This window comes from Rodentibacter myodis, assembly GCF_001999305.1.
GTDB lineage: Bacteria > Pseudomonadota > Gammaproteobacteria > Enterobacterales > Pasteurellaceae > Rodentibacter > Rodentibacter myodis.
In genome coordinates this window covers 57,672-115,342 of sequence record NZ_MLHQ01000010.1, presented here as the reverse complement: position 1 = coordinate 115,342, position 57,671 = coordinate 57,672, and the positions used below count along the sequence as shown (strand labels likewise).

Sequence of the window (57,671 nt, the reverse complement as noted above, 5' to 3'; positions counted from 1 at the left end):
TACTTTGAGTGGGGCTGGTTCAAGTGTGTTGGCTAGCGTGGCTAGATTAGCCGGTATATTTGGTTCTGTTTTGACCTTGAGTGGCGATACTCAAAAAGATCCCGAAAAAGAAAAACAAGTGACAGATCGTAATTTACGCACAAAAACATTACTCAATAAAGTTCGTGACGGTTCTGCAAACGAAGCGGAGCAAGCGGAGTTTAAAGGAATGAATAGTGTGCGTTATGTGGATGATGAGCTTAATGCTGCCTTTAATGACTTTAGTCGTTTTTATTCACTTTTTACCTCAAAGCAACAAAAAAATGCCTCCTTGGATTATTTGAAATCACGATTAGAAAAAGGTGATGTGACAGACGCGGATAGTAAAGCTATTCAGGCAATATTAGATGATTATTCGGCTAAATCTGCTGCACAAGCAGAAGAAAATGCTCGTCTTGCAGCTAAATACCCTAAACAGTATCAACAAATTATGGCAGCAAGAACAACAGATTACAGTGGTTTAACCAATAGTGCCAATGATACAAATTCAGCTTTACATCGCACATTGGGTGAACTATCTGTGTTTTCAAACTACCAAGCCGAATTTCAACATTTGGGGCAGACGATTAGCGATGGATTAAGAACAGCGATTGAGAGCCAAAACTTTACCATTCAAAACCAAATTAAAGTGGATTTAGACGGGCGAATTGTGGCGGAGCAAACGTCTGAACATCAATATCAAGAAATGAAACGTTGGGGGTAAAAATGAAAGGTTGGACAATACCTGTTCAGCACGCGAGCTTTCGGGGCGTGCGTTTTGATGTGATCTCGGTTGATGATGATTTTTATCGCTCCACAATCGAACACGCTTACCCCTTTGTCAATGGTGCAGACGTAGAAGATTTGGGGTTAAATCCTCTGAATGTGCGAATGCAAGCCGTGTTTTATGGGGACGGTTATTACACAGACTTTAAACGCTTTTTGAATGTGTTGCAGCAATCAGGCGCAGCAACGTTGGTACATCCTATTCGTGGTCGTTTGCAAAATATGATTTGCACCGGGGCAAATTTTCGCCACAAAGCCGAGATGATTGATTATGTGGCATTGGATTTAACCTTTATTGAGTCCACGCCCGCCAAACCGATTTTTGTGTTTAATCATTCGTTGTTGGCAAAAATTGACGCATTGCTCAATGAACTTGAAAATTTTGTTGATGATGCAATGGCGTTATATGGCGAATTTATGGAAATTGTCGCCTTTGCGGCGAATGCAAAATCGCGTTTGCTTGGCGTGTATGGGGCGTTGTTCGGTTGTTTTGAGCAAATCCGCCATTTATTTGATTTTGATAAAACCCATTATGCTGTCTCACCGATTGTAACCCAAGAGAGTTTTAAAACTAAATCGACCCGTGCGGTGCGTGATTTAATCACAATGATTGATTTGGGCTTACGACAAACTGCTGCCCGTAAAGATTTAACCACGCGCGCAAAATTTGACGAAGTGTTACGCACTATAAGACAAATTAAAGCCATTCCCGGTGATTTGGCAAGCGGGAAAAATATTAAATCGGCAAAAGAACAAGCCGCATTAAAATCGCTTACCGCCTCTTTTAGCAAAGCGGACATCGAATCGGTACATTTGATGATGCAGCTTGCGGTGAGTATGACGTTATTACGCATTGGGACGGAATTAATCGAAGAAGATGATTTATTGCCACAAGATATTGATGACATCACGATGAAAGTGCGGTCGCAAATTGTGGAGAATTTACAGTTATTGCGTGAGCAAATTGATAAAGAACACAGTGGAGCAAATATTACGGTATTAACTACGCCCAACACCGGCTTTTATGCGGCTGCGCATAAGACGGCTGAACAATTACGCAATAAAGCGCATAAATTTACCCAGCTTGCGCTTGCCGCAATTAATCGCAAACCGCCTCTAATGGTACGCGAAGTGCCTTTTGACGGCACAGTACAACAAATTGCACACGCTTTTTACGGCGACTATCAACGTGCAGATGAATTATTACGACTAAATCCGCAAATTCGTTATCCAAATTTAGTTGAACGTGGGGAGTGGTTAAATAGTTATGTCAAATAATTATCCGTATAACAACGACGTGGTCGTTGAAATTGATGGCCGCGTGCATAATCGTTGGAAAAGCTATGACATTGATAGCGATTTTTTAATTCCTGCCGATGCGTTTCGATTTGATTTGGGTGTGCCGTCTGACAGCACTGTCTTGCCTGATTTTTCAGGGGCGGAAGTCAAAGTGCGAATAAATAATGAGTTGGTGATGACGGGCATTGTGGATACGACACAGCATTCAATCGGTAAAATGGGACGTTCTTATAGTTTAAACGGTCGCGACCGTGCGAGCATTTTAGTGGACTGCTCCGCCCCTATTACGAATGTAAAAGGCTTGACGGTGTTAGATGCCATTAAAAAAATTGTTGCGCCGCTTGGGATTAAACAAGTGCAACTCAAAGCCGAAAACAACCCAACACTGGATAAAGTGGACATTGAAGTAGGCGAAACCGCGTGGAATGCGGCAATGCGCTGTGCAAATGCTGCCGGGGTGCATATTTGGTTTGAGCCAAATGGCACATTGATTGTAGGTGGCGCAGATTACAGTACGCCGCCTGTAGCGACACTTTGTTGCACCAAAGACGGCAAGCGCAATAACTTTGAGCAAGCGGATTTAACCTTTGATATGTCCAATCGTTTCAGCGAGGTGACCTTTCTTGCGCAAAGCCACGGTAAGCAAGGCACAGACAATAAAAATGATTTGAAATGGGTTTATCGCGCGCCGGATATGACGACTTATAAACCCAAAACTGTGGTTGTGTCAGATGTGGATAATCTTGAAGCACTGCAAAAGTGGGCGAAGAAGTATATTGCCGACAGTATTTTAGAGGGTTTTACGCTCACGATTATTGTGCCGGATCATAAAATGCAAGACGGGACATTATGGCAACCGGGGCAACGGGTACACATCATTTGCGAAGAATATGATATTGATGCCATTTTCTTTTTGATGGGGCGACGTTTTACGTTAAGCCGAAATGGTGGCACGCAAACCGAACTACGCTTTAAAGAAGACGGCGTGTGGACACCGGATGCCTATTCGGCGAAAGCGGAAAAAGCCCGTAAACGTAAGGGTAAAAAAGGGAAAAAAGGAAAACGTGCTGTTGCATCTATTTTTGAGGGGACATCCTAGTGAGAAGATTAGCTCAAGCCATTCAGCAAAAAACGCAAAATGCAGTAAATGATATTCGACAAGCCTTTCGGGGCGTATTAAATTTAGTAAAAAGTGCGGACAATATCCAGAAAGTGCAAGTATCCGGGCTTGCGGACGAAACCTTGCAAGATGTGGAATTGATGCAACATTTTGGTTTTACGTCTGTGCCACCGGCAAACACACAGGCAGTGATTATCCCAATCGGTGGGCAAACCAGCCACGGTATTGTGATTGCCACCGAAAATGGGGCGTTTCGGGTAAAAAATCTGCAAGGCGGCGAGGTGGCAGTTTATGACGAAAGCGGCTCAAGCATTGTATTAAAGCAGGGGCGATTAATTGAAATTGATTGCGATATATTGAAAATTAAAGCCGAGACCAAAGTGGCTATTTCAAGCCCTTTAGTTGAGACCGACCACGTTTTTACCGCACAGGGGCAAATTAACGGCAATGGCGGTATGGCTATCCAAGGCGGCAGTATTACAACAGACGGTGATGTGACGGCAAGCGGTAAGTCCCTTGTTAATCATCTTCATCGCGGTGACAGCGGTGGAATGACCGGAAGTCCTCAATAACATATCAACCCAAAAGCGGTGTGGAACTCTCTCACCGCTTTTTTTATTCTCTTTTCGCTTATCCTGCCCGTATGGACAGAGAGATCAGCCCGCTTACCGGGGACTATACCAATAAACAAATCAGTACGCTTGCTAATGCGGCGTATATCAGATTAACCACACCTTTAGGCTCTTGGTGGGCAGATGGGCGTGTAGGCTCTCTGCTCCATCTCATTCCAAAAGAAAAAGATTTATCACGCGTGGGACTCATTGCACAGCAATACGCCGAAGAAGCCTTGCAGCCTTTAATTGATGACGGACGTGCCGAAGAAATCACGGTCAATCATACCCAACCGCATAACGGCACGGTGATTTTAGCGATTTCCATTCGTGATAACCGGGGCGATATTTATCAGTTTAAACACCCGGTAAAAGTGATTTAAACGGAGTTTAAAGTATGTTTATCGTGCCGAGTTTAGAAGATATTCGTCAAGCCATTTTACGTGATGTGCAATCCCTTGAACCGCAAGCCGATATTAGCGTAGATAGTGATTATTATGTGCGCGCAAGCAGTCTTGCCGCCGTTGCAGAAGGCATTTATGCACATCAAAAATGGGTCATCAAACAATTTTTCCCTGATACCGCTGACACGGATTTTCTTGAAAAGCACGCCGGATTGCGCGGTATTCGCCGCCGAAATGCGACTTATGCCAGTGGGTTTGGTGCATTGATTACCGGACAACCGGGTGCGGAGATTAAAGCCGGTTTGCAAATTAAGACCGATGATAATCGCTTTTATGAAACCAGTGAAAGTGCGGTTATTTCTCGGGAAGGTTCAGTCGTTGTGCCGGTGCGCTCACTTGCCACCGGGGCAAATCAAAATATCCGAACAGAAACTAAAGCGAGTTTTATGGCAGCCCCCGTTGGCGTGCAATCGGATGTGATACTCAATGAGGTGATTGGGGCAACGGATGCCGAAAGTGATTCATCTTTGCTTGAACGGCTGCTTGAAATTATTCGCCGACCGCCAGCCGGTGGCAATCGCTACGACTATCGCACCTGGGCGTTATCTGTTGACGGTGTTGATGCGGCTTATGTGTATCCGTTGCGCCGAGGACTTGGCACAGTAGATATTGCTATTACGTCCAATAATGACGTGCCGTCTGATGAGACGGTGCGCCGTTGTCAAGAATATATTGATGATGTGCGCCCGGTTACGGCAAGAGAAAGCAAAGTAGTCAAGCCGGATGTGACCAAAGTCAATTTTACGATAAAAGTAAAAATCAGCGGGGTGACGCTTGCCGAAATTCGGACAGCTATTCAGACCGCACTTTCCGATTATTTTAACACGCTTATCCCCGGCGATGATTTAATTGTGTCGCAATGCGAAGCCGTGGTGAATAATTTGGTAGGCGTGGTTGACCGTAAATTTACTGCACCAACCGCTAATCGCAAAGCTGATGTAACAAGCAAAATCGAATGGTTTCGGCTTGGCACTGTGACGGTGACGGAGCTTACATAATGCAAATTGAACATAAAAAAGTGCTTTCGCGGCTTTATCCGCCGGTATCTTACAACATCAACGGGGAGCGGTTTTTAGCGCAATGTGAAATAGACGGCAATGCGTTTGACCGTGTGCAACAAAGTGCGGTTGAAATGCTCAATGTGATTGAGCCGACTATGTCAAATACGATGCTCGCCGACTGGGAACGATTATGTGGCATTAAAACCGATTTATCGAAAAATTATCAAGCTCGGGTAAAACGGGTGATTGCCCAATTAAATGCAGTGGGTGGCTTGTCAATCCCTTATTTTAAACGCATTGCCGAAAGCATTGGTTATCAGATTGACATCAAAGAATTTTCGCCCTTTGCCAATGATTTACCCAATCCCGGTGACTTGGAGCAATTTCGGGATGAAGCCCAAGAAAACCTGATTTTTATGTGGCGGGTTGATGTGCTAAATGGGGATGACAACATCGTGTATTTTCGGGCGGGACAATCTTTCGCCGGCGATCACCTTGTGGAATTTGGCGACCCGATTATCGAAGAGTTTTTTAAAGATTTAAAACCGGCACATACCTACTGTTATTTTGCTTATCAAACGAGATCTTAATTTATGAAAAATCTATTGCCGAAAATTGATACGAAAGACGGATTATTTCACAACGGCAATCCGGCAACCGGTGAACAAGGCACACGTGTAACCGAAACGTGGCTTAACGATGTGCAAGACCGATTGCGTGATATACAAACCGAAGCCCATTATGTATTGCAAAAAGCGGGATTTAAACCGAAAGATGATTCAACAAAGCAATTATATGACGCGATTGTGAAAATTATTGAAAATAATCGTAGAACTGCCGGTACAAAACAAAAAGGTGAAGTGCAATTAAGCTCTTCAACAAACAGTAATTCGGAAACGGAAGCGGCTACGTCAAAGGCGGTGAAAGCTGCATACGATAAAGCTGTAGATGCACTAGACAAAGCCAACCAAGTTGATGAGGCGACACTCAAGAAAAACGGCAATCAGTCAATTTACGGTGTGTTGAAAGCAGAAAGCGTAAACGGTGAGTGGGCTGCTTACAAATTCGGTGCCAAACAAGGCGTGTGGCATTTAGAAGTGCATCCTGATAGTCATACCGCTAACAACCGCCGATTCAATATGAAATGGATACCAAATAGCGGTTCACAAGTTTATCTTGCTTTCCCGCATATCAGGAATGATGGTGAGGTTGTAGCATATCAAAGTTGGGTCAATGCCGAACTTGCCAAAGTGCGGTCAATTTCAAACCAGAATACCGCTAATTTTGCCAATTACATCCCTAATAATAAAAAAAGCAATGCGGTGGATAGCAGCTCAACGGAAACCGTAGCGACCAGCCGTGCGGCAAAACTTGCCTACGACAGAGGCACAACGGCACTCAATACGATTAATGATTTTAAAGGGGGCAATGGCTATATCCGTGGGTTAAGTAGCAATAACAACATTCAATTAAGATGGAATCCTACTAGAAATGGACTGGAACTAAAAATTGACAATTCCGAACTTGGTGGCATCCATTATTCAAACCGTGCTTATATTGACGCAACTGCCGGAAATTATGGCGGCTTGCGGATTGATAGACCAAGCAATAATGACCAAATGTTGATGGAAAGCAACGGAAATCGTTTTGCTTTTATTCGCCGTAACAAACAATCAGGAAGCAACCACTATGTCATCTACACACCGGAAAAAAACGGCACAGTGGCATTGCAGGAAGATTTTACCAACCCTGTCTTTACACTAACAAATTGGGCAAATAGCGATATAAGCCTTAATAACATCACCGGTACACGCTTTTTAAGTTTTGGGGACAATTCATTAAACGGATTGGGATTGCCTACGGGGGCAGACTGGGTGGGTATTCAGATTGCCGACCAAGGCAATCAGAAAACCCAAATTATTTCGGGGGGAACAAACAATCATTACATCCGCACCAATGATGATTTATCGGGTAACAGTTGGACTAACGAAAAACTGCTGACGGACAGGGATTTTACTTATCAAAAAATAGGCAATTTTGAAGTACGTCGCCACCCTGACGGCACGATAATACAAACCTATGTCATTAGTCAAAATGACCTAGCCGATTGGAAAGAAAAATCCTTTAATTGGGCGCAAGCCTTTGTTGAAACGCCCCTGATTTTAACAAAAGTGACCACATCGGTGAATGATGACCACGATGCCGGCATTAACGTCCTTTCAAAATCAAATAAATCGGCTTGTTACTACTACTTGTACGAACACGGCAGTGTAAACCAAGGTGCGGTGCGCATTCAATTTTTCGCAATCGGGAGATGGAAATAATGGCAATTTATTACAAAGACGGCTTTTACAATAATGCCTACGGCGGGTTTGTGCCGGAAAGTGCGGTTGAAATCAGTGAAGAAAAATATGTTGAATTATTAGAAGGGCAAGCAAACGGCAAGCGGATTGTGACCGACAAAAACGGACACCCCGTCTTAGCCGACCCGCCGCAAGTGTCAATTGAAATTCAACGCGCCGAAATCCGCACAAAAATCAACGCAAAACGGGACGAATGTGTGGATGGCGGAGCTTATGTGCCGTTGATTGATAAATGGGTTGATAGCGATGAAAAAGGGCGTGCAACACTGGTTGAAATCAAAGCCGATTTTGATTTAAACGGCAAGGACAATACTTACACACTTATCTGTGCCGACAACACCGCTAAAACAATCAATTATGAGGAATTTAAAGCCGTGTGGGACGCGGTGAAAACCCTCAAAGAACAGATGTTTGAAAATGCCTATATGCACAAAATTTTGTTGGAACAAGCCGAAGATCCGAAAGACTATGATTGGTCTATTGGCTGGAGCAAAACTTATAAGGAATCACTCAATGCAAACTAAAATCTACTTGGCACTCTACAAAGGCAAAGCCAAAAACCGCGTTGAACGCTTGCAAGATAATATTATTTGCCTCTTTACCAAAGGCAAATACAGTCATTGTGAAATCGCGATTGAGCAACAGCAATTTAGCCACGGCGACCGTTGCCAACCGAATATTTATTATGACTGCTATTCATCAAGCCCACGGGACGGCGGTGTGCGTTGCAAACAAATCAACGTTGCCGATAGTTCAAAGTGGGATTTAATCCCGCTGAAAAGTGTGACAGAAGCCCAAATCAAAGCGTATTTTAACCGCACTTCGGGCGCAAAATACGATTGGTGGGGCGTGTTGGGGATTGTGTGTGGTATCAAACAAAAATGCTCAAAATATTTTTGCAGTGAGTGGTGTTTCAACGTTATTAAAAACAGCGACAATGGATGGAGGTTTAGCCCGAATGACTTAGCGATTATCTTTAAAAAGTGAAGACGGCGACACAGTAAGTGCGACCACACCCACTGTGCCAGCTACGCAAACCTAACTTGCATATAGCCATCTGCCGCCTACCCTGCAGGGCGTGCGGATTTTAACAAAACCATTTCAAATGGAAAATGCTGATATGCAAAAAATGAAAGAAATTCGTTGCAAGTGCTGTAAAAAATTACTGGCACGTGCAGAAAATGTACAACGCTTAGAAATTAAATGCATGCGTTGTAAAACCTTAAATCAATTTTAACAAATTTGAGTATCGGAGCACCAAGTCCAAGAGTGCCGGAATGCCATAGGATAAAACTATGGCAAATCAAAAAATCTTCAAACAAGCCCCGCTCCCGTTCGTCGGTCAAAAACGGATGTTTTTAAAGCATTTTGAACAAGTCCTAAATGAAAATATTCTCGGTGACGGCGAAGACTGGACTATTATTGATACCTTTGGCGGTTCGGGTTTATTAAGTCACACGGCAAAACATATCAAACCCAAGGTGAGAGTGATTTACAATGACTTTGACGGCTACGCCGAGCGATTAGCGCATATTGATGACACTGACGCATTACGCACTCAACTTTATGCCGCAATCGGTAACGCTATGCCAAAAAACAAACGTATGCAGAAGGAATTGAAGGCAGAACTCATCAAAATCATTCAAAATTTTGAAGGGTATAAAGACTTAAATTGCTTGGCGAGTTGGTTGCTTTTTAGCGGTCAGCAAGTGGCAACGCTTGATGATTTATTCCAATACGATTTTTGGCATTGTATCCGACAATCTGACTATCCAAGTGCAGAGGGCTATTTAGATGGGGTTGAAATTATTCGGGAGTCTTTTCACACGCTCTTACCGAAGTTTACAGATAACCCGAAGGCACTTTTTGTGTTAGATCCACCATATTTATGTACAAAGCAAGAAAGCTATAAACAAGCGACTTACTTTGATTTGATTGATTTCTTGCGGTTGATACATTTAACCCGCCCGCCGTACATCTTTTTTAGCTCGACTAAAAGCGAGTTTATCCGCTTTATTGACGCAATGATTGAGGATAAATGGCAAAACTGGCAGGAATTTGAAAGTTATGAACGGATAACGTTACAGACAAGTGCGAGCTACATTGGAAAGTATGAGGACAATTTGGTTTATAAGTTTTAGTCTTTAAAATTTAAACGCCCTTTAATGATGATTTAAAGGGCGTTTTTATCAAATCGTAATTTATTTTGCATAATAGTTTAATTTGAGCTGTGCAAAATATAGTTCTACTTTATGCAAAAAAATTTGCGATTTTATATCAGGTCGGCGATTTTGTATCTCTGGAGAATAAAAAATGTCGATCAGAAAAAATAAAAGTGGCGTGTGGCAAATCGATTTTACCACACCGAGCGGCAAAAGAATTAGATGCTCAGCTAAAACAAATGACCGCAGACTTGCGCAAGAACTCCACGACAAGTTAAAACACGAAGCGTGGCAAATTGACAAGTTAGATAAAAAGCCACAAAAAACCATTGAAGATGCCTTGTTGCTTTTTCTTAAGCGAGCCGAAGATCAGAAAGATAAAGAAACAAAAATCAGGCATACAATGTACTGGAAAGAAGCCTTAGCAGGCTATCTGCTTAGTTCTTTAACAACCGAAGTGATTTTAAATAATCTGCCCACCCATAAAAAGACAGGCGAATCGTTGTCGCCATCTACTCAAAACCGCTACCGCACTTCTATCATTCGAGCGTTAAATCTCGCCCGGCAAGCCGGGTGGATTGATTCCGTGCCTTATGTCGAGAAAAATCCCGAGCCGAAAAAGCGGGTGCGTTGGATCACGAAAGACGAAGCCAATCGTTTAATCAATTCGCTAAACCTCGCTTGGATGAAAGAGGTTTGTCGTTTTGCGTTGTCCACCGGTGCGAGAATGACAGAAATCCTGACCCTGACTTGGGATAAAATCGACTTTTCTTGGCAGATTGCTATCGTCACAAGCGATATTGCAAAATCAGGTAGAGCAAGAGCCTTGATCTTAAATCAAGAAATGATTTTATTCTTACGGCAAAAAGAAACGCAAAAAATCTCGAACTATGTGTTTCATCGAGGAAAAGGGAAGTTGATCACCGAGATTGATCGTGAGGATTTTAAAAGGGCATTGGAAAGGGCGAATATCACGGATTTCCGCTTTCACGACTTACGCCACACTTGGGCAAGTTGGCACGTTCAAGCCGGCACACCGCTGATGACCCTCAAAGATTTAGGCGGATGGGAAACCATAGAAATGGTTCAGAAGTATGCCCACTTAAATGCAGATCATCTTTTACAGTATGCAAACCACGTCAATTTTACGTCAAACAAGGTTTTAGATACGTCAAAATTGACAGCAACAAATGAAATAATAGAGGAAATAACAGAAAACAAAAAAAGCCGTAAGTTACTGATTTTAAAGGATAAATTTACGACTTCTAAAGAATTAATGGCGGAGGAAGTGAGATTCGAACTCACGGAGGGCGTAAACCCTCGCCGGTTTTCAAGACCGGTGCCTTCAACCACTCGACCATTCCTCCGAAGAAAACGGGGCTTAGTATAATTCAAAATTTTTTGATGTAAATAAAAAAATGTAGAAATTGTGTTGGTCGGTGTTTATTTATTCATTTCGATTTCTTTTTGAACGAAATGAGAAATAATTTTCTTCTATAGCATTGACTTTTTACCTATCCGCCCTTACTTTACAGCCTGCATTTGTGCATTAACCAACATCAATTAAGGAGCTTTTATGCAATCACGCATTATTGTTGACTCTGGAAGTGAATCTTTATTAAGCACTCATAAAGTGCTTCGTAATACTTACTTCTTACTTGGGCTGACAATGGCATTTTCAGCGGTTGTTGCCTATATTTCAATGGCGATGAACCTACCTTATCCGAATATTATTGTGTTACTTGTGGGCTTTTACGGCTTACTTTTCATCACAAACCGTTTGGCTGATCGCCCTGCCGGTATTTTAGCGGCATTTGCGTTTACCGGATTTATGGGATACACCATTGGGCCAATTTTGAATATGTATGTGGCAAACGGTATGGAAGATCTCATTATGTTAGCGTTTGCAGGAACAGCAATCGTATTCTTTGCTTGCTCCGCTTATGTGCTAACAACGAAGAAAGATATGTCATTCCTTTCAACGGCAATGTTTGCGCTTTTCATTGTTCTTTTACTTGGAATGGTGGCGAGCTTCTTCTTCCAAATGCCGGCATTGGCAATTGCAATCAGTGCATTGTTTGTGGTGTTCTCAACGATGACGATTTTGTATGAAACCAGTAACATTATTCACGGCGGTGAAACCAATTATATCCGTGCAACCGTGAGTATTTATGTTTCCATTTATAACTTATTCTTGAGTCTATTAAGATTACTTTCTATCTTCTCAAGTAATAATGACTAAATTTAAAGAATGAAAAAAGACGCGTCTTGTTAACTTCAAGGCGCGTTTTTTTATGCTATTTTTTCGTAAAAAGTGCGGTTAAATATTGCGTTAAATTTTCGTATTGAAAACGAAAACCTGCCTCAAGTAAGCATTTCGGTAAGGCATTTTGGCTTTCTAATAACATTCCCGCTCGCTCGCCTAAAACCCATTTTAAGGTAAATTCAGGGATAGGGAAGTAAGCACAGCGATTTAGTGATTGGGAAAGTTGTTGGTTGAAAAATTGATTCGTTATCGGCTGCGGTGAAACCAGATTATAAACGCCTTCGGAATTGCCGTGTTCGAGCAAAAACACAATACCTCTCACCATATCTTCCAAAGCAATCCACGACCAATATTGTTTGCCTGAACCTAACCGTCCCGCCAAATTCCATTGATACAGTGGTAGCATTTTCGCTAATGCCCCGCCCTGAGGAGAAAGCACCATACCGGTGCGAAGCAGGCAAACTTTAGTGTGTACTTGACGTGCGGTATCTTCCCATTTTTGGCAAAGTTGTGCCGTGAAAGTGTGTTGAGCAGTGGGGCTTATTTCTGTAATCACCCGTTTTGCCTGATCGCCATAAATGCCCATTGCCGAAGCGGAAATAAAATGGGGAGGATTGCGTCCATTATTGATGAGATTGGTTAATTGCTGCGTGAGTTTTACACGACTATCAAAGAGCTTGATTTTCTGTAATGCCGTCCAGCGTTTGGCAAAAATGGGTTCGCCGGCAAGATTTATTACCGCCTCGAAGTGATCTAAATTTTCAAGGGGGGAAAGTGCGGTCAAAAATTGCAGTGTTTTTTGTGGCAAGATTTGGCGGGCTTTTTCTTCCGAACGGGTCAAAACGGTAATGTGATATTGTTTATTTAAAAGAGTAGGGATTAATGCCTGCCCGATTAATCCCGTGCCACCGGTGATAAGAATCTTCATTAGAGTGAGCTTTCAAAAAGATCTTGAATACGTTCAATCAGTGTTGAAATGAGGGTATTGCTGGTGGGGGCGACAAAAATAGTATCATCACCGGCAATGGTGCCAAGAATGCCTTCAGGTTTGCCAATAGAATCCAGTAAACGGGCGATAAGCTGTGCGGCACCCGGCGTGGTTTTAATTACCACCAACATTTCATTGTAATCAATATCTAAAACGAGATTTTTTAGTGGGCTGCTGGTGGCCGGTACACTTAGTTCGTTTGGCAAGCAATAAACCATTTCCATTTTGGTATTGCGGGCGCGCACTGCACCAAATTTACTGAGCATTCGTGAAACCTTAGATTGGTTGATTCCACTAAAACCAAGATTTTTCAATGCTTCTACAATTTCGCCTTGAGAGGCAAAACGTTCTTGAGCGAGAAGTTCTTTAAATGCTTTTGTTAGATTGTCCATTTTAATATTAAATTAGGTAAAAACTGCATAAGCGTTGCATAAAAATTCAATTTATGCAACTAAAATGGCATTTATGCCTGAAAAAGCAACGATTTATTGTCAGAAATTTGAGCAAGATCTCATAATTGAATTTCTCTGTTTGTAATTTGTTAATTTACCTTTTAGAATTTGCCCGATGAGTTAATCTACTTAATAAGGAGTACTTATGAAAGTTGCAGTGTTAGGTGCAGCAGGCGGTATTGGTCAAGCATTGGCATTATTGTTGAAATTACAATTACCGGCAGAAACCGAATTATCTTTATATGATATTGCCCCGGTCACACCGGGGGTAGCGGCAGATGTGAGCCATATTCCGACGGCAGTGAAAGTGAAGGGATTTTCAGGTGAAGACCCGACGCCTGCATTAGAAGGGGCAGATGTAGTATTAATTTCAGCCGGTGTTGCCCGTAAGCCGGGGATGGATCGTTCAGACTTATTCAATATCAATGCGGGTATCGTACGCGGTTTAATTGAAAAAGTCGCGGCAACTTGTCCAAAAGCCTGCATTGGTATTATTACGAATCCGGTTAATACAACAGTTGCAATTGCGGCGGAAGTGTTGAAAAAAGCCGGTGTTTATGATAAACGCAAATTATTTGGCGTAACCACCTTAGATGTTCTTCGTTCAGAAACTTTTGTTGCCGAGCTTAAAAATTTAAATGTTTCCCGCACAACCGTTCCTGTTATTGGCGGACATTCCGGTGTAACCATTCTTCCGTTGCTTTCCCAAGTACCTTATGCGGAATTTAACGCAGAGGAAATCGCACCATTAACCAAACGTATCCAAAATGCCGGTACAGAAGTGGTGGAAGCGAAAGCCGGTGGTGGATCGGCGACCCTTTCGATGGCACAAGCGGCAGCCCGTTTTGCACGTTCCCTTGTAAAAGGATTAAGTGGAGAGACAGTGGTTGAATGTACTTATGTAGAAGGCGATGGCAAATATGCCCGTTTCTTTGCACAACCGGTTCGTTTGGGTAAAGAGGGTGTTGAGGAAATTCTGCCAATCGGCCCATTAAGTGAATTTGAACAACAGGCATTAGAAGCAATGTTGCCAACATTACGTGGTGATATTGAATTAGGCGAAAAATTTATTAACGGTTAATTCTCATTTTATGATGAAAGAAGGCACAAATAAGTGCCTTTTTTATTTGAAATGTAAAAATTTTAAGAAAAACCGTGACTTAGTTCACAAATTTGAATATTGGTATTTGCATAAGTTTTTTGATAAAGGTATTTTTAACGCACCAAAAACAAGTGCTATTTTAATAGCCGACATTTATTTTGCTTTCCGAGTGTGCCTTTCCCGAGGCACTTTTTTTTGCCTTAAAATAATGCGATTGAACTCATTTTTGAAGGTGCTGTCCTAGTAGCGTCTTTTGACAAATCAATACAATAATAGGAGTTTTTTATGAAATCTTTAAAATCTTTACTGAGTTTGACCGCACTTGCAATTGCCGTTTCCGGTGGGGCATTGGCGAATGAAAATCCACTTTCAACTTTTAAAAAAGAGGCGGCAAACAGTGCCAATTCAATGGTTCAAAGCCCAAAAGAAAGTGTGATGGCAGAGAAAATAGGTGCAATGGAGAAAGTCGCCACCACGAAAGAAGAAACAATGGATTCAATGAAATCCGCTAAAACGATGGCGAAAGAAAAAGTAGAAACGGTAAAAGAAAAAGCCAAATCGATGAAATCTTCCGATTCTTCTTCAATGAAAGAGAAAGCGAATGAAAAATTAAATTCTGCGAAAGAAAAAGCAACGGCAACAAAAGAGAAAATTGCTTCAAGTGCAAAAGTGAATATCAATAAGGCGGATGCACAAACTTTACAAAAACTTTCCGGTATCGGTGAGAAAAAGGCGCAAGCCATCATTGATTATCGTAACCAAGTCGGCAAAATTAAAAATGCCGCCGAATTATCAAAAATTGAAGGTTTGGGCGAGACTACTATTGAGAAAATCGCACCTTATTTAACCTTCTAAAAATAGCGTATTTTTGACCGCACTTTCCGAAAGCCCGATAACATTATCGGGCTTTTTGTTATGGCTAAAAATTTAAGTTAAAAATATTGTTGAGCTAGATCACAAATTTGTAACAAACTCCCCGCTAAGCATTTTCTCACGCGTAATCCTATGTATAATGGGCGCACTCAATCCAGCAGATATTTAGAGGTAAATATGCAGCAAAACAAAACCTTTGATGAATGGTTAGCGACAACCTCATTAGGAGGGGCGAATCAAGCCTATATTGAAGAGTTATATGAACGTTATTTGGATGATCCCGCCTCAATTGATGAGAGTTGGCGTAGTACCTTTGATTTGTTGCCGAAATCCACTGCACCGGAGCAGGCACATTCGCCGGTACGTGATTATTTCCGCCGCTTAGCCCGAGAAAATACGACCGAGGCGGTCACAATCATTGACCCTGAGGCGAGTGCAAAACTGGTTAAAGTGCTTCAATTTATTAATGCTTACCGCTTCCGAGGTCATTTGGAAGCCAAACTTGACCCGCTTAATTATTACCGTTGGAAAGTGTCCAGCGTGCCTGAATTAGATTATCACTATCACGGTTTTACCGAACAAGATCTCAACGAAACCTTTAATATCAATCACTACGTTTACAAACGCGATAATATTAAACTTGCCGAATTAAATGAAATGCTGAAAGAAACCTACTGTGGGGCGATTGGCTTGGAATTTATGCACGTGCAGGATATGGAACAAAAAATGTGGCTGCAAGAAAAATTGGAAAGCCGCTTAAATCAACCGCTCTTTACCAACGATGAGAAAATTAATTTTCTCAATGAATTGACTGCCGCAGATGGATTGGAACGTTATCTGGGGGCTAAATTCCCGGGAGCAAAACGTTTTTCTTTGGAAGGAAGTGATGCCTTCATCCCATTAATGAAAGAGATCATCCGTCACGCTGGTAAATTAGGCGTAAAAGATGTGATGATGGGAATGGCACACCGCGGACGTTTGAATATGTTGGTAAACGTATTGGGTAAAAAACCTGAAGATTTATTTGATGAATTTGCCGGTAAACATTCAGGAGATCGCACCGGCGATGTGAAATATCACCAAGGTTTTTCTTCTGATTTTGCAGTGGGTGATCACCACGTGCATTTAACCCTTGCTTTTAATCCTTCGCATTTAGAAATTGTCAGTCCGGTGGTAATTGGGGCGGTGCGTTCCCGTCAAACCAAGAAAAATGATACCCAACGTTCACAGGTGTTGGCGGTAACGGTACACGGCGATTCTGCGGTGGCAGGACAAGGTGTTGTGCAAGAAACCTTAAATATGTCCAATGCACGTGGCTATACGGTAGGCGGCACAATTCGGATTGTGATCAATAACCAAATTGGTTTTACCACCTCAAATCCAAATGATACCCGTTCCACCGAATACTGCACCGATATTGCAAAAATGATCCAAGCACCGATTATCCACGTCAATGGAGATGAGCCGGAAGCCGTAGCCTTTGCCGCACGAATGGCGGTGGAATATCGCAATTTGTTTAAACGCGATATTTTTATTGATCTTATTTCCTATCGCCGTCACGGTCATAATGAAGCGGATGAACCGCTCGCAACCCAGCCAATGATGTATAGCATCATCAAAAAACACCCGACACCACGCAAAGTATATGCCGATCGTTTAGTGGCAGAAGGCGTGATTAGCGAAGATCAGGCAACGGAAATGATGAATCTATATCGTGATGCCTTAGATAATGGCGATCGTGTGTTGGCGGAATGGCGTGAAATGGATACCGCAAAAATGGATTGGTTGCAGTATCTCAACTACGACTGGACAGCGCCTTATGAAAGCAAGTTCCCACAAGATCGTTTCATCACGCTTGCCAAACGCGTGTGTGAATATCCTGAAAGTTTACGCGCCCATCCTCGCGTTGAAAAAATTTACAATGATCGCAAAGCGATGTATCAAGGCGAAAAATTGTTGGATTGGGGAATGGCGGAAACGATGGCGTATGCCACACTGCTTGATGAAGGCGTGAATGTACGTTTATCCGGTGAAGATGCCGGACGGGGGACATTCTTCCACCGCCACGCCGTAGTGCATAATCAAAATGATGGTACGGGTTATGTTCCGCTTACGCATTTACACGCAAATCAAGGACGTTTTGAAGTATGGGATTCCGTTTTATCGGAAGAATCCGTGCTTGCCTTTGAATATGGTTATGCCACTGCCGATCCGAAAACGCTCACCATTTGGGAAGCACAATTTGGTGATTTTGCCAATGGCGCACAAATTGTGATTGACCAATTTATCAGCTCCGGTGAACAAAAATGGGGCAGAATGTGTGGCTTAGTGATGTTATTACCACACGGTTACGAAGGACAAGGACCGGAACATTCCTCCGCCCGTTTAGAGCGTTATTTACAACTATGTGCAGAGCAGAATATGCAGGTGTGTATTCCATCCACACCGGCACAGGTTTACCATATGTTACGCCGTCAGGCATTGCGAAAAATGCGCCGTCCATTAATTGCGATTTCGCCAAAATCCTTATTGCGCCATCCATTAGCCGTATCAAGTTTAGATGAATTGGTCAACGGTGCATTCCAAACCGTGATCGGAGAAGTGGATGAACTCGATCCGAAAGGCGTAAAACGGGTTGTAATGTGTTCCGGTAAAGTATTCTACGATTTATTGGAACAACGCCGTGCGAATAATCAAACGGATGTGGCAATTATTCGTATCGAACAGCTTTATCCTTATCCGCACGATGATGTGAAAAAAGCCCTTGAGCCTTACGCCCACGTAAAAGATTATGTATGGTGTCAGGAAGAACCGCTCAACCAAGGTGCTTGGTATAGTTGTAAACATAATTTTGAAAGCTCCATTCCCGAAGAAGTGAAATTGAAATATGCAGGTCGCCCTGCTTCAGCTTCACCGGCGGTGGGTTATATGTCGTTGCATACCAAACAGCAAAAACAATTGGTAGAAGATGCTTTGACTTTATAAAGTGCGGTCAACATTAAAAGTGTTTTTTAACCCGATCTTTTCTAAAAAAGGAAAGATCGGAATTTGAGATAGATTTCTGTAAAGAACGAAAGGAAATTAATATGACAATCGAAATTCTTGTTCCCGATTTACCTGAATCTGTTGCCGATGCGACAGTGGCAACTTGGCATAAAAAAGTGGGCGAGGCGGTAAAACGTGACGAAGTGTTAGTCGAAATTGAAACGGACAAAGTGGTGTTGGAAGTACCGGCGCAAGCAGATGGGGTGATTACCGATATTTTAGAAGCCGAAGGGGCAACCGTGGTAAGCAAACAAATTCTCGCTAAACTTTCCACCGCTCAAGCGGGTGATCTAAGCTCCGCCACGGTAAAAGAAGCGAATGAAGCCACGCCGGCAGATCGTCAAAAATCAGCAATTGAAAACAGCCATAATAATGCTGCCGATCAAAGCCCTGCGGTTCGCCGTTTATTGGCAGAACACGATCTTGATGCCACCCAAATTCAAGGTTCCGGTGTGGGGGGACGTTTAACCCGTGAAGATATTGAACGGGAAATGGCAAAACGTGATGCGCAAAAAGCAAAACAGGCAATGGCAACGGAGCAAAATACCATTAGCACGGTGGCGTACAGTTCCCGTTCCGAAAAACGTGTGCCGATGACCCGTTTACGCAAACGCATTGCCGAACGTTTATTAGAGGCGAAAAACAGCACGGCAATGCTCACCACCTTCAATGAAGTGGATATGCAGCCGATAATGCACTTGCGTAAACAATACGGTGAAAAATTTGAAAAACAACACGGCGTGCGTTTAGGTTTTATGTCCTTTTATATTAAAGCGGTTGTAGAAGCCTTAAAGCGTTATCCGGAAGTGAATGCGTCCATTGACGGCGATGATATTGTGTACCACAACTATTTTGATATTAGCATTGCGGTTTCGACACCGCGCGGTTTGGTCACACCGGTGTTACGCAACTGCGACAAACTCAGTATGGCGGAAATTGAAAAGCAAATTAAAGCCTTGGCGGAAAAAGGTCGGGATGGCAAATTAACGGTGGAAGATTTAACCGGCGGTAATTTCACGATCACCAATGGCGGTGTTTTTGGCTCTTTGATGTCCACGCCAATTATCAATCCGCCGCAAAGTGCAATTTTAGGAATGCACGCCATTAAAGAACGTCCAATTGCCCTTAATGGTGAAGTGGTGATTCGCCCAATGATGTATTTGGCGTTGTCTTATGATCACCGTTTAATTGACGGTCGAGAATCTGTGGGTTTCCTCGTGGCGATTAAAGACTTATTGGAAGATCCAACAAGATTATTATTGGAAATTTAGCGGAAAAGTGCGGTCAATTTGATCGCACTTTTGTTTTTTATGGTGTTATTTTCCTTAGGATTTATTGTTAAACAGCGATAATATCAAATGTAATATAACGTGATTGGTAGGGACGCGATGCCTCGCGTCCGTATCAATAAAATCGATAGATTAATGTTAAGGACACCAAGCGTGGAATCTCTACCATTCGCGTTATTTTTTATGTATTGGCGACATACTTTTAGAAATGAAAACATAGGGGAACTTATGAACCTACACGAATATCAAGCAAAGCAGCTATTTAAAGAATATCATTTGCCGGTAAGCGAGGGGATTGTTTGCCAATCGGCAGATGAAGCGGCAATGGCACTTTTTCAGCTCAATGGTGAGACTTGGATTGCCAAATGTCAGGTACACGCAGGCGGTCGCGGCAAAGCGGGAGGGGTAAAACTCATCCATAATGAAGAAGAAGCCCGAGCATTTGCAAATCAATGGCTAGGTAACCGCTTGGTGACTTTTCAGACGGATAAGCAAGGTCAGCCGGTTCATCGTATTTATGTTGAAGAAACCTGTAATATTGAAAAAGAACTTTATCTTGGTGCTGTGATCGATCGTTCCTCACAAAAAATTATTTTTATGGCGTCTTCCGCCGGTGGAATGAATATTGAAGATGTGGCACGGGATACACCACATTTAATCCATAAAATTGCCATTGATCCGTTATTCGGTGGTATGCCGTATCAGGGGCGAGCGCTTGCCTTTAAACTGGGTTTAAGTGGGGAGCAAAATAAACAGTTCAGCCATATTTTTGTGCAACTTGCCAAATTATTTGTTGAAAAAGATCTGGCTTTGTTGGAAGTCAATCCCCTTGTGATCACCAAAGAAGGAAATTTGATTTGTTTAGATGCCAAAATGGCGATTGATGATAATGCCGTTTTCCGCCATAAGGATTTACTCGCACTGCGTGATTTAAGTCAAAGTGATTTACGTGAAGCCGAGGCGGAAAAACATCAGCTCAATTATGTGGCGTTAGAGGGCGATATTGGCTGTATGGTGAATGGTGCAGGGCTTGCAATGGGGACAATGGATATTGTCAAATTTTATGGCGGAAATCCGGCAAATTTCCTTGATGTAGGCGGTGGAGCGACAAAAGAACGAGTTACCGAGGCGTTTAAAATTATCCTTACGGATAAAGCGGTGAAAGCCATTTTGGTGAATATCTTTGGCGGAATTGTACGCTGTGATCTGATTGCCGATGGCATTATTGCTGCGGTACGGGAAATTGGGATTTCCGTTCCGGTGGTGGTACGCTTGGAAGGCACAAACGCCGAATTAGGCAGAAAAATTTTATCGGAAAGTGGGGTGAATCTGATTGCGGCAAACAGTCTGCAAGAAGCTGCCCAAGCCGTAGTGAATGCAGCGAAAGGAGTGTAATGTTATGTCGATTTTAATCAATAAAGACACCAAAGTGATTTGCCAAGGTTTTACCGGTTCGCAAGGTACATTCCATTCCGAACAGGCACTTGCCTATGGTACAAAGTTAGTGGGCGGTGTTTCACCTAATAAAGGGGGCAGTACTCATTTAGGGCTGCCGGTATTTAATACCGTGTGTGAAGCGGTGGAAGCTACCGGTGCAACGGCGACAATGATTTATGTTCCCGCCCCTTTCTGTAAAGATGCTATTTTAGAAGCCATTGATGCCGGTATTCAGCTTGTTGTTTGTATCACAGAGGGAATACCAACCCTTGATATGCTTACGATAAAACAAAAATTAAAGGAAACCGGTGTGGTGATGATCGGCCCTAATTGCCCGGGGGTAATTACGCCTGATGAATGTAAAATTGGCATAATGCCGGGACATATCCATAAAAAGGGCAAAGTGGGCATTGTTTCCCGTTCCGGCACGCTGACTTATGAAGCGGTAAAACAAACTACGGATGAAGGCTTTGGACAATCTACCTGTGTGGGCATTGGTGGCGATCCGATTCCCGGCTCAAGTTTTATTGATATTTTAAAACGCTTTCAAGAAGATGTGGAAACCGAGGCTATCGTGATGATCGGCGAAATTGGCGGCTCGGCGGAAGAGGAAGCGGCGGCTTATATTAAAGCCCATATCACCAAACCAATGGTCGCCTACATTGCCGGTGTTACTGCACCAAAAGGTAAGCGAATGGGACACGCAGGGGCGATTATTAGCGGTGGAAAAGGCACGGCTGATGATAAAATCGCCTCACTTGAAGCGGCGGGCGTCAAAACCGTGAGAAGTTTAGCGGAGATTGGGGCTGCATTAAAAAATGTGATAAACAAGTTTAATGAGGGAAATAAAAATGTTTAAGTTAAAAAAAACAGGGCTGATTTTTACTGCACTTTTGGTTTCAACAAGTGCTTGTACGTCAATAAAATCTGGCTCGGGAAATATTAAAAAAGTTAAATCTATTGATATTCAAGTAATACCTTATTATTCTGCACTTGGGGGAAAGGTTGAGTGGGTTAATGTTTATAATGAAATCGATCCACTTCTTGCAAGTAATCGTTTTACTGATTATCAAAAAGCGGTAGAAATTGTAGAAAAAGATCCAGCGTTGGTTACGCCAATCACTATGTTTACTTTAGCTGCACGTAGTTATGATTTTGGGAAAAGAGATGATGCGGTAAAATGGTTTTATCGAGGAAGGGATCGACTTATTACCGCACTGTATGTGTTGAATCTTCCTAAAATGAGTGAAGTCGAATATGTTGATTTTTCCAAGCTTGTTGGAAGTGTGATTAATCCCTATGCTTTTTGCGATTTTGCTAAGCAAGAAAAGGCGGCGGAAGAGGCGGTTAAATGGGTGAAAGCAAATCCATATCAAGCAATATTTTATGAAAAAATACCATCAAAATATTCTGATCGAAAAAAAGCACTCAAAGAATCCGAAGCTGAATTAGATAAACGTCTAATACGGCAAAAAAATTATCTTTCCAATTCCAAACACAAGCAAGAATTTTTGCAACAAAGGGAGAAAAATCAAGTGCAACAGCGTTTTTGCTGGTAATAAATTTTTTTATCTCATAAATCAGAGCTGACAGTATTGTATCATTTTGAAATTTATAGCAGATTTTGACCGCACATTTGATAATGTGTTCAAAGTGCGGTTTTTTTATAACAAGTTTTGATAATGTAATAATTAAAAGGTGTATAATTCCACTAATTTTGAGGAAACGAAAATGAGCCAGTTTTTTTATATTCATCCGGAAAATCCGCAAGTTCGCTTGATTAATCAAGCGGTAGAAATTTTGCGTAAAGGCGGTGTGATTGTTTATCCAACCGATTCCGGCTATGCCCTCGGTTGTATGCTTGGTGATAAACACGCAATGGATCGTATTGTGGCGATTCGCCAATTGCCTGAAGGACATAATTTCACTTTGGTGTGCAGTGATTTATCCGAACTTTCAACCTATGCCACCGTAAGTAATGTGGCTTATCGCTTAATTAAAAATAATACACCGGGGCGATACACTTTTATTCTTACCGCAACAAAAGAGTTACCCCGCCGCTTAATGACATCAAAACGCAAAACCATTGGTTTACGCGTGCCGGATAATCAAATTGCATTAGATTTATTGAAAGCCTTGGACGAGCCGATTTTATCCTGTTCTTTGATGTTACCGGGAGAGGAATATATTACCCAGTCCGATCCGGAGGAAATTCGCGATCGTTTAGAACGCCAAGTGGATTTGATTATCCACGGCGGCTATTTAGGACAAGATCCCACCACTGTGGTGGATTTAACAGACGATCAACCGATTATCTTGCGTGAGGGCAGTGGCTCAACCGCACCTTTTCTTTAATCAGTATATTTAATTAACAATGAGACGCTTGGGAAAGCGACAAAGGAAAAATATGAAATCAACTCAATTTAAAAAAACATCTGCCAAACAAGGTGAAAAACGCCGTGAAAATCGACCGCACTTTGAGCGTAAAAAAAACAAAACCGCAGTTCATTCTGAACCTAAGATGGCGACTTTGCCAAATTCATCCCATATTTCTAAAGGCACAGTAGAGGGTGAAAAATTACAAAAAGTATTGGCACGTGCGGGACAAGGATCTCGCCGTGAAATTGAAGCAATGATTGCGGCAAATCGGGTCAGTGTTGATGGCAAAATGGCAACATTGGGCGATCGCATTGATGTTCATTCCGGTGTGAAGGTGCGGATTGACGGGCGAATTATCAATCTTCAGCAAGCCCAAAAAGAAGTTTGTCGTGTATTGATGTATTACAAACCGGAAGGCGAACTTTGTACACGTAGCGATCCGGAAGGGCGGGCAACGGTGTTTGATCGTCTGCCACGCTTAAACGGTTCACGTTGGATTGCCGTGGGACGTTTGGATATTAATACTTCAGGTTTATTGTTGTTTACAACAGACGGTGAACTGGCAAATCGTTTAATGCACCCAAGCCGAGAAGTAGAACGGGAATATTCTGTACGTGTGTTTGGTCAGGTGGATGAGGCAATGTTGGCTCGTTTACGCAAAGGCGTGCAGTTAGAAGATGGCCCTGCCAATTTTAAAGAAATCAAATTTGCCGGCGGGGAGGGGATGAATCAATGGTACGATGTTACCTTAATGGAAGGGCGTAACCGTGAAGTTCGCCGCTTGTGGGAATCGCAAGGCATTCAAGTAAGCCGTTTGATTCGTATTCGTTACGGCAATATTAAATTGATGAAAGGTTTACCTCGTGGCGGCTGGGAAGAAATGAATTTGGAAAACGTCAATTATTTGCGTGAATTGGTGGGCTTACCGCCGGAAACCGAAACAAAATTAGATGTCACCAAACAACGCCGCCGTCCAAAATCCGGTCAAATTCGTAAAGCCGTGAAACGTTATACGGAATTGGGAAAACGTTATAAAAAATAGGTCGTTATTATGAAAATGCAACAACTTCGCTATATTGTTGAGATCGTTAATCAAAATTTGAATGTAACGGAAACGGCAAATGCGCTTTATACATCACAGCCGGGGATCAGCAAGCAGGTACGGTTGTTGGAAGATGAGCTTGGCTTAGAAATTTTTGAGCGTAATGGTAAACACATCAGAGCCGTAACGCCGGCAGGCAAAAAAATTATCGCCATTGCCCGCGAATTATTGGTGAAAGCGGAAAGTATTAAATCGGTGGCATCGGAATATACCCGTCCTGATCGTGGTGTGCTACGCATTGCCACCACTAATACACAAGCCCGCTATATGTTACCGACAGTGGTGGAACGCTTTTCTAAACAATATCCCGAAGTGAGTTTGCATATTCATCAAGGTTCACCAACCCAAATTCACGATGCGTTAATTTTAGGTGAGGTAGATCTCGCCATTACAACCGAAGCACCGCATTTGTTTGACGACCTTATTCAACTGCCTTGCTATTTATGGAATCGCTCCGTGATTGTGAAATCGGATCATCCTTTGGCAAAAGAGAAAAATCTCACGATTGAAAAATTGGGGGAATATCCATTAGTCACTTACACCTTTGGTTTTACCGGCGTGTCGGATTTAGATTATGCCTTTAATGCCGCGGGTATTTTGCCAAACATTGTGTTTACGGCAACCGATGCGGATGTGATTAAAACCTATGTTCGTCTCGGGTTAGGCGTAGGCATTATGGCAAGTATGGCATATACCGAGCTTGATAGTGATCTGGTGGCGATTGATGCCGGTCATTTATTCCACGCCAGTATGACGCAAATTGTGTTTAAACCCAGCACTTTTTTACGTAACTATATGTATGATTTTATGGAATATTTCTCACCGCATTTAACCCGTTCAATGGTTGAAAGAGCCGAGAGTTTGCAAGATAGCAGTTCGATGAAGAAATTATTTGATGATGTAACATTGGATATGCGATAGAAGCATTAAAAGTGCGGTTGAAATTTGAGATGAATTTCAACCGCACATTGCATTAAAAAAAATTGTGGTATTTCACTAAATCTTGACGGCGAATGGCAAACACGCCTAAGCCACCATTTTTCAGTTCAACCCATTCAAAGGGGACATCCGGATATTGTTCGGTTAAACTCACCATACTATTTCCCACTTCACACACCAATACGCCGTTTTCGGTTAAATGATCAGGGGCTTGTTTTAAAATTTGTTTGGTAATATCCAAGCCATCACTGCCTGAACCAAGCGCCAGTTCCGGTTCAAAGTGAAATTCTTCCGGCATATCGGCAAGGTCTTCTTCATCTACATAAGGGGGATTGGTTACGATAAGATCGTATTTTTGCCCCAAGATATTTTCAAATAAATTGGATTGAATCGGGAACACACGATGTTCTAATTGATGGCGGGCAATATTGATTTCCGCCACATTCAAGGCATCAAAAGATAAATCCACCGCATCCACTTCCGCTTCCGGAAAAGCATAAGCACAGGCAATCGCAATACAACCGCTGCCGGTGCAAAGATCCAAAATATGACGGGGAGATTGCGAAATTAATCCTTCAAAACGATCTTGAATTAAGGCACTAATTGGAGAGCGGGGGATGATGGTTCGCTCATCCACGTAAAATTCGTGACCACAAAACCACGCACTGTTGGTGAGATAGGCAACCGGCACGCGTTGTTCAATTCGGGATAAAACAAATTGAATCAAACTTTCTTTTTCCGAAGGGGTTAAACGGCTTTGGAATAGTTCGGTTGGAAAATCAATCGGGAGCTGTAAGCCGGTAAGCACCAGTTGAAGGGCTTCGTCCCAAGCATTGTCGTGTCCTTGTCCATAGTAAATATCGGCACGGTTAAAGGTGCTGTATGTCCAACGGAGAAAATCTTGGATCGTATGCAGTTCGGCGGCAACATTATCATTTAAAATTGTCGCAACCAGTTCTTGATTATGTGTGGTTTCCATCATATTTCCCTTGTAAAAAAATTTGCGTAGTTATACCACATAAGGTGGTTTGTAACTATGATATGATACGCAAAATTTGAAATGAGCGAGAAAAAATGCAAGAAGAATTTGAGCTATTTCGGGCAGAAACGAAAGGGATTAAGCCCATTAAACAAGATACCGTTGTCGCCCCACGTCAAAAGTGCGGTCAAAAAAAATCCTATTTAAGGGATATGCGTGAAAAGGAAGACACCCTATTTTATTTTTCCGATGAATATGAGCCTTTATTAAATGAAAACGATGGAATGGTGAAATATTTGCGTGAAGGCGAGGATTCCCATTTACTTAAACAATTACGCCGCGGCGATTTTTCCCCTGAATTATTTTTAGATTTGCACGGCTTAACCCGTGAGCAGGCAAAAATGGAATTAGCGGCATTATTGCTGGCGTGCGAAGATGAAGGGGTAGATTGTGCCAGCATTATGACAGGCTACGGCACATTCACTTTAAAAAAACAAATTCCACGCTGGTTGGTTCAGCACCCTAAAGTACGTGCGTTGCACCAAGCGCCAAAAGAATGGGGTGGGGAAGCGGCAATTTTGATTTTGGTGGAGGTGTAATCTTTATTGAGAATATCGGGGAAAATTGATAGCGAAAATAACCGCACTTTTATTTCTTTCTTTTACAGGGGGAACTGATATATCAGTTATCTTGTGCAATGAGCATATAATGTAGAGCATTTTTAGACTTAATTTACCTAAATACCCAATCCTAAAATAACGTGAATAGCAGGAGACAAGTTTTGTCTCCTAATCCCAAAATTAAATTTCTGAGCACAATCCCAAACTCGCTAAAAAATCGATAAATGCGCGGACTTTGACGGGGAGGTGTCGTCTGTTTGGATAGACAATATGAATGTCTAATTGTTGTTGCTTGTATTCTGGCAAAACCTCGATTAACTCACCTTTTTTAAACGCCTCATCTAAGATAAATGCCGGTAGATTGACAATACCTAGCCCGGCTTTTGCCATATCCAATAAGGCGAGGCCATTATTACTTACTGCTTTTGATTTGATTTTGATGCGTTGTGGTTGGCTAGCCCGAGTTCCCAGCCAATTCACTTGATTGAGCGTACTTTTATATAATAAGCCCTGATGCTGTTCTAAGTCGGCAGGAGACAGTGGTGTGCCATTTAATTCTAAATAACGGGGAGAGGCGGCAAAATGGACGGTTGTTGTACTGATTTTGCGGGCAACGAGAGAACTATCCTGCATATAACCAATTCGCAGTGCAAGATCATAGCCTTCCGCCACCAAATCAATTTTTTTATCATTAAATTCGACTTCAATGTGCAAATTCGGATGAGCGGCAATAAACATTGGTAAATTGGGGGCAATAAAAAGCAGCCCGAAATCACGTGGCACGGAAACCAATAAATTCCCTTGTAACGTTGTGCTGAGATTGCTCACACTGGCATCGGCTTCATCGATATCCAACAAAATGCCTTGGCAATGTTGGTAGTAAATCATACCGGCTTCGGTTGGCATTATTTTGCGGGTGGTACGCTGTAAAAGGCGTATTTTTAAATGTTCTTCAAGTTGAGAGACCAATTTACTTGCCATCGCGACAGACATATTTTGCTGTGCCGCCGCTTGAGTAAAGCTTTGTGTTTCAATCACTTTACAAAAAATTGAAATCGCATTCAGTTTGTCCATTTCCTTTCCTTTTTCAAAAAAAGACTTGATTTTGCTTGCGTAAGTTTGCACTATACCGCCATTTTACAAAATTCCAGCTAATTAGGTAATCAAATGAGTAAATCTTTGGTGATTGTGGAATCACCGGCAAAAGCGAAAACCATTAATAAATATTTAGGCAGCCAGTATGTGGTGAAATCCAGCGTTGGACATATTCGTGATTTGCCAACGGTAGGTGCGGGGACAGGTGAAAAAGCGAAACCTATTTCAACCAAAGGCTTGAGTGCAGAAGAAAAAGCAAAAATTAAAGCAGAGAAAGAACGTAATGCACTGGTAAAACGAATGGGGATTGATCCCTATCACGATTGGAAAGCCAATTATCAAATTTTGCCGGGGAAAGAAAAAGTGGTGGCGGAATTGAAATCTCTTGCGAAAAAAGCGGATCATATTTATTTGGCAACCGATTTGGATAGAGAGGGAGAAGCGATTGCTTGGCATTTGCGTGAAGTGATCGGTGGTGATGACGAGCGTTTTAGCCGTGTCGTATTTAATGAAATCACCAAAAATGCCATCAAACAAGCCTTTGAAAAACCGGAACATTTAAATATGGATCGGGTAAATGCCCAGCAAACACGCCGTTTTCTTGATCGTGTCGTAGGCTTTATGGTGTCCCCTTTATTATGGAAAAAAGTGGCGCGTGGGCTTTCGGCGGGGCGTGTGCAATCCGTTGCTGTGAAATTGCTGGTAGAACGTGAACGTGAAATCAAGGCGTTCCAACCGGAAGAATTTTGGGAAGTGGCGGCGATTACCCAAACCCAAGGCAAAAAAGCCATTCGATTGGATGTCACAGATTATAAGGGCAAAAAGTTTGATCCGAAAAATCAACAGGAAGCACAAAGTGCGGTCGATTTTCTTAATGTTTCCGATTACGTTGTCACTGATTTAGACACCAAACCGACAAGCTCCCGTCCACGTGCACCATTTATTACCTCAACACTGCAACAAACGGCGAGTACCCGTTTAGGTTTTGGTGTGAAGAAAACAATGATGTTGGCACAACGTTTGTATGAAGCGGGTTACATCACCTATATGCGTACGGATTCCACCAATTTGAGCCAAGATGCCTTAAATATGGCGCGTAGTTATATTGAAAGCCATTTTGGTGACGCATATTTACCGACAAAACCGAATTTTTATTCCAGTAAAGAAAATGCACAAGAAGCGCACGAAGCGATTCGCCCTTCGGATGTCAATACATTACCAGATCATTTAAGCGGAATGGAAAAAGATGCGGCTCGTCTTTATGACTTAATTTGGCGTCAATTTCTCGCCTGTCAAATGCCACCGGCACAATATGACAGCAGTACACTCACCGTAACGGCAGGGGATTACACATTAAAAGCCAAAGGGCGAATTTTACGTTTTGACGGTTGGACAAAAGTCTTGCCGCAAATGGGAAAAAATCCGGAAGATCAAGAATTACCGGCAGTCACCGTGGCAGAAAAATTGGTTCTACAAGAAGTGCAATCAAGCCAACATTTCACCAAGCCACCCGCACGTTTTACGGAAGCTGCCTTAGTAAAAGAGCTTGAAAAACGGGGAATCGGTCGTCCTTCAACTTACGCGACAATTATTTCTACTATTCAAGAACGGGGCTATGTTCGCACCGAAAATCGCCGTTTTTATGCGGAAAAAATGGGAGAAATTGTCACCGACCGTTTAAGTGAATCTTTCAGCGAGTTGATGAACTATGATTTCACCGCCAATATGGAAGACGCCCTAGATAAAATCGCGTCAGGATCGGTAAATTGGAAAATGGAATTAAATCAATTCTTTAAAGACTTTTCTAACCAACTTTCTAAAGCGGAATTAGACGAATTAGAAGGCGGAATGCGTCCAAATAGCTTGGTAGAAACCGACATAAAATGCCCGACTTGTGGTCGAAATATGGCGATTCGCACGGCAAGTACCGGTGTGTTTTTAGGTTGCACAGGCTATGCCTTACCACCCAAAGAGCGGTGTAAAACCACAATGAATTTAATTCCGGAAGCGGAATTATTAAATGTGCTGGATGAATCTTCCGAAACCAAAGCCCTAATGGAACGTAAACGTTGCCCGAAATGCGGTACGGCAATGGATAGCTATGTGATTGATGCACAACGTAAAATCCATATTTGTGGGAATAACCCAAATTGTGATGGCTATCTCATTGAAGAGGGTTCATTCAAAATTAAAGGTTATGACGGGCCTGTTGTGGAATGTGACAAGTGTGGTGCGGATATGCACTTAAAATTAGGGCGTTTCGGCAAATATATGGGATGTACAAATTGTGATAACACCCGCAAAATTTTGAAAAATGGCGAAGTCGCCCCACCAAAAGAAGAACCGGTGCATTTTCCTGAACTTAAATGTGAAAAATCCGATGCTTATTTTGTCTTGCGAGACGGGGCGAGTGGCGTGTTTATGTCGGCGCATAATTTCCCGAAATCCCGTGAAACCCGCCCGGCGAAAGTGTCGGAATTAGCCCTATATCGTGATCGTTTACCGGAAAAATTGGCTTATCTTGCCGATGCGCCACAAAAAGATCCGGAAGGGAATGAGGCGATTATCCGCTTCAGCCGCAAAGAGAAGAAACAATATGTAACTTCAGAAAAAAATGGCAAAGCCACCAAATGGATTGTCGATTTTATCGATGGTAAATGGGGCGAACGGAAGAAATAATTGATAACAAGTAAAAGTGCGGTCAAAATTGACCGCACTTTTTTGTCATCTAGTGATGATGTTCAGGTTTCGGAGGAAGTTTATCTACCCCTTTTCCTACCGGAAGAATTAAGGTCGAATAACTTGCAGACTGTTGACAAGTCGTTTGATCCGAAAATGGCGTTTTGTGAATAACTTTGATTTTCCAAATGCCATCAATTAATGGAATAATATTCACTCGACCTTGACTATCAGTTTTACCGGAAAAACCTTGCGGTTCACGGTGTCCTGTTGCAGCATCCAAATCTTTAACAATCACGGTATCTGCCGTGGCGATTACCGTTTCTCCCGCCAGCGGCATATCCTGATAGAAAATCTGCACAGGAAAGACTTCACCTGATTGTGCTTTACTCGGATCTTTTAAAGGAACGATTTCAAGTGGCAGTCCTATGCGTGTTGTCGCCATTTCAACATTTAGCGGTTGTTTGCCTACGGTTACCAACTTTTTACCGAACATTTGTGTTTGTTCACAGTAAGTCGCATTCGGCGTGTCTTGCATATTTTTCATTTTCCAACCTTCTGAATTTTGTGACCAAAATGTAGGTTTATAGGTCGCAGTTATCCAATAAGATCCCACTTTTAGTGGCTTTTCTGATTGATACTGATAATTTTCACCATTTTGTACTAGCGTTTGTTGCACTCCTTCTTGATTGATAATTTTCAATGGTTCAAAAATAGATAGACGTGCTTCAGGAATTTTTTCAACATAGGGATAATCACCGTAAGCGAGTCCTGCTTTTAAGATTGAATCTGTTTTTAAGTGTTGCGGAGCTGAAACCCACACTTCGTGTGCTTGTACGCTGCATGCAAAAAGCGTTAATCCAGCAATAAATGTTTTTTTCATTTATGAAATCCTTTTAAGTAAATTGTCAATTAACCAAGTAGAAAGCATTTAAATAAGGAGCTGGAAGTGTATAAAAGAAATGAAGTCAGAGCGAATAGATTTTTTTAAATTTGTGAAAGAGATCGCAAAAGTGCGGTAAAAAAGATTATTTTTTATGGCCGCACTTTACATAGATTTAAAAAGATTAGTCTTCTTTTTTAGATGGTTTAATCGCAAGTAGGTTACAGCTTAATTTACTGATTACGTGTTCTGCAGTGTTGCCAAGTAAGGCTGCGGATAACCCTGTACGGCCTACTGTTCCCAAAATAACCAATTCTGCCTCAATTTCTTTTGCCACTTCCGGAATCACATCTTCAGGGAAACCTTCACGAACGTGCGTGTGATCTTCATCAATGCCAAATTTTTGACGTAAGACTTTCATATTAATCAAATGTTGTCCGCGAATACTGTTTTCATAGCCGGAGGCATTAAATTCGGGCAAATCTATCGCCATATTAATTGGTGTGACAGGGTAGGCGGCAACAAGGTGAACATTACCTCGATTCAGATTTTCTGCAAGAGACATCCCCGTTGACACGAGTTCTTGATTAAATTCATCTTGATAATCTTGTTCACCGGAAACATTCACCGCAATTAAAATTCGGCGTTGGTGTTTCCAATCACCATCTCGAACAATCAGTACGGGAACGGGAGATTTACGCAATAATTGCCAGTCAATCGGTGTGAAAATAAGTGAAGTGAAACTTTCTTCATCTTTGGTATATTTCACCACAAGATCGTATGAATTTTTTTCGACTTCTTCACGAATACCTTCTGCTTCATTGCTGTTCCAAACAATATGAGATTCAAACTCAATTTGTGGATCAGCATATTTATCAAGATAAAATTGTACCGCTTGGCGATGCTGCTCGATGGCGGTTTTATGCATTTCTTCACGTTCTTCGGAAGAAAGCAGGGCGGACATTTCATAAGATAAATCATAGACGGTCAATAATGTTGTGATTTTAACTTTCTCAACATTTTCTTGTTCCTTGACAAGACGTACCGCACGTGCAAGTGCATATTGTTTTTCGTTGTCAGGATTGAGAACAACCAAGATATTTTTAAATTTCATAACAACCTCCGTAAATTTGCCGCATAGCATAAGAAAGAATGCGTGTTATGACAAGAAAAGATCACGAAAAAGATGATTTGGTGCAATTTTTAAGAAGAAAAAAGCGTGAAAATATCACGCCATTTTTTAGTCCAACATTGTAATTTTGGTTCGGTTCACGCCGGTCAATTCAATTAATGCATTCATATCATTAATAGTGATGTATTTCCCTTGTACGGAAAGTACGCCCGATTTTTGAAAACGCCCCAAAAGACGGCTGATGGTTTCAACGGTTAAACCAAGATAATTGCCTATATCACCACGTGTCATTGTTAAACGAAATTCTTTAGCCGAAAACCCACGAGCGGAGTAGCGTTTAGAAAGATTGTAGATAAACGCAGCGAGGCGTTCTTCCGCATTCATTTTGGAAAGCAGCAAAATCATTTCTTGATCGCTTTTGATTTCGCTACTCATTAGACGAATAATTTGTTGGCGTAACTTAGGCATTTTGCCTGAGAGATCATCCAAAACATCAAAAGGAATTTCACAGACCATTGCTGTTTCCAGTGCTTGTGCAAAGCTAGGGTGTTGCATATTGGTGATAGCATCAAACCCGACTAAATCACCGGGCAAGTGAAAAGAAGTAATCTGTTCTTCACCCGATTCACTAATGGTATAGCTTTTAATGGTGCCGGAGCGGATCGCATAAATGGAATTTAATGTATCACCGGCTTTGAAGAGTACCTGTGATTTCTGGATGGGTTTTTTCCGTTCAATAATATTATCGAGTTGATCAAGTTCGTGTTCGTTTAATGTGAAAGGAATACAAAGTTGGCTAATACTGCAATCTTGGCAATGAATAGCGCAGCCTCCCGATTGAACCCGGCGTCCTGCCTTCGTTTCTAAAATGAAATTTTTCATTTAATCCTCAAATATTTTAAAAAGAATCGTGTAAAATTGATCTAACACAAAATTTTACCACTAAATAGGGAGTTTAAGAATATGTCGGCAGAAAAATTAACGAAGAAAAGGTTAATTCAAATTTTGGTTATGCTATGTATTTGGGTCAGTGCATTTATCTGGCGATACTTTTTTTCTTAGTGTTTAAGAAGCGTGTTAAAGGCATTTGTTTAATTTTAATGCAACTAAATAAAATCTGAAATTTTTTTCTTGCTACGGGGTTTTATATGTGTATAATACGCCTCCGTACCCAAGCCTGGGTGGCGAAATTGGTAGACGCAGCGGATTCAAAATCCGCCGGTGAGTAACCGTGTCGGTTCGAGTCCGACCCTAGGCACCAAACAGAATTTTAAACACAGAAGCCGCTTTGATAGCGGCTTTTTTGTTGTCTAAAAATTTGTGAAAATTTGACCGCACTTTAGCCGTATATGGATGATTTAGGTAACAAAAGCAAACTATTTGGCTTACTTTTCAGAGATGATATCCTAGATGGAAACTTAGAAGAAATAGATTTTCTAGTACGAATCAAGTGATTAGTGGCGATCAAAATCAATGAACCCGTGTTTATTTAGGCTAAGGCAGCGACCAAATTGATATTTGCTTAAAAGATACGGTACAACCGTATTCGTGAAATATGGCGAAGATGATAAAGTTGATTTCGGTAATGTTGGTAAAGCAATGAACGAAGGTAACATGGCATAAAACCGGCACTGTGGAACAAGACGGTGTGATGTATCACGGTTATGAATTTAACGGTCAAGATGATACTTTGGTTTATGTTCAAGCAAACGTACAAGTTGTTTAATCTTCATTAGTCTGTTTTAAGTTCAATCCCCTGTGTCATTGATGCAGGGGATTTTATCGCGCGGTGTTATGCTTTCTTTCGATATTATGTAGCAATTGCAGGGGATTAGGTGAATTAATTATGGAAGATGAATTTATAAATACGATCTTCCGTGATACAATCTCGCCCCATTTCGCGAAGGCTACATAATGCCGAGAACCCATAAATGGCTGTTTCAAAACGGTGCCAAAAAAGGAAAATTATGAAAAATTTTATCTTTAAACGCTATTCTTTAGCACTAACGGGGATGTTGTTATTGTTGTCTCCGGGCGTATTTGCCAAAACGACGCTGAACGAAATTCTTCAATACGCATTTGTTGCCGATCCAACTTTAGACGAGGCAAAAGCCAATATTTCAATGGCGGCAAGTCAAACTAAAGTTTCTGAAGCCGGTCATCTTCCGGTTGTTTCTCTTACCGGGACATCCGTTTTGGGACAACGTCACACTTATACCAGTGAGCGGCGTTCAGGCCCCGGTGTGGCAGCCAGAGTAAATCTTTATGCTTGGGGTGGTGTGGAAGCCGAGATTGAGCGCGATAAACAAAAAGAAACTTACTATCACTATAAATTAACGGAGACCCGAGAATTAATGGGACAGGATATTTCCCAGCTTTATTTATCCGCATTGCGGGCAAAAGAGACGCTTGCGGTTTATAAAGAAAGTTTAGCCCGTCACGATAAAATTTTAAGAGATCTTGGGGTGATCAGTACTTATGATGAAGGGCGTTTTTCGGAAGTAAATGAAGCACAATCCCGTAAGAATCAGGTTGAAACCAGTATTTTAATGCAAGAGCGAATTTTGCAATCCTCTTTAAACCGACTCAGCCGTTATAGTGGCGGTAAGGTGTTATCCGTTGATGATCTTATCGATCCTTTCAGTCAGGTTACAGATGTGAATGCTTTTATTAAGCGTTATAAAAATCCTGAAGTAACCTCAAATCCAAGTTATTTAGCCCAACAGGCAGAATTTGAAAGTTCAAAAGCGGCGGTTGAAGCTGCAAAAGCAAGACGTTTGCCTGCAATTAACCTTGAAGGAACGGCAAATCGCCACGAATACGAAGTTTATGTGAATATGTCTTGGGATATTTACAATCCTGCCACCAAATATGCACAAGAACAAAGTTATTATTCCCAAAAAGCCGCAGAGGCAAAATTACGGGAGATTGAATTATCCGTTCAAGAAAAATCTTTAACTTCTGAAGTGGATATGGTCAGAAATCAAAGATTGGCGACCGTTGCCCATAAACAAATTGCATTGCAACGTAAAGTGGTGAAAGACAAAGAGTTTCAATTTGAAGTTGCAGCAAGTTCATTAATGGATTTGTTGGATTCTTATCAAGAATTAAGTCGGGTACAAATTGATGAGGTGAATGCCCGAAATGATTTTCGTGATGCAGCCTTACTTTATTTAGTCTCACAATCCGGTATTACCCAATGGGTGGGGGCAGAAAATACCACGATGAAATCTAAGAAATAAAAAAGAGAAACGAAAACAATGAAATCTATTATCGAACATTTGGCACTGGTGACCCAATTATATGGTACACCGGTTGCACAAGAAGCCTTAACCGCTCAAGTTTTAAGAGATCAACATTTAAATGTGAATTTTTCCTCTTTGAGCGAAGTGTTAAGAACATACGGTCTTGAAAATTCCATTTCTAAACGATCTTTAAGTGATATTCCAAGCCTTGCCACGCCGGTTGTTGCAATTCTACATAACGAAGAAGCTCTTGTGATTACTAAAATCGAAGGCGCGGGATTGGCACGCCGTTTTCATATTCGCCAAGGCGAAGTAGAACGCGTGATGGAATACAAAGAACTGAATTCACTTTATTTAGGCTATTGTTGGTTTATTAAACCGCGCGTGGTGTCGGATATTCGTTCCGAATTGCCGGAATATCATTTGCCAAAAGCGTGGTTCTGGAAAGTGATTTGGCGATTTAAAGCCTACTATGGTCAGGTTATTTTAGCCACCTTTATCATCAACTTTTTAGCCTTGGTGAGTTCTTTATACGTAATGAACGTTTATGACCGCGTTATTCCGAATAAAACCTATGAAACCTTGTGGGCTTTAAGTATTGGGGTGATTTTGGCAATCACGTTTGAATTTATTGCCAAAATGATTCGGGGACATTTAACGGATATTGCCGGTAAAAAAGCGGATTTAATTATTAGTTCTGCCTTATTTAGACGGGTAATGGCGTTGCGCTTAATTGATAAACCGGCATCTTCAGGATCTTATGCCAATAACTTGCGTGATTTTGAATCCGTACGGGAATTTATGACCAGTGCCAGTTTATTGGTTTTGGTTGATTTGCCGTTTTTATTGTTGTTCGTTTTTGTTATTTATCTCATTGGTGGCAAGCTCGCCATCGTCCCTTTGGTGATTATTCCAACGGTGATTATTGTTGGGATCTTGGTTCAGCCGAAATTGGCGGCAAGAATTAATGAATCAATGCGTGAGGGATCACAACGTCAAGGGTTGATTGTTGAGGCATTGGATGGGATTGAAACCCTAAAAGCCAATAATGCCACCAACTGGGCGCAACAACGTTGGGATATGTACACGGCGAAAACATCAGCATCCCAAATTAAAGTGAAAGATTTAAGTAACTTTGTGGTGAATTTTTCCGTTGGCTTACAACAATTAAATACCGTATTTCTTGTCTTGTTGGGAACGTATCTTATCCATAGTGATGATGAATCCAGCCGAATCACAATGGGTGCATTAATTGCCTCGGTTATTTTATCCGGTCGTGCGTTAGCACCATTGGCACAGATTGCAGGGCTTGCGACCCGTTTCCAACAAGCCCGTCTTGCCCTAAAAGGGGTAGATGAAATTGTTAATCGTCCGATTGAACGTGTGGCGGATCGTAAATACATTACCTTGAAACAAACACAGGGGAAAATTAGTTTTAACGATGTGAGCTTCCAATACAATAAAGAAAGCCCAAATGCACTGTCTAAATTAAATGTGACTATTAATCCGGGTGAAAAAGTCGCGATTTTGGGGCGTATTGGTAGTGGTAAAAGTACCTTATTAAAACTTGCTGCAGGCTTGTATGAACCTCTAGGTGGGGGCGTAACCTTAGATAATGTGGATTTACGCCAAATCGATCCAAATTATTTACGTAATCAAGTGGCATTATTTGGTCAATCACCGCGTTTATTCCTTGGTACATTGCGTGAAAATTTAGATATTGCCCGTACCGATAACTTTGCAGGCGATGTGGAGTTAATTAATGCATTGCAACGTTTTGGATTGGAAAGATTGGTAAATTCCCATCCGAGAGGATTAGATATGCCGTTAGGGGAGAATGGTCAAGGCTTATCCGGCGGTCAAAAACAATTAGTGGCATTAGCCCGCTTGACGATTAAAGACCCGCGTGTTGTTTTATTGGATGAACCAACCAGTGATTTAGACCAAGGCACGGAAGAAATGGTATTAGGTGCTTTGGCAAGATGGGTTGGCAACCGCACAATGATTGTGGTGACCCACCGCCCTCAAGTTCTCAAAATGGTAAATCGTATCATTGTGGTTGAAAATGGACAGGTTGCTATTGACGGCCCAAGAGATGCTGTATTGGAACATTTGAGAAAAAATGAGCAAAAAGCGGCTGCCAATCAAGTTGCCAATAAAACAGTAAAGCCTGTGGAGAACAAGCGAGAAGAAGGTAAAAAAGATGAATGATAAAGTAAAACAGTCCGATTTAGCATTGATCAATGATCTTAATGCGGCACTCCAAATTGAAAAACATCGAGGTATTTTTTCTGTCATTATTCTGTTTTTCATTTTCTTGGTAACTTTTGTTATATGGGCATATTTTAGTCCTTTGGAAGAAGTGACTCGTGGACAAGGGAGTGTGATTCCAAGTAGCCGTGAGCAAATTGTGCAAAGTCTTGATCCCGGTATCATTCAAGAAATGAAAGTGAAAGAAGGGGATGTGGTTGAGAAAGGACAGGTTTTACTGATTCTTGATGACACCCGTAGCTCTGCGGTTTTACGTGAAAGTGAAGCGAAAGTGCAAAACTTGAGAGGCGTTGTGGCGCGTTTGCAAGCAGAAGCAGCCGATAAACCTTTAGTGTTTCCGGAAGATATTCCGGAAGATGTTAAAGTAAGGGAAAATGCCGCCTATGAAGCCAGACGAAAAGCAATGCTTGATGCCATTGCAGGTTTGTCGCAAAGTAAAGCCTTGCTAGATCGTGAGATTTCAATTACACAACCAATGGTAAAACGTGGCGTTGTTTCTCAGGTTGAATTATTGAGAATGCAACGTCAATCTTCCGATTTTGCGCAACAGATTAGTGAACGCCGTAATAAATATTCGGCGGATGCGAATAATGAATTAGTGCAAATGGAATCTGAATTGGCGCAAGCACGTGAAAATATGGCAATGCGTGCCGATCCGGTTGAACGTTCTCAAATTAAAGCTCCTTTACGCGGTATTGTAAAAAATATTCGTATTAATACCGTTGGTGGGGTTGTTCAAGCAGGTCAAGATATTTTAGAAATTGTACCACTTGATGATACTTTATTGGTGCAAGCCTATATTAGCCCGAAAGATGTTGCCTTTATTCGTCCGGGGCAGCCTGCATTAGTGAAAATCAGTGCTTATGATTATTCAATTTATGGTGGTTTGGATGGCACGGTAACCTTAATCAGTCCGGATACCTTGCAAGATGAAAGACGCCGTAGTGAACTTAATTTAAATGCCGATCAAGCCTATTACCGTATTTTGGTGGAAACCCAAGGCAATGCAATTACCGACAAAAACGGTGAAAAACTGACGATCACCCCGGGTATGACGGCAACCGTAGATATTAAAACCGGCGAAAAAACCGTGTTCCAATATTTGATTAAACCAATTACCCGTATGAAACAAGCGTTACAAGAACGATAGTCATATCGAGATTTGTAAGCGGTTTTAAATCTCACTTTTCCCTCCCTCCGCCTTCGGTACTTTCCACTACAGCGTAGGGAGGGAAATTTTATGGTATGGAGGCAGGGCGTTGCGTCCTACAATCACATTATTGAGGTGTTGTGTGATGGGTGAAAATTTTGATAGATTCGTAGATACTATTAAGTAATATAAAAAATCACCCGCATTTAAAAGTGCAGGTGATTTTTTTGTTATTTTGTCGCGGCTTTCATTGCTTGAACAAATTCGGCAAGTTTTGCTAAACATTTTGTGTGATTATTGAGGTTTTGTTCAATAATTTTTACTGTTGCCGAGCCTGAAATTGCACCGTTCACCCCCAGTTGTAGGGCTTCTTTCACTTGTGCCGGTTGGGCGATACCAAAACCTTGTAGGATTGGTGGGGCATTGTGTTTTTTGAGTTGCTCAATCAGCGTATCTAAATTGCTGGCGTGGGCTTGGTTTTCTGCACTGGTTACGCCCGTACGTGAGACTAAATAAGTATAACCTTCGCTGTTTTTCGCAACCCCCTGAATGGTTTTTTCATCGGCATTCGGTGGGCAAATAAACACCGGTTGGATACCATACTTTTTCGCCGCCTGTACATAGTCATCTTTGGCTAACAAAGGAATATCTGCCACAAGCACGGCATCCACGCCCACCTCTGCACAACGTTGATAGAACGCTTCTAAACCTTTTGCGAAAATCAGGTTGGCACAGAGGAGCAGGCTGATGGGAATCTCCGGATATTTTGACCGCACTTTTTCAAGCAATTTAAAGCTATCTTCCGTGCTATGACCGGCATTTAAGGCGCGATTGTTTGCCGCTTGAATAACGGGGCCGTCTAACAGTGGATCGGAAAAAGGAAAGCCAAGTTCTAAAGCATCCGCACCATTTTCTACAAGGGTGCAAATAATGTCAAAAGAGCGGTCAAAAGTTGGATCGCAGAGGGTAACAAAAGGAACAAATGCCCCTTCATTTTTGGCATTGAGTGCAGCAAATTGGGTTTCAAAACGGCTCATTATTTCATTCCTTTTTCGGTTAAGATTTTATCGACAGTGAAAATATCTTTATCACCACGACCGGATAAATTCACCACAAGAATTTGTTCCTTGTTAGGTTCTTGGTGAATCATTTTTAGGGCTTGTGCAAGGGCGTGTGAGCTTTCAAGTGCCGGAATAATGCCTTCGTGTTTCGCTAATTCTTGGAAAGCATTAAGGGCTTCATCATCGGTAATGGAAGGATATTCTGCACGTCCGATACTTTGTAAATAAGCGTGTTGAGGCCCGACAGAAGGGAAGTCGAGACCTGCGGAAACGGAGTAGGACTCTTCCACTTGACCATCTTCCGTTTGCATAAGCGGAGATTTCATTCCAAAATAAATTCCCACTTTAGCGTGTCCTAACGGCGCGCCGTGTTCACCGCTTTCAATGCCTTTGCCCGCCGGTTCGACACCAATTAAACGGACATTTTGTTCATCAATAAAATCGGTGAACATTCCAATCGCATTTGAGCCACCGCCCACTGCGGCAATCACGGCATCCGGTAATCTGCCTTCACGTTCTAGGATTTGGCGTTTGGTTTCTTCACCAATCATTTTTTGAAATTCACGAACAATAGTTGGGAAAGGGTGCGGGCCGGCAGCGGTGCCGAGTAAATAGTGGGTGGTTTCATAATTGGCAGACCAATCACGCATTGCTTCACAGCAGGCATCTTTTAGTGAACAAGAGCCTTTCTTCACGGGAATCACTTCCGCCCCCATTAAACGCATACGAAATACATTTGGCGATTGGCGTTCCACATCTTTTGCTCCCATATAAACACGGCAAGGCATATCCAACATTGCACAGGCTAGTGCGGTTGCCACACCGTGCTGACCGGCACCGGTTTCTGCAATAATGCGGGTTTTTCCCATTCGTTTTGCCAGCAAAATTTGACCAAGCACCTGATTGGTTTTATGCGCACCACCGTGTAGTAAATCTTCACGTTTAAGGTAAATTTTCGCTTTCGTCCCTTTGGTGAGGTTACGACAGAGGGTAAGTGCGGTCGGTCTGCCGGCATAATTTTTCAGTAGATCTTGAAATTCACGTTGAAATTCGGGATCGTTTTTTGCTTCTACAAAGGCTTTTTCAAGCTGTTGAAGCACCGGTACAAGAATTTCCGGTACATACATACCGCCAAATTCTCCAAAATAGGGATTAAGAATGGTGTCTGACATTATATTTCCTTATGATTTTAATCTGAATTTTTGGTGACTTTTAACGGATTGAAGGTTTGAGCGGTTGGCATTACTTCAATACGATTGATGTTGACGTGTGGCGGTTGTTGATTAAGCCATAGCACAATATTGGCAATATCTTGCGGTGTCACATAATCAACATTTTCATAGAGTTTTTCGGCTCGTTCATCATCGCCTTTAAAACGAACATTTGAGAATTCTGTTCCCCCACATAGCCCCGGTTCAACATTGCTCACACGAATATTTTTACCGGCAAGATCGGCACGTAAATTAAGGCTGAATTGTTTCACAAAGGCTTTTGTTCCGCCATACACATTACCGCCAGGATAAGGATAATTACCGGCAATTGACCCTAAGTTAATAATATGCCCCGTGTTGCGTTCCACCATTTGGGGCAAAATAAAACGGGTGATATTTATTAAGCCTTTGATATTGGTATCGATCATTTGTTCCCAATCATCAAGATTGGCTTGATCAGCGGTTTCTAAACCCAGAGCAAGTCCTGCATTGTTTACGAGTAAATCGACTTGTTGCCATTCGAGCGGTAAAGATTGGATCGCCTGTTGTGTCGCTGTGCGATCGGAAATATCAAAGGCAAGTGGAAGAAATTGTTCGCCCAGTTCAGCGTGAAGAAGGGTTAAACGCTCCGTGCGGCGACCTGTGCCAATAACACGATAGCCCGCGCCAATTAATGTACGACAAATCGCCGACCCAAAACCGGCTGTCGCACCGGTAACTAATGCAATTCTAGACATCTTGTTTCCTCGTCAGTAGTGAAGTGCGGTCAAATTTCATTAGGTTTTTTTATTAAAAACCGATCACATTATGAATAATGCTTAATGAAATATAACCTATTGAACTTTATTTGGTTGTGATGTGGACACCGCTGTGATGCCCCCTTATTGCGTTATTTTGATTTTGTGCATTGATTACATCATACCGTAAAACATTGGAATTTGATCGTATTTCGGTATAGGTAATGATCGGTTTATCAAATTTTCTCAAAAACCGACCGCACTTTTGCTTTATCTTTTACGCCGGGTGAACTTTCCACACCGGAATTCAGATCCACGCCTAAACATCCCTGTTGAATGGCTTGCTCAATGTTATGTGGTGAAATACCGCCGGCTAAGATAATTTTATGTTTTAAATTTTCAGGAATGAGTGACCAATCAAAAGTTTTGCCTGTGCCGCCTTGCTGATTGGCAGTTTGGCTATCGAAAATATAGCGTGTTACATTAAAATCATCGTCAAAATTGACCGCACTTTTTTCTTCTGTATTGACTGAAATGGCTTTCCAAATCTGAATAGATTCAGGCAATTTCGTGCGAAGTGCGGTGATAAATTCTGCCGTTTCGTTACCGTGTAATTGCACCGCATAAAGTTGTAATTGTTGGGCGATTTTTACAATAAAATCAATTTCTTGATTTTGGAACACGCCCACAAAGCGGAGCGGTGCAGCCGTTACTAATTCTTGTGCTTGACGTAATGTGATACAACGTTTTGAACCTTCGGCAAAAATTAAGCCACCGTAAAGCGCACCATTTTCGTAAGCGGTTTTGACATCCTGCACTCGGGTTAAACCACATACTTTATTTTCACCAAAAATGACGGCACGAACTGCATTATTCAAATCTTGACTACCCATTAAGCTACTGCCGATTAAAAATCCGTGTGCCACTTTTTGTAGTTGACGAATTTGCTGATGATTATAAATTCCCGATTCACTGATAATGCGGACATCGGCAGGAATACGATCAGCATATTTTTCTGTCAGTTTAACCACGCGATTTAGATCAACACTGAGATCGTGCAAATTACGATTATTCACGCCGATAACCTTTGCACCAAGTGCAAGGGCACGTTCAAATTCTGCTTCATTTGAGGTTTCGGTTAGCACGCCCATTCCCAAAGAATGTGCAAGATTTGCCAGAACTCGATAGGTATCATCATTTACCACGGAAAGCATAAGAAGAATTGCATCCGCTTGATAATAACGGGCGAGGTAAACCTGATATTCGCTAATCATAAAATCTTTACATAACACAGGCTGTGAGAGGAGGTTACGCACTTGTGGCAAAAATTCAAAATAACCTTGAAAGTATTTTTCATCCGTGAGAACAGAAACCGCAGCAGCGTAATGTTTATACACATTGGCGATGTCATTTAGATTAAATTCGGCACGAATTAACCCTTTTGACGGTGAGGCTTTTTTACATTCTAAAATATAAGCCGGTTTTTGATGAGATCCCTTTGCCAGCGCATTATAAAAAGAGCGGTCGGATTTTGAAAGGTTTTGTTGAAATTCACTTAATGGAAATGCCGCTTCTTTGGCTTTCACCCACGCTGCTTTATCAAGAATGATTTTTTGTAGCACGGTGGTGGAATCAATAGGTTGTGAGAAGTCTTGGGTAATCATTATTTTGCCTTCCGATAATATGTATAAATTGCAATCGTTCGCGCACAATAATTAATATTGTGTGAGTTTTGTTAATGTTTCAAATGCTTTGCCTGTCGCTAAAGTTTCTAACACATTTTGTGTATTTTGCTTGAGATTTTCTTGTCCGAATAGCTTCAATAATAATGCCGTATTGGCGGCAACGGCATTGACGTGTTCGGTCTTGCCCTTTCCTTGTAAAAGTGCGGTCAGCATTTGGGCATTTTCTTGTGGTTCGCCTCCACGTAGGCTTTCTAATGATTGAGGTTTTAAACCAAAATCTTCCGGTGTTAAGGTGAAATAATCGATTTTGCCATTTTTCACTTCCGCCACTTGGGTTTCGCCGTGTAATGCCACTTCATCTAAGCCTGAACCATACACGACAAAAGTGTGTTTGTGACCGAGTGCAACGGCGGTTTCCGCATAGGTTTTCACTAATTCAGGGGCGTAAACACCTAATAAATGATAATGAGGACGTGCCGGATTAATTAACGGGCCGAGAATATTAAAAATCGTGCGGGTTTTTAATGCGGCGCGTACCGGTGCAACGTAGCGAAAGCCGGAATGATATTGTTGGGCAAATAAAAAGCAGACCCCAATTTCATCTAAGGCTTGGCGGGCGGTTTCCGGTGAAATATTGACATTCACACCTAATGCCGTTAACACATCGCTTGAACCTGATTGACTGGATACGCTACGATTGCCGTGTTTGGCAACTTTTGCCCCCATTGTTGCTGCGGTAATGCAACTTGCAGTGGAAATATTAATGGTATTTTGCCCGTCTCCACCAGTGCCGACAATATCGGCAAAAGGGTAGTCCGGGCGAGGGAAAGGCTTGGCATTTTGGAGTGAGGCGGTAACCGCACCGCTGATTTCATCAATGGTTACGCCACGTACTTTTAAGGCAATGAGCATTGCGGCAATTTGTTCGTTAGACAATTCTCCTTGAATAACGGCATTGAAAAGTGCGGTACTTTCTGCGGCTGAAATTTGCTTTCCGTTATAAAGCTGTTCCAGTAATGGGTTGGCTTGCATTGTTTATTCCTTTTTTATTATTTTGATTGAAATTATTGTTTTTTGATATTGAAAGTAGGAACGTCAGGTTATTTATAAATTTCGCCGACTAAACGTAAATATCGTAGTCTAAGTCGCGTGCTTCATCACCGGTCATTCCACGGAAGCCCCAACAGTGAGCGGGTTGTTCTTTAATGGTGATTTCTACATCGTGGGCGCGAATACCAAGTTTGTATTCTAATTCGCTGAATAACATTTTAATTAAACGTTTTTTCGTGCCTTCCATTCGCCCTGCCATTAAGTTGATTTCAATGACGGTATAATCATCACTTCGATCGAAAGGGTAGTAAAAATCCTCTTTTTCTAAGCCTAAAAAACGAACGGCGTGTTTGCCTTTGGGAATATCTAAGCCTAAGTAAAGGCAATTATAAATAACCTCCGCCAACATTTCTCGGCGTGGGGCAAGTTTGGATTTGAGTCCGAATACTGTGATCATTTTGTTTTCCTTATGTGTTTAAAGTCATTATTTATCGATTCAGCAACCATTCAATAGATTGCTGTAATAATTGTGAACCTTGCACGGTTAAAATGCTTTCCGGATGAAATTGAAATGCACAAATGGGTAAATCACGGTGGCGAATTGCCATAATAATGCCATTGTATTGTGCGTTTACGATAAATTCTTCGGGTAGATCCTGTCCCATTAAAGAATGATAACGCGCCACCGGCATTGGGTTTGCCAATCCTTTAAACATTGCTTCGTTATCGTGGGTGATTTTAGACACTTTACCGTGTAATACTTCGCCGGCGTGAACTACTTTTCCGCCAAAGGCTTGAATTAAGGCTTGGTGACCCAAGCAAATACCGATAATTGGAATATGGTTTTTCAAGCGTTCAATTAAGGGGATTAAGATTCCTGCTTCTGCCGGTGTGCCGGGACCGGGGGAAAGGGCGAGAACGGTATCGGGCGTGTTTAATGCCGTCTCGACAAGCTGTTCCAAGTTGCAGTCGTTACGATAAACTTTAACTTGATGTCCTAACACGCGGAATTGATCCACAAGGTTATACGTGAAGGAATCAAAATTATCTAAAAAAAGAATATTTGCCATAATGTATTCCTTATTTGGCTCGTGTGTTGGTTTGACGGATGGCTTTAAGCACGGCGGCAGCTTTGTGGCGGGTTTCGTCTGCTTCCGCTTGCGGATCGGAATCTAACACTTCACCACAGCCGGCTTGCACGTGTGCGATACCATTTTGAACAAAAGCGGAACGAATGACGATACAGGTATCAAAACGTCCGTCAGATGTAAGGTAGCCTACCGCACCGCCATAACTATGGCGTTTTTGTTGTTCAAATTGATAAATCAGTTGCATTGCTTTAATTTTGGGCGCGCCGGTGAGTGTCCCCATATTCATACAGGCTTGATAGGCGTGCAATGCATCTAATTCAGGGCGAAGTTTACCTGTTACACGAGAAACCAAATGCATAATATGCGAATAACGATCGACCTGCATTAATTCCGCTACTTTGCGTGTGCCGCTTTGGCAAACGCGGGCAATGTCATTTCGAGCCAAATCGACCAACATTAAATGTTCAGCTTGTTCTTTATGATCAAGGCGAAGTTCAAGTTCTAAACGGGCATCTAATTCAGAATCAATATTGCCGTGGGCATCAAATCCACGTGGACGTGAACCGGCAATTGGGTAGATTTCTAATTGGCGATTTTCAGGTGTATATTTAAGCGCGCTTTCCGGCGAAGCACCAAATAAAATGAAATCCTCATCATTCAGATAGAACATATAGGGGCTAGGGTTGTTTTGTTTGAGTTGGGCGTAGCTTGCGAGGGTATTCGGGCAAGCAAGAGAAAAGCGGCGGGATGGCACAATTTGGAAGACATCGCCAATATTAATGTGATGTTTTAAGGTCTTCACAATATTGATAAATTCAGGATCTTCAAAATTTGTTTTTACTTCGTCATTGGCAGGTTTGATTGAAAGCACATTATCAATATTTTTTAATTTTTGTGCGATGGAAAGGGCTGTTTTGGCAACGTTTACTTGTTCTTCTTGTGAGAAACAGAAGCTTTTTAATGTTGCTTGTTGGTTTTGGTGATCAATGGTAATGAGGTGTTCGGCAAGATAAAAACTGTAGTCAGGACAGGTAATTCCGTCATCTTTTAATGTAATCCCCTTCATTGGAATGAAATTTGCAACTAAGTCATAAGCAAACAAACCGCCTAAAAAAACAGGCGTATTACTATGTTGATAAAGGTTGGAAATGACACGCAGACCATCAAAAATAGTTGCCGATTGTAATTTGCTGTCTTCGTCTTGTTGATTATCAAGTGGCGTGAAACTTACTGAAAATTCATCCTCAAAATTGACCGCACTTACGTTACCAAGTGCGGTCAATTTGGGATGAATTTCTTTTAACACTTGTTTGCCATTTGCATTTAAGGCTTTAAATGTGACGTTGTGACTTGAACAGGTTATTTTCACCGCCGTATTGATTAATATAAGGCTCTGTAAACTGTTTTTACTACCGATTTCGGCAGAATCAAGAAGAAGGGTATTAGGATGATTGCACAAGGTATTAAAAATAGCCGTAGTATCCGCGTGATAGGGAACGGGCTGGCTTGTGACAGCGATAAAAGCGTTGTGTTGCATAATAACATCTCATTTTTGAAATTTTGTACTATTAAACTAGTACAAGATAAATAAGTCAAGAAAAGATTTTATAAATATTTCTTATTGGATTTTTTGAATCTGTTTTTTTAGCCCTTCCAAAATTGGATTGCTAATGTCGTTTGGTAAATGCGCAACACTTATACGATCAACATTGGGTAAACAAGTTAAAATTTCTTGTAGAATATCTTCTACAACAGCTTGGGATAAACCGGCGAGTTTTGCCGTTGAAAAAATATGACGAAGTTGAATTTTATCCCACAAATAATGTTTATTTTCTCCATACCAAGCCATCGCCATCTTCACTTTTTGTTTGGCTAATCCATTGGGTTTAATCAAAGGGTATGCTGACATCACATCATAAAATGGGGTTAAACGATAGTGACCTTGAGGCTCTAGGAATATACTAAAATTTTTCGCGTGTCCATCGATTGCACAAAGCAACCAAAAAACAATTTGTGCCTTAAAGAATTGTTTTCTATCTTCATTTGGATTTGCCGAACCGTTTAGAAGTTGCATAATTTGTAAAATACCCGGGCCGCCATCATTCTCATATTTTCTGGCGGGGGCAACATTTAATGCTTGGCACATATCTTCTTGAGGAAGTCGAATAAGCCATTTTTTACCAGCAGACCACCGTCTATCAAAACGCTCCACAATTAATGCTTTCATTTCACCAAAATGTTCGATAGCAGAAAAGGGGACTTTTAATCCGAGAACCTGCATAATTCGCAGACAAAGCCATTCATTTTCACAGCTACTGGAAAGATCGAGTTGACCTTGGGCAACCATTCCTATCGGTAATTTAAAAATATGGCTGGTTGGCGTTGTATGTAGTGGACGCATCCATTGACCATTCTGGTTCAGCAAGGCGGTTTTTTCTTGTGCGCCGGCAATAGAGATACGAAAGTCTTCTTCCTGTTCCATTCCAAGTGGAAAAGTGCGATAGTTTTTTAACGTGTTTTCAATATCAAGCTCAGATAATGGCTCGGCATAGACAGTTTTGATGAGATGTGCATTATATCGATAAAGCTGTATTGCACCCACACAGTCTTGCCCGATAACTGAAAGTAAATCAAAGGGTGTTTTTGTATTTGTTTGAAAGCGTTGTTGAATGCGTGAACGAATATGTTCGTTATCAGGTAACAAATTATCGAAAAAGTTATACACTTCATCGCCACGATAAACTTTTGATGATAGTGGGAGTGAAAGCGAAATCGGGCGGGAACGATTGGAGGAAAGCCATTTTTCAACATATTGGAATTCAGTCGCTCCATTTTTTAAACGCCGCCATTGACCAACTAAAACGCCATTCATTGCCACATTGAGTATTGAATTATCCATCACCAAATTTCTCCGTCATCATCACTGTTGTAGGTAGAAGTGGGTTCTGCAACAAAATTATTTTGGGGCGATTGTTTTGCATTTATAGATGTTGGGCGTGGTTGAACAACCAATTCCAATTCCAATGCTGCAAGAATTTTGAATAGGGTTTCCATTTTGGTGCTTTCAGGTGTATTTTCAAATGCAGAAACCGTAGCTTGTTTGATACCTGTCTGTTTAGCAATATCTGTTTGCGAGATGTTGTCTTTATAGCGAAATTCACGGATAACGTGAGAGAGCATTTTAGGGCTGGTAATAATCATTTTTTTATCCTCTTTAAGGTATATTTTATATTCTATACCTTTTAGAGGATAAATCAACAATTATCCCTTGCAGAGGGTAAAATGATAAATATCTCCTAAAAGGGATATATTAATGAAAAACAATAGAAAACATTATATCTTTTAGGAAAGCATTAGACGTGTTTTCCATTTAACAAGCAATTCAGAAAGTGATAGAATCCGCGACCGCACTTTTCTTATTCAATGGTGGGAATAAAGCTAAGTGCGGTTATTTTTTATAGAATTTTTTAAACTAACACGTCACCTTTCGTATGGGTGACCACTGTATAAGGAAACATTATGCCAGTTATTACTTTACCTGACGGTTCTCAACGTCAATTTGATAAGCCTGTTTCGGTGCTTGAAGTTGCACAAGATATTGGGGCGGGTCTTGCTAAGGCGACGATTGCAGGCCGTGTAAACGGTGAACGCCGTGATGCGTGCGATATTATTGATGAAGACGCAAGCCTTGAAATTATTACAGCGAAAGATGAAGACGGTTTAGAGATTATTCGCCATTCTTGTGCGCATTTACTTGGTCACGCGATCAAGCAATTATTTCCTGACGTAAAAATGGCAATTGGTCCGACTATTGAAAACGGTTTTTACTATGACGTGGATTTAGATCGATCTTTAACGCAAGAAGATTTAGATGCAATCGAAAAACGTATGTTGGAATTGGCAAAAACCAACTATGACGTGGTGAAAAAACGAGTGAGTTGGCAAGAAGCACGCGATACTTTTGAAAAACGTGGTGAGCCATACAAAATGGCAATTTTAGATGAAAATATTGAACGCACTGCAACACCTGCGTTATATCATCACGAAGAATATATTGATATGTGTCGTGGCCCACACGTGCCAAATATGCGTTTTTGTCATCATTTTAAACTGCAAAAAGTAGCCGGAGCTTATTGGCGTGGCGATAGCAAAAATAAAATGTTACAACGTATCTACGGTACGGCTTGGGCAGATAAAAAACAATTAGCGGAATATTTAGCCCGTTTAGAAGAAGCGGCAAAACGTGACCATCGCAAAATTGGTAAAGCGTTAGATCTCTATCATATGCAGGAAGAAGCACCGGGAATGGTTTTTTGGCACAATGATGGCTGGACTATTTTCCGTGAATTAGAAACTTTTGTGCGTACAAAATTAAAACAATATGATTACCAAGAAGTAAAAGGTCCATTTATGATGGATCGCGTATTGTGGGAAAAAACAGGGCATTGGCAAAACTATGGTGATTTAATGTTCACCACTCAATCTGAAAACCGTGAATATGCCATCAAACCGATGAACTGTCCGGGACACGTTCAAATTTTTAACCAAGGCTTGAAGTCATATCGTGATTTGCCAATTCGTATGGCTGAATTTGGTTCTTGTCACCGTAACGAACCATCCGGTTCATTGCATGGTTTAATGCGTGTGCGTGGTTTTACTCAAGATGATGCACATATTTTCTGTACCGAAGATCAAATCGAAAGCGAAGTAACCAGCTGTATAAAAATGGTTTACGACATTTATAGCACCTTCGGTTTTACAGATATTTATGTAAAACTTTCCACCCGTCCTGAAAACCGTATTGGTTCGGATGAAATGTGGGATCGTGCCGAAGCCGGTTTGGCTGCCGCATTGGCTCATAATGGTCTTGAATATGAAGTGCAGGAAGGTGAAGGCGCATTTTATGGGCCGAAAATTGAGTTTGCATTGCGTGATAGTTTAGGTCGTGAATGGCAATGTGGTACAGTGCAGTTAGACTTTGCTTTACCGGGACGTTTGGATGCAACTTACGTAGCGGAAGATAATGGTCGTAAAACGCCGGTAATGATCCACCGTGCGATTTTGGGTTCAATCGAGCGTTTCATCGGTATTATTACTGAAGAATATGCCGGCTTCTTCCCGGCGTGGTTAGCACCAACACAAGCCGTGGTAATGAATATCACCGATAGTCAAGCAGACTATGTGCAACAGGTAGTGAAAACCTTATCTGATGCAGGCTTACGCGTAAAAGCCGATCTTCGTAATGAGAAAGTGGGTTTCAAAATTCGTGAACACACTCTACGCCGTGTGCCATATATGTTGGTATGTGGTGACAAAGAAATTGCCGAAGGCAAAGTGGCGGTTCGTACCCGCAAGGGGGCGGATTTAGGCTCTTTCAGCGTAGAAGAATTTGCAGAAATTCTGAAAAAACAAGTAAGAAACCGTGAATTAAAATTATTAAACGAAGAATAGAAACTTACTTAAAATTAACCGCACTTTGTGGGATGTATGGCGTAAAAGGCTAGATAAAATCTAGCCTTTTTCTCAAATTTTAAGAAAATTTAGTTTTTCTTAACTTTTCCTTAAGATTTATATTGTTTAATACCTCCCGACAAAGCAATGGTGCTTTGGAAATACTTAAACCTAACTATCATTTAAGAGGAAAACTTTATGAAAAAATTAACATTAGCCGCACTTTTAGCTATCGCAACATCAACTGCATTTGCCGGTTTTAACGGTAATGGTAATACGGCACAAGGTGGCTTTCAGCAAGGCACAGCACAAGTTATTAGTGTGAAGCAGGCACTTTCTGCAAAAGATAATAGCATTGTGACTTTAGTGGGTAACATTACTCAACAAATGGATGATGATGAATATCTTTTCACTGATGGTACGGCACGTATTAAAGTTGAAATTAAAAATCGTGTGTGGAACGGCTTAAATGTTGGGCCGCAAGATAAAATTCGTATCAGCGGTAAACTTGATAACGAAGCCTTTGAAAAAGCGGAAGTTGAAGTATTCAGTGTAGAAAAAGCAAATTAATAAATGCTTGAATAATAAAAATGGTGAGTGTTTTGCTCACCATTTTGTTTTGAAAGTGCGGTTAAATTTATGCGAATTTTATTAATTGAAGATGATATGTTAATCGGCAACGGTTTGCAGATTGGATTGTCCAAATCCGGTTTTGTGGTGGATTGGTTTACAGACGGCAAAACCGGTTTCAATGCGTTAGATTCCGCCCCTTATGATGCAGTGGTGTTAGATCTCACTTTGCCTCAAATGGATGGGCTGAATATTTTACAACAATGGCGAACGAATAATCAGACCGTTCCGGTACTGATTTTAACCGCACGGGATACCTTAGACGAGCGGGTAAAAGGATTGCAAAGTGGTGCGGATGATTATTTATGTAAGCCTTTTGCATTGGCAGAAGTGGTCGCACGTTTGCAAGCCTTAATTAGACGTAGTCACGGTCATTCCTCTGCGATAATTGAACATTTAGGCGTGCAGCTCGATCCGAATCAACGTGTTGTTAAACTTAATGCCGAAATCATTTCCCTCACAACGCGGGAATATAAATTGTTGGAGCTTTTTATGCTCAATAAAACACGGGTGCTTTCCCGTTCAACCATTGAAGAAAAACTCTCAACTTGGGAGGAAGAAATCAGCACTACTGCGTTAGATGTTCATATTTATAATTTACGTAAAAAACTGGGAAAACATTTTATCCGCACCGTTCACGGAGTGGGGTATGCACTAGGGCAGCGTGATGAACAATAAAAGCCTAAAATTCCGCTTAATGAGCGGATTATTTTTGACCGCACTTGTCGTTTGGTTAATTGCCACGATTGCGGCGTGGTTAGAAGTGCGTAAAGAAGCAAATGATGTTTTTGATGCGCAGCAAATTTTATTTGCCGAACGTTTGGCAACATCTGATTTAAGAAATATTTTATTAGACAATACTGAATTTAATCGTGGTGGATTCCGACCATTAAAACGCCGTTATGACGATGATGCCCTTGCATTTGCGATTTTTTCAAGCCAAGGAAAACGACTTTTAACGGATGGTGGAAATGGAGATAATTTTCGCTTTGATGATAAAGTGGGTTTTAGTTCCGGCTATATGGAAAATGATAATGATGAGTGGCGAATTTACTGGCTGCCTGTCGCAGAGGGTGAACTCCGCATTGCGGTGGGGCAAGAGGTCGAATTTAGAGAAGAATTGGTGAATGAAATGGTGTTTGGGCAAACGGTGATTTGGTTTGCCAGTTTACCGATTTTGATTGCGGTTATCTTTTTCTTAATCCACAAAACCTTAAAGCCGGTTAATCATTTAAGCCGTGAAGTTTTACAGCGTAAACCGAACGATTTTTCTTTGTTGGATACCTCGAACGTACCGACAGAAATTTTGCCATTGGTGAAAAATTTAAATCAATTTTTTGACCGCACTTCCACGATGTTGGAAAGAGAACGCCGCTTTACCTCCGATGCCGCTCACGAATTACGCAGCCCTTTGGCGGCATTGCGTATTCAAACGGAAGTGGCACAGCTTGCCGGTGATGATAAAACAATGCGTGATCAAGCACTTTCGCATTTGACTCAAGGGATCGATCGTGCAAGTCAGCTTATCGAACAACTTTTAACCTTATCCCGATTAGATAATTTAAACGCACTGAGTGATTTGCAGCCGATAAAATGGGATGACATCATTTCTTCTTTAATTGGTGAACTTTATTTTAATGCGCAAAAACGCCATATTGAGTTGCAGTTTGAGACAAAAGGTGTCCCACAAAATCAGATCGGGCAACCTATCTTGATTTCTCAAATGTTGCGAAACTTAATTGATAACGGCATAAAATATTGTAACGAAGGGGCAACCATAAAAATTAGCTTATCCAACCATTCGGTTATGGTTGAAGATAATGGTGGCGGCGTGGCGAAAGAATCCTTAACGCAGTTAGGGCAACGTTTTTATCGTCCTGCCGGACAAAATGAAAAAGGAAGTGGCTTGGGATTATCTATCGTGTTTAGAATTGCAGAGTTGCACCATTATAAAGTGCGGTTAGAAAATGTGATGGATTCCAATAGGAAGGTAGGCTTTAGAGCGACTATCTTGCTATAACAAAAAGGCGTATTTTAGATACGCCTTCTTTTTGAAAATTACAATATGCCGGCTTCAAGTTCTAAAACACCGGGTTCAATTTTAATGCCTTTGGCAAATTTTTTGATTAAAACATCCCGAACATTACTGTCATCAAGGGTATAAACGGGGATTGAAGAAAGTAGGGCTGAAATGCTTTGGCTTAAAAATGGCATTGCAATTTGCAATTGTTCCATATATTCATTCGGCTCACCCGACCAGCGTAAAATACGTAAATCACGCAGATAAACCGCCCCTTTTTCCGCATCATAGTAAGGAATGGTATCAAAAGTGAGATCTAAGTTTGCCGAAAATTGCTTGCCGCCCAGTTTAAATACCCCTTCCGCAATACCATTAATTTCGACCCGCTTTTCGCTTGTTCGCCCAATCTTTGTATTGAGATCTTTAAGTTGATAGTCCAACGAAAACAATCCCGGAAAACTCAATTTGTCTTGAACCGTTCCTTTTTCGCTGAGGTATTGATTAATTTGATTTTCACTAATGGTAAAAGGGGAGGCTTGTGCCGTAGCAAAAACAGAAAAGCCGAATAAGAGCGTAAAAAATGAGGTTGTTATTTTTTTCATAAAATCCTTGTCAGTTGAAAGATGAAAATAATCCTATAGAATATGTGGCTTTTTATGAGATCTATACCACAAAAAAGGATTGATGTGATATGTCGACAAATTCTAACATAAATACTGAATTTTACGCGTATGTTGATCGTATTTTAGAACAACAAAAAGGAAAACGGATTTATAAATTTAGTTATGAAGGAAAAGATTATTGGCTTAAACAACCGGAAAAACTCTCGGGTATTTGGCTGCTTTTAAAGCCAAACCCTAAAAAAGCCTTTACCAATGAATTGAAAGTGCTTTTGGATTTAGCCAAACAGAATGCACCGATTCCGAATATTGTGTATCACGGTAATGATTTCTTTGTGTTGGAAGATGCGGGTAGAAGTCTTTCCCAATGGGTTGATGATAAAAATTGTTCCGAAGGGAAAAAACTATCTATTTTGACAGATGCCGCACAAGCATTGATCGCATTACATCACAGTGGCTGGGTTCACGGTCGTCCTGCGGCAAGAGATATTATTTGGAACGAAGGAAAGGTGGTTTTTCTTGACTTTGAATCGCGTTCTAAAAGTCAAAATAAGGATTGGTTAATTGCCCGTGATATGCTATTTTTCTTCGACAGTTTGTGCCGTGAAGATACGGTTTCCGATGAATTAATTAAAGCAACGGCAAATTATTATCAAGCACACTGTTGCCCACAAAGTCAAAAAGCGATGATGAGTTATCTTACCCGTTTTCGTTGGCTTTATTATATGTTGTTACCTTTCAAACCGGTGGCGAAAAAAGATTTGATTGGGATTTATCGTTTATTTGAATTATTAAGTTAAAAGGAAATTATGAAAAAAATTCTCTTGGTTTTGGCAATGGCTGTCTCATTGGGTGCTTGTTCTTCCATCAGCGGCGGAATTGGTGCCGGTGGTGGTAGTAATGGTGTAGGCGTTGGTTTAGGCATTGGAACCGGATTTGGTTTTTAGCCTAAAGTGCGGTCAAAAATTGCGGTGTTTTTTTAATTTTGAAGAAAACGCTTGATCTTTTGATTTAGCACACTATAATACGCGCCATATTTCGGACGCGGGGTGGAGCAGCTTGGTAGCTCGTCGGGCTCATAACCCGAAGGCCGTCGGTTCAAATCCGGCCCCCGCAACCAATCACAAGTTCAGTAAAAAGAACCCCAAAATTGGGGTTTTTTTGTACGGGAAATTTAGAAAACTGGGCTTAGGTTCAATGAACCTAACCCTTTTTTTATGTCTAAAATTCAATGTTTGGCGGGCTCTATCCGCCGGATAAACTCAAGGTGGCCGCCCACCTAAACAAAAATGGGAGCATAAATTGGCGACATTAGAGCAAAAATTACAAGAGATGTTACAAGGTGCAGTGGAAGACTTAGGCTGTGAACTTTGGGGCATTGAGTGCCAGCGTACAGGTCGTTTTATGACCGTGCGTTTGTTTATTGATAAAGAAGGGGGCGTGACTGTTGATGACTGTGCCGATGTCAGTCGTCAGGTTAGTGCCATTTTAGATGTGGAAGATCCGATTGCCGATAAATATAACCTTGAGGTGTCATCACCGGGATTAGATCGCCCACTGTTTACGCTTGCACAATTTGAACGTTATATCGGTCAGGATATTGTCATTCATTTGCGAATTCCGATGATGGATCGCCGTAAATGGCAGGGTAAATTGGAACGTATTGAAAATGATATGTTGACATTAAATGTTGACGGTCAACAACAGGCTTTTGTATTTGGTAACATTCAAAAATCGAATGTTGTCGCAAAATTTTAAAGGAGAAGAAAATGAGTAAAGAACTTTTACTGGCTGCGGAAGCAGTATCCAATGAAAAATTATTACCTCGTGAAAAAATTTTTGAAGCATTAGAAAGTGCAATCGCCCTTTCCACCAAGAAAAAATTTGAATATGAAACGGATATTCGTGTTTCGATTGATCCGAAAAACGGTGAATTTGATACTTTCCGCCGCTGGCTGGTGGTGGATGAAGTAAAAGTGCCAACGAAAGAAATCACATTAGAAGCGGCACAATTTGAAGATCCAAGTATTCAACTTGGTGATTATGTAGAAGATCAAATTGAATCCATTGCGTTTGACCGCATTGCAATGCAAACCGCACGCCAAGTGATTAGCACCAAAATTCGTGAAGCCGAACGTGCCAAAGTGGTGGAACAGTTCCGTTCCGAAGAAGGGAAAATTGTGACCGGCACAGTGAAAAAGGTGAGCCGTGACAGCATTATTTTAGACTTGGGCAATAAAGCCGAAGCGATCATTGTCCGTGAAGATATGCTCCCGCGTGAGAATTTCCGTCCGGGCGACCGCGTACGTGGCGTGCTTTACAAAGTGAACCCTGAAAGCAAAACCGCACAACTATTTATCACCCG

The 57,671-nt window shown here is 41.5% G+C and carries 54 protein-coding genes, 3 tRNA genes and 1 pseudogene (2 of these 58 cut by a window edge); 39 read left to right on the top strand and 19 right to left on the bottom strand.

The genetic code is table 11. The annotated features are described in order from the left end of the window. The 13 genes and pseudogenes from BKL49_RS04275 to BKL49_RS04210 all read left to right on the top strand — a co-directional run. Positions 1-742: the end of a phage tail tape measure protein gene (locus tag BKL49_RS04275; RefSeq protein ID WP_077423381.1), read on the top strand. Its footprint begins 1,703 nt before the window's first position; the window shows 742 of its 2,445 coding nt (coding positions 1,704-2,445); the start codon falls outside the window, past its left edge; its stop codon occupies positions 740-742. Between the two features lie 2 nt (positions 743-744). Then, positions 745-2,082 (top strand): DNA circularization protein, encoded by a 1,338-nt coding sequence (locus tag BKL49_RS04270; RefSeq protein WP_077423380.1) that lies wholly within the window; start codon positions 745-747, stop codon positions 2,080-2,082. Then, positions 2,072-3,202, top strand: coding sequence for a phage baseplate assembly protein (locus BKL49_RS04265; protein WP_077423379.1), 1,131 nt, complete (start codon positions 2,072-2,074; stop codon positions 3,200-3,202). Before BKL49_RS04270 ends, BKL49_RS04265 begins: the two co-directional genes overlap by 11 nt. Further along, positions 3,202-3,795, top strand: a complete 594-nt coding sequence (locus tag BKL49_RS04260; protein WP_077423378.1) for a phage baseplate assembly protein V — start codon at positions 3,202-3,204, stop codon at positions 3,793-3,795. Before BKL49_RS04265 ends, BKL49_RS04260 begins: the two co-directional genes overlap by 1 nt. 71 nt (positions 3,796-3,866) lie before the next feature. Then, on the top strand, positions 3,867-4,217 hold the full coding sequence (locus BKL49_RS04255; protein WP_077423500.1) for a phage GP46 family protein: 351 nt from the start codon (positions 3,867-3,869) through the stop codon (positions 4,215-4,217). A gap of 14 nt (positions 4,218-4,231) precedes the next feature. Next, positions 4,232-5,296, top strand: coding sequence for a baseplate J/gp47 family protein (locus tag BKL49_RS04250; RefSeq protein WP_077423377.1), 1,065 nt, complete (start codon positions 4,232-4,234; stop codon positions 5,294-5,296). After that, positions 5,296-5,889, top strand: a complete 594-nt coding sequence (locus tag BKL49_RS04245; protein ID WP_077423376.1) for a YmfQ family protein — start codon at positions 5,296-5,298, stop codon at positions 5,887-5,889. Before BKL49_RS04250 ends, BKL49_RS04245 begins: the two co-directional genes overlap by 1 nt. 3 nt (positions 5,890-5,892) lie before the next feature. Beyond that, the gene (locus BKL49_RS12875) at positions 5,893-7,623 is read left to right on the top strand and encodes a phage tail protein (RefSeq protein ID WP_279625909.1); all 1,731 of its coding nucleotides are present in this window, start codon (positions 5,893-5,895) and stop codon (positions 7,621-7,623) included. Beyond that, positions 7,623-8,186, top strand: a complete 564-nt coding sequence (locus BKL49_RS04230; RefSeq protein ID WP_244151949.1) for a DUF4376 domain-containing protein — start codon at positions 7,623-7,625, stop codon at positions 8,184-8,186. The genes BKL49_RS12875 and BKL49_RS04230 overlap by 1 nt, the downstream gene beginning before the upstream one ends. Next, on the top strand, positions 8,176-8,649 hold the full coding sequence (locus BKL49_RS04225; RefSeq protein ID WP_077423374.1) for an enoyl-CoA hydratase: 474 nt from the start codon (positions 8,176-8,178) through the stop codon (positions 8,647-8,649). The genes BKL49_RS04230 and BKL49_RS04225 overlap by 11 nt, the downstream gene beginning before the upstream one ends. 118 nt (positions 8,650-8,767) lie before the next feature. Beyond that, the gene (locus BKL49_RS12870; RefSeq protein WP_425271868.1) at positions 8,768-8,899 is read left to right on the top strand and encodes a Com family DNA-binding transcriptional regulator; all 132 of its coding nucleotides are present in this window, start codon (positions 8,768-8,770) and stop codon (positions 8,897-8,899) included. Between the two features lie 58 nt (positions 8,900-8,957). Next, positions 8,958-9,803: a hypothetical protein gene (locus BKL49_RS04215; RefSeq protein ID WP_077423373.1), complete on the top strand. Its 846-nt coding sequence runs from the start codon at positions 8,958-8,960 to the stop codon at positions 9,801-9,803. Positions 9,804-9,975: 172 nt separating this feature from the next. After that, positions 9,976-10,980 (top strand): annotated as a pseudogene (locus BKL49_RS04210) (tyrosine-type recombinase/integrase); the annotation flags it as partial. Between the two features lie 121 nt (positions 10,981-11,101). Here the strand turns inward: BKL49_RS04210 and BKL49_RS04205 are convergent. Continuing rightward, positions 11,102-11,191: transfer RNA gene (locus BKL49_RS04205), tRNA-Ser, on the bottom strand. 209 nt (positions 11,192-11,400) lie between these two features. On the opposite strand from BKL49_RS04205, the gene BKL49_RS04200 reads away from it, so the two are divergent. Beyond that, on the top strand, positions 11,401-12,066 hold the full coding sequence (locus tag BKL49_RS04200; RefSeq protein ID WP_077423372.1) for a Bax inhibitor-1/YccA family membrane protein: 666 nt from the start codon (positions 11,401-11,403) through the stop codon (positions 12,064-12,066). 55 nt (positions 12,067-12,121) lie between these two features. Here BKL49_RS04200 and BKL49_RS04195 read toward each other — a convergent pair whose 3' ends face one another. Both BKL49_RS04195 and argR read right to left on the bottom strand, forming a co-directional pair. Beyond that, a complete protein-coding gene (locus tag BKL49_RS04195) occupies positions 12,122-13,018 on the bottom strand; it encodes a TIGR01777 family oxidoreductase (protein WP_077423371.1) in 897 nt (298 codons plus the stop codon). Further along, positions 13,018-13,470 (bottom strand): transcriptional regulator ArgR, encoded by a 453-nt coding sequence (argR, locus tag BKL49_RS04190; protein ID WP_077423370.1) that lies wholly within the window; start codon positions 13,468-13,470, stop codon positions 13,018-13,020. The genes BKL49_RS04195 and argR overlap by 1 nt, the downstream gene beginning before the upstream one ends. Positions 13,471-13,675: 205 nt before the next feature. Here argR and mdh point away from each other — a divergent pair, with 205 nt between their 5' ends. The 10 genes from mdh (at position 13,676) to cysB (ending at position 25,678) form a co-directional block, all read left to right on the top strand. Then, positions 13,676-14,611 carry a malate dehydrogenase gene (gene mdh / locus BKL49_RS04185; RefSeq protein WP_077423369.1) on the top strand — a complete coding sequence of 312 codons (936 nt, stop codon included), beginning with the start codon at positions 13,676-13,678 and terminating at the stop codon, positions 14,609-14,611. A gap of 306 nt (positions 14,612-14,917) precedes the next feature. Next, positions 14,918-15,487: a ComEA family DNA-binding protein gene (locus BKL49_RS04175; RefSeq protein ID WP_077423367.1), complete on the top strand. Its 570-nt coding sequence runs from the start codon at positions 14,918-14,920 to the stop codon at positions 15,485-15,487. Positions 15,488-15,682: 195 nt separating this feature from the next. Beyond that, a complete protein-coding gene (sucA, locus tag BKL49_RS04170) occupies positions 15,683-18,490 on the top strand; it encodes a 2-oxoglutarate dehydrogenase E1 component (protein ID WP_077423366.1) in 2,808 nt (935 codons plus the stop codon). A gap of 101 nt (positions 18,491-18,591) precedes the next feature. Beyond that, positions 18,592-19,821: a 2-oxoglutarate dehydrogenase complex dihydrolipoyllysine-residue succinyltransferase gene (gene odhB, locus BKL49_RS04165; protein ID WP_077423365.1), complete on the top strand. Its 1,230-nt coding sequence runs from the start codon at positions 18,592-18,594 to the stop codon at positions 19,819-19,821. Positions 19,822-20,067: 246 nt separating this feature from the next. Beyond that, positions 20,068-21,234: an ADP-forming succinate--CoA ligase subunit beta gene (gene sucC / locus BKL49_RS04160; protein ID WP_077423364.1), complete on the top strand. Its 1,167-nt coding sequence runs from the start codon at positions 20,068-20,070 to the stop codon at positions 21,232-21,234. Positions 21,235-21,238: 4 nt separating this feature from the next. Continuing rightward, complete coding sequence (sucD, locus tag BKL49_RS04155; protein WP_077423363.1) at positions 21,239-22,135, top strand: succinate--CoA ligase subunit alpha; 897 nt, start codon at positions 21,239-21,241, stop codon at positions 22,133-22,135. Beyond that, a complete protein-coding gene (locus BKL49_RS04150) occupies positions 22,128-22,835 on the top strand; it encodes a hypothetical protein (protein ID WP_077423362.1) in 708 nt (235 codons plus the stop codon). The genes sucD and BKL49_RS04150 overlap by 8 nt, the downstream gene beginning before the upstream one ends. A gap of 172 nt (positions 22,836-23,007) precedes the next feature. Next, entirely contained in the window at positions 23,008-23,631 is a 624-nt protein-coding gene (locus BKL49_RS04145; RefSeq protein ID WP_077423361.1) for an L-threonylcarbamoyladenylate synthase, read from the top strand. 52 nt (positions 23,632-23,683) lie between these two features. Next, positions 23,684-24,697, top strand: coding sequence for a 23S rRNA pseudouridine(2605) synthase RluB (rluB, locus tag BKL49_RS04140; RefSeq protein ID WP_143530803.1), 1,014 nt, complete (start codon positions 23,684-23,686; stop codon positions 24,695-24,697). A gap of 9 nt (positions 24,698-24,706) precedes the next feature. Further along, positions 24,707-25,678 (top strand): HTH-type transcriptional regulator CysB, encoded by a 972-nt coding sequence (cysB, locus tag BKL49_RS04135; RefSeq protein ID WP_077423359.1) that lies wholly within the window; start codon positions 24,707-24,709, stop codon positions 25,676-25,678. 52 nt (positions 25,679-25,730) lie between these two features. Here cysB and prmB read toward each other — a convergent pair whose 3' ends face one another. After that, positions 25,731-26,675: a 50S ribosomal protein L3 N(5)-glutamine methyltransferase gene (gene prmB, locus BKL49_RS04130; protein ID WP_077423358.1), complete on the bottom strand. Its 945-nt coding sequence runs from the start codon at positions 26,673-26,675 to the stop codon at positions 25,731-25,733. 95 nt (positions 26,676-26,770) lie between these two features. Between prmB and smrB the strand changes: the two genes are divergently transcribed. After that, positions 26,771-27,274, top strand: coding sequence for an endonuclease SmrB (gene smrB, locus BKL49_RS04125; RefSeq protein ID WP_077423357.1), 504 nt, complete (start codon positions 26,771-26,773; stop codon positions 27,272-27,274). 201 nt (positions 27,275-27,475) lie between these two features. On the opposite strand, the gene BKL49_RS04120 is transcribed toward smrB, so the two are convergent. After that, a complete protein-coding gene (locus BKL49_RS04120) occupies positions 27,476-28,369 on the bottom strand; it encodes a LysR family transcriptional regulator (protein ID WP_077423356.1) in 894 nt (297 codons plus the stop codon). 93 nt (positions 28,370-28,462) lie between these two features. Here BKL49_RS04120 and topA point away from each other — a divergent pair, with 93 nt between their 5' ends. Beyond that, the gene (gene topA, locus BKL49_RS04115) at positions 28,463-31,069 is read left to right on the top strand and encodes a type I DNA topoisomerase (protein ID WP_077423355.1); all 2,607 of its coding nucleotides are present in this window, start codon (positions 28,463-28,465) and stop codon (positions 31,067-31,069) included. A 49-nt stretch (positions 31,070-31,118) separates the two neighbouring features. Here the strand turns inward: topA and BKL49_RS04110 are convergent, their stop codons facing one another. The 3 genes from BKL49_RS04110 to BKL49_RS04100 all read right to left on the bottom strand — a co-directional run bounded on the left by BKL49_RS04110 (position 31,119) and on the right by BKL49_RS04100 (position 33,966). Beyond that, positions 31,119-31,952 (bottom strand): DUF4198 domain-containing protein, encoded by an 834-nt coding sequence (locus BKL49_RS04110; RefSeq protein WP_077423354.1) that lies wholly within the window; start codon positions 31,950-31,952, stop codon positions 31,119-31,121. 184 nt (positions 31,953-32,136) lie between these two features. Continuing rightward, entirely contained in the window at positions 32,137-33,066 is a 930-nt protein-coding gene (uspE, locus tag BKL49_RS04105) for a universal stress protein UspE (protein ID WP_077423353.1), read from the bottom strand. Positions 33,067-33,192: 126 nt separating this feature from the next. Further along, positions 33,193-33,966, bottom strand: coding sequence for an FNR family transcription factor (locus BKL49_RS04100; RefSeq protein ID WP_077423352.1), 774 nt, complete (start codon positions 33,964-33,966; stop codon positions 33,193-33,195). Between the two features lie 293 nt (positions 33,967-34,259). On the opposite strand from BKL49_RS04100, the gene BKL49_RS04095 reads away from it, so the two are divergent. From BKL49_RS04095 to BKL49_RS04080, 4 genes are all read left to right on the top strand, one after another. After that, positions 34,260-34,345, top strand: a tRNA-Leu gene (locus tag BKL49_RS04095). A 706-nt stretch (positions 34,346-35,051) separates the two neighbouring features. Next, on the top strand, positions 35,052-36,326 hold the full coding sequence (locus tag BKL49_RS04090) for a TolC family protein (RefSeq protein ID WP_077423351.1): 1,275 nt from the start codon (positions 35,052-35,054) through the stop codon (positions 36,324-36,326). Between the two features lie 18 nt (positions 36,327-36,344). Then, positions 36,345-38,540, top strand: a complete 2,196-nt coding sequence (locus BKL49_RS04085; protein ID WP_077423350.1) for a type I secretion system permease/ATPase — start codon at positions 36,345-36,347, stop codon at positions 38,538-38,540. Then, positions 38,533-39,750, top strand: a complete 1,218-nt coding sequence (locus BKL49_RS04080; RefSeq protein WP_077423349.1) for an HlyD family type I secretion periplasmic adaptor subunit — start codon at positions 38,533-38,535, stop codon at positions 39,748-39,750. The genes BKL49_RS04085 and BKL49_RS04080 overlap by 8 nt, the downstream gene beginning before the upstream one ends. A 230-nt stretch (positions 39,751-39,980) precedes the next feature. On the opposite strand, the gene trpA is transcribed toward BKL49_RS04080, so the two are convergent. The 10 genes from trpA to BKL49_RS04030 form a co-directional block, all read right to left on the bottom strand. Then, positions 39,981-40,787 carry a tryptophan synthase subunit alpha gene (gene trpA / locus BKL49_RS04075; protein ID WP_077423348.1) on the bottom strand — a complete coding sequence of 269 codons (807 nt, stop codon included), beginning with the start codon at positions 40,785-40,787 and terminating at the stop codon, positions 39,981-39,983. After that, positions 40,787-41,983, bottom strand: coding sequence for a tryptophan synthase subunit beta (gene trpB / locus BKL49_RS04070; protein ID WP_077423347.1), 1,197 nt, complete (start codon positions 41,981-41,983; stop codon positions 40,787-40,789). Before trpB ends, trpA begins: the two co-directional genes overlap by 1 nt. Positions 41,984-42,000: 17 nt before the next feature. Then, positions 42,001-42,759 (bottom strand): SDR family oxidoreductase, encoded by a 759-nt coding sequence (locus BKL49_RS04065; RefSeq protein ID WP_077423346.1) that lies wholly within the window; start codon positions 42,757-42,759, stop codon positions 42,001-42,003. A gap of 236 nt (positions 42,760-42,995) precedes the next feature. Continuing rightward, positions 42,996-44,423 carry a bifunctional indole-3-glycerol-phosphate synthase TrpC/phosphoribosylanthranilate isomerase TrpF gene (gene trpCF, locus BKL49_RS04060; protein ID WP_167367112.1) on the bottom strand — a complete coding sequence of 476 codons (1,428 nt, stop codon included), beginning with the start codon at positions 44,421-44,423 and terminating at the stop codon, positions 42,996-42,998. Positions 44,424-44,474: 51 nt separating this feature from the next. After that, positions 44,475-45,476: an anthranilate phosphoribosyltransferase gene (trpD, locus tag BKL49_RS04055; protein ID WP_077423345.1), complete on the bottom strand. Its 1,002-nt coding sequence runs from the start codon at positions 45,474-45,476 to the stop codon at positions 44,475-44,477. Positions 45,477-45,564: 88 nt separating this feature from the next. Beyond that, the gene (locus tag BKL49_RS04050; RefSeq protein WP_077423344.1) at positions 45,565-45,951 is read right to left on the bottom strand and encodes a tautomerase family protein; all 387 of its coding nucleotides are present in this window, start codon (positions 45,949-45,951) and stop codon (positions 45,565-45,567) included. Positions 45,952-45,982: 31 nt separating this feature from the next. Then, the gene (locus tag BKL49_RS04045; RefSeq protein WP_077423343.1) at positions 45,983-46,564 is read right to left on the bottom strand and encodes an aminodeoxychorismate/anthranilate synthase component II; all 582 of its coding nucleotides are present in this window, start codon (positions 46,562-46,564) and stop codon (positions 45,983-45,985) included. A 10-nt stretch (positions 46,565-46,574) separates the two neighbouring features. Then, a complete protein-coding gene (trpE, locus tag BKL49_RS04040) occupies positions 46,575-48,122 on the bottom strand; it encodes an anthranilate synthase component I (RefSeq protein WP_077423342.1) in 1,548 nt (515 codons plus the stop codon). A gap of 81 nt (positions 48,123-48,203) precedes the next feature. Further along, positions 48,204-49,484 (bottom strand): type II toxin-antitoxin system HipA family toxin, encoded by a 1,281-nt coding sequence (locus BKL49_RS04035; protein WP_077423341.1) that lies wholly within the window; start codon positions 49,482-49,484, stop codon positions 48,204-48,206. Further along, on the bottom strand, positions 49,484-49,786 hold the full coding sequence (locus BKL49_RS04030) for a helix-turn-helix domain-containing protein (RefSeq protein ID WP_077423340.1): 303 nt from the start codon (positions 49,784-49,786) through the stop codon (positions 49,484-49,486). Before BKL49_RS04030 ends, BKL49_RS04035 begins: the two co-directional genes overlap by 1 nt. Positions 49,787-50,104: 318 nt before the next feature. Here BKL49_RS04030 and thrS point away from each other — a divergent pair, with 318 nt between their 5' ends. The 4 genes from thrS (at position 50,105) to qseC (ending at position 54,686) form a co-directional block, all read left to right on the top strand. Beyond that, a complete protein-coding gene (gene thrS / locus BKL49_RS04025) occupies positions 50,105-52,036 on the top strand; it encodes a threonine--tRNA ligase (protein WP_077423339.1) in 1,932 nt (643 codons plus the stop codon). Positions 52,037-52,234: 198 nt separating this feature from the next. Next, positions 52,235-52,606 carry a YgiW/YdeI family stress tolerance OB fold protein gene (locus BKL49_RS04020; RefSeq protein WP_077423338.1) on the top strand — a complete coding sequence of 124 codons (372 nt, stop codon included), beginning with the start codon at positions 52,235-52,237 and terminating at the stop codon, positions 52,604-52,606. 69 nt (positions 52,607-52,675) lie between these two features. Further along, on the top strand, positions 52,676-53,344 hold the full coding sequence (locus tag BKL49_RS04015; RefSeq protein ID WP_077423337.1) for a response regulator: 669 nt from the start codon (positions 52,676-52,678) through the stop codon (positions 53,342-53,344). Further along, positions 53,334-54,686: a quorum sensing histidine kinase QseC gene (gene qseC, locus BKL49_RS04010; RefSeq protein ID WP_077423336.1), complete on the top strand. Its 1,353-nt coding sequence runs from the start codon at positions 53,334-53,336 to the stop codon at positions 54,684-54,686. The genes BKL49_RS04015 and qseC overlap by 11 nt, the downstream gene beginning before the upstream one ends. 38 nt (positions 54,687-54,724) lie before the next feature. On the opposite strand, the gene BKL49_RS04005 is transcribed toward qseC, so the two are convergent. Beyond that, a complete protein-coding gene (locus BKL49_RS04005) occupies positions 54,725-55,288 on the bottom strand; it encodes a YceB family lipoprotein (protein WP_077423335.1) in 564 nt (187 codons plus the stop codon). A gap of 89 nt (positions 55,289-55,377) precedes the next feature. On the opposite strand from BKL49_RS04005, the gene BKL49_RS04000 reads away from it, so the two are divergent. The 5 genes from BKL49_RS04000 to nusA form a co-directional block, all read left to right on the top strand. Beyond that, the gene (locus tag BKL49_RS04000) at positions 55,378-56,106 is read left to right on the top strand and encodes a BUD32 family EKC/KEOPS complex subunit (protein ID WP_077423334.1); all 729 of its coding nucleotides are present in this window, start codon (positions 55,378-55,380) and stop codon (positions 56,104-56,106) included. Positions 56,107-56,115: 9 nt separating this feature from the next. Continuing rightward, a complete protein-coding gene (locus tag BKL49_RS12420; protein WP_077423333.1) occupies positions 56,116-56,253 on the top strand; it encodes a hypothetical protein in 138 nt (45 codons plus the stop codon). 96 nt (positions 56,254-56,349) lie between these two features. Further along, positions 56,350-56,426 (top strand) — tRNA-Met (locus BKL49_RS03990). A 182-nt stretch (positions 56,427-56,608) separates the two neighbouring features. Continuing rightward, on the top strand, positions 56,609-57,064 hold the full coding sequence (gene rimP / locus BKL49_RS03985; RefSeq protein WP_077423332.1) for a ribosome maturation factor RimP: 456 nt from the start codon (positions 56,609-56,611) through the stop codon (positions 57,062-57,064). An 11-nt stretch (positions 57,065-57,075) separates the two neighbouring features. Further along, positions 57,076-57,671, top strand: the start of a protein-coding gene (nusA, locus tag BKL49_RS03980; RefSeq protein WP_077423331.1) for a transcription termination factor NusA. 892 nt of this gene lie beyond the right edge of the window; 596 of the gene's 1,488 nt are visible here — the first part of the coding sequence; the start codon lies at positions 57,076-57,078; the stop codon falls past the right edge of the window.

Coding starts and splice junctions, on each gene's coding strand:
- trpE (WP_077423342.1), bottom strand. CDS start 48,122: ATGCAACACAACGCTTTTATCGCTGTCACAAGCCAGCCCGTTCCCTAT.
- BKL49_RS04045 (WP_077423343.1), bottom strand. CDS start 46,564: ATGGCAAATATTCTTTTTTTAGATAATTTTGATTCCTTCACGTATAAC.
- BKL49_RS04230 (WP_244151949.1), top strand. CDS start 7,623: ATGGCAATTTATTACAAAGACGGCTTTTACAATAATGCCTACGGCGGG.
- BKL49_RS04090 (WP_077423351.1), top strand. CDS start 35,052: ATGAAAAATTTTATCTTTAAACGCTATTCTTTAGCACTAACGGGGATG.
- BKL49_RS04245 (WP_077423376.1), top strand. CDS start 5,296: ATGCAAATTGAACATAAAAAAGTGCTTTCGCGGCTTTATCCGCCGGTA.
- sucA (WP_077423366.1), top strand. CDS start 15,683: ATGCAGCAAAACAAAACCTTTGATGAATGGTTAGCGACAACCTCATTA.
- BKL49_RS12870 (WP_425271868.1), top strand. CDS start 8,768: ATGGAAAATGCTGATATGCAAAAAATGAAAGAAATTCGTTGCAAGTGC.
- argR (WP_077423370.1), bottom strand. CDS start 13,470: ATGGACAATCTAACAAAAGCATTTAAAGAACTTCTCGCTCAAGAACGT.
- BKL49_RS04225 (WP_077423374.1), top strand. CDS start 8,176: ATGCAAACTAAAATCTACTTGGCACTCTACAAAGGCAAAGCCAAAAAC.
- BKL49_RS12420 (WP_077423333.1), top strand. CDS start 56,116: ATGAAAAAAATTCTCTTGGTTTTGGCAATGGCTGTCTCATTGGGTGCT.
- trpD (WP_077423345.1), bottom strand. CDS start 45,476: ATGCAAGCCAACCCATTACTGGAACAGCTTTATAACGGAAAGCAAATT.
- topA (WP_077423355.1), top strand. CDS start 28,463: ATGAGTAAATCTTTGGTGATTGTGGAATCACCGGCAAAAGCGAAAACC.
- prmB (WP_077423358.1), bottom strand. CDS start 26,675: ATGGAAACCACACATAATCAAGAACTGGTTGCGACAATTTTAAATGAT.
- BKL49_RS04050 (WP_077423344.1), bottom strand. CDS start 45,951: ATGATCACAGTATTCGGACTCAAATCCAAACTTGCCCCACGCCGAGAA.
- cysB (WP_077423359.1), top strand. CDS start 24,707: ATGAAAATGCAACAACTTCGCTATATTGTTGAGATCGTTAATCAAAAT.
- odhB (WP_077423365.1), top strand. CDS start 18,592: ATGACAATCGAAATTCTTGTTCCCGATTTACCTGAATCTGTTGCCGAT.
- BKL49_RS04250 (WP_077423377.1), top strand. CDS start 4,232: ATGTTTATCGTGCCGAGTTTAGAAGATATTCGTCAAGCCATTTTACGT.
- BKL49_RS04110 (WP_077423354.1), bottom strand. CDS start 31,952: ATGAAAAAAACATTTATTGCTGGATTAACGCTTTTTGCATGCAGCGTA.
- BKL49_RS04195 (WP_077423371.1), bottom strand. CDS start 13,018: ATGAAGATTCTTATCACCGGTGGCACGGGATTAATCGGGCAGGCATTA.
- BKL49_RS04035 (WP_077423341.1), bottom strand. CDS start 49,484: ATGGATAATTCAATACTCAATGTGGCAATGAATGGCGTTTTAGTTGGT.
- BKL49_RS04005 (WP_077423335.1), bottom strand. CDS start 55,288: ATGAAAAAAATAACAACCTCATTTTTTACGCTCTTATTCGGCTTTTCT.
- uspE (WP_077423353.1), bottom strand. CDS start 33,066: ATGAAATTTAAAAATATCTTGGTTGTTCTCAATCCTGACAACGAAAAA.
- BKL49_RS04080 (WP_077423349.1), top strand. CDS start 38,533: ATGAATGATAAAGTAAAACAGTCCGATTTAGCATTGATCAATGATCTT.
- BKL49_RS04265 (WP_077423379.1), top strand. CDS start 2,072: ATGTCAAATAATTATCCGTATAACAACGACGTGGTCGTTGAAATTGAT.
- trpA (WP_077423348.1), bottom strand. CDS start 40,787: ATGAGCCGTTTTGAAACCCAATTTGCTGCACTCAATGCCAAAAATGAA.
- BKL49_RS04150 (WP_077423362.1), top strand. CDS start 22,128: ATGTTTAAGTTAAAAAAAACAGGGCTGATTTTTACTGCACTTTTGGTT.
- trpCF (WP_167367112.1), bottom strand. CDS start 44,423: ATGATTACCCAAGACTTCTCACAACCTATTGATTCCACCACCGTGCTA.
- smrB (WP_077423357.1), top strand. CDS start 26,771: ATGCAAGAAGAATTTGAGCTATTTCGGGCAGAAACGAAAGGGATTAAG.
- BKL49_RS04215 (WP_077423373.1), top strand. CDS start 8,958: ATGGCAAATCAAAAAATCTTCAAACAAGCCCCGCTCCCGTTCGTCGGT.
- BKL49_RS04015 (WP_077423337.1), top strand. CDS start 52,676: ATGCGAATTTTATTAATTGAAGATGATATGTTAATCGGCAACGGTTTG.
- mdh (WP_077423369.1), top strand. CDS start 13,676: ATGAAAGTTGCAGTGTTAGGTGCAGCAGGCGGTATTGGTCAAGCATTG.
- BKL49_RS04200 (WP_077423372.1), top strand. CDS start 11,401: ATGCAATCACGCATTATTGTTGACTCTGGAAGTGAATCTTTATTAAGC.
- BKL49_RS04120 (WP_077423356.1), bottom strand. CDS start 28,369: ATGGACAAACTGAATGCGATTTCAATTTTTTGTAAAGTGATTGAAACA.
- BKL49_RS04000 (WP_077423334.1), top strand. CDS start 55,378: ATGTCGACAAATTCTAACATAAATACTGAATTTTACGCGTATGTTGAT.
- qseC (WP_077423336.1), top strand. CDS start 53,334: ATGAACAATAAAAGCCTAAAATTCCGCTTAATGAGCGGATTATTTTTG.
- BKL49_RS04175 (WP_077423367.1), top strand. CDS start 14,918: ATGAAATCTTTAAAATCTTTACTGAGTTTGACCGCACTTGCAATTGCC.
- BKL49_RS04065 (WP_077423346.1), bottom strand. CDS start 42,759: ATGTCTAGAATTGCATTAGTTACCGGTGCGACAGCCGGTTTTGGGTCG.
- trpB (WP_077423347.1), bottom strand. CDS start 41,983: ATGTCAGACACCATTCTTAATCCCTATTTTGGAGAATTTGGCGGTATG.
- thrS (WP_077423339.1), top strand. CDS start 50,105: ATGCCAGTTATTACTTTACCTGACGGTTCTCAACGTCAATTTGATAAG.
- rluB (WP_143530803.1), top strand. CDS start 23,684: ATGAAATCAACTCAATTTAAAAAAACATCTGCCAAACAAGGTGAAAAA.
- BKL49_RS12875 (WP_279625909.1), top strand. CDS start 5,893: ATGAAAAATCTATTGCCGAAAATTGATACGAAAGACGGATTATTTCAC.
- BKL49_RS04085 (WP_077423350.1), top strand. CDS start 36,345: ATGAAATCTATTATCGAACATTTGGCACTGGTGACCCAATTATATGGT.
- BKL49_RS04270 (WP_077423380.1), top strand. CDS start 745: ATGAAAGGTTGGACAATACCTGTTCAGCACGCGAGCTTTCGGGGCGTG.
- BKL49_RS04030 (WP_077423340.1), bottom strand. CDS start 49,786: ATGATTATTACCAGCCCTAAAATGCTCTCTCACGTTATCCGTGAATTT.
- sucC (WP_077423364.1), top strand. CDS start 20,068: ATGAACCTACACGAATATCAAGCAAAGCAGCTATTTAAAGAATATCAT.
- BKL49_RS04100 (WP_077423352.1), bottom strand. CDS start 33,966: ATGAAAAATTTCATTTTAGAAACGAAGGCAGGACGCCGGGTTCAATCG.
- BKL49_RS04255 (WP_077423500.1), top strand. CDS start 3,867: ATGGACAGAGAGATCAGCCCGCTTACCGGGGACTATACCAATAAACAA.
- BKL49_RS04020 (WP_077423338.1), top strand. CDS start 52,235: ATGAAAAAATTAACATTAGCCGCACTTTTAGCTATCGCAACATCAACT.
- BKL49_RS04145 (WP_077423361.1), top strand. CDS start 23,008: ATGAGCCAGTTTTTTTATATTCATCCGGAAAATCCGCAAGTTCGCTTG.
- sucD (WP_077423363.1), top strand. CDS start 21,239: ATGTCGATTTTAATCAATAAAGACACCAAAGTGATTTGCCAAGGTTTT.